Here is a 57,671-nt window from a genome sequence, read left to right as displayed (position 1 = left end):
CTGCCATGGCGACGACCGGCCCGACTGCCCGATCATCGAACGCATGTCCGGCGAGGCCGCCGCCGCCCCGAAGCGATAGCCGGTTGGGTGGCCCGCCCGGCTCGCCACCGGTCACGCATAGGTCGGCTGGCGTGCGCCCTGCCGGAAAAGGCCCAGAATCACCACCTGCCACGCGATCGCCACGGCGCCGACGATGAACACAACGTCGCCGAACGTGCGGATCCAGCGCAGGGTCTCGAGGAACGGCTGCTGCAGGAAGGTGTCGCTGCGCGCATACCACATGCCGACGCTGGTGCTGGCCTGGAACTGGAACAGTCCGACCGGCAGCAGACTGGTGAAGATCATCAGCACCAGACCGGCGTTCAGGCTCCAGAAGCCGGTTTTCATCAACCGTTCGTTGAACAGGACATCAGGATGCAGATAACGCAGGATCAACAGCACAAAGCCCAGTGACAGGAAGCCATAGACGCCGAACAGCGCCGCATGGGCATGGACGGCGGTGGTGTTGAGGCCCTGCAGATAGAAGAGTGCGACCGGCGTGTTGATCATGAAGCCGAAAACGCCCGCGCCCAGCATGTTCCAGAAGGCGACTGCGACAAAGCACATCAGCGGCCATTTCACCCGCTGCATCCACGGCGCGCGGTCCTTGTAGCTCCAATGCTCCCAAGCCTCATAGCCAAGTACGATCAGCGGCACGACCTCCAGCGCGCTGAACGCCGCGCCGACCGCCATCACCGGCGTCGTGGTGCCCGAGAAATAGAGGTGGTGGAAGGTGCCGGGCACGCCGCCGACCATGAACAGCGACGCCGAGGCCAAAGCCGCCGCTGTGGCCATGCGGCGCGACACCAGCCCCATGGAGGAAAAGATGAACGCCAATGCGGTGGTAGCAAAGACTTCGAATATGCCTTCAACCCACAGATGCACCACCCACCAGCGCCAATATTCCATGATGGTGATGTGGGTGCGCTCACCGTAAAAAAGGCCGGAGCCATAGAACAGCCCGATGGCGACGACCGACACGCACAGCAAGGCGATGAGATTCTTGTCCCCGCCACCGCGCATCGCCGGGATCATCGCGCGCAGCATCAGGACCAGCCAGAACAATATGCCGATGAACAGCGTGATTTGCCACAGTCGGCCGAGGTCGAGATACTCATAGCCCTGATGGCCGAGCCAGAAATTCAGCTCTGGCGGCATGGTCTGGGCGATGGCAAAATAATTGCCGGCAAAAGAACCGACGACAACGATTAGCAGCGCCGCGAACAGGACATGGACGCCAAGCGCCTGATATTTCGGGTCCTTGCCGCCGTTGATAACCGGCCCCAGAAACAGACCTGCCGCCAGAAATGCCGTGGCGATCCACAATATCGCGCTCTGGACATGCCACGTGCGGCTGAGGGAATAAGGCAGCCACGACAGGTCGATGCCGTAAAAACCCTGTCCCTCGATAGTGTAATGGGCGGTCAGACCGCCGAGAAACACCTGGAACACGAACAGCGCCATCACGACGAACAGATATTTGCCGACCGCCTGTTGCGATGGTGTCAGAGCGATGGACAAAATGGGATCGCGCGCCGGCGCTTTTGGTTCGGGCTCGTGGCGACGCAGGAACGCCCAGCCCCAGATCAGCCCGCCGACGCCGGCAATCAGGATCATGACGCAGGCGAGCGACCACATGATATTCTCGGCGGTGGGATGATTGCCGATCAGCGGTTCGGGCGGCCAGTTGTTGGTATAGGTCGCATCGGTCCCCGGCCGTTCGGTGGCGGTGGCCCAGGCGGTCCAGAAGAAGAAGTCGGTCAGGTCCGCGCGCCGCGCCGGGTCGGGCAGCGTGTTTTCCTTCATGGCATAATTGTCGCGCCGCTGCGTCAGCGCCGGATCGTCGCCATAGAGCCGCTGATAATAGGCCGCGACCTCGGTGATCGCTTGTGCTCGCCGGTCGGAAACCGTCAGGGTGCCGGTGTCGGGGTCATAGCTGTTGCCGCGATATTCCTGTTTCAGCCAATAGGTGAGCTTCGCCTGTTCTCCGGGCTCGAGAGAATCGAACGGCTTGCCCTCGGTTTCCCGCGCCGCAAGATCAAGCCAGGCGAGCAATTCGCGATGCAGCCAGTCGGCGGACCAGTCGGGCGCCTGATAGGCGCCATGCCCCCAGATCGACCCGACCTGCATCCCGCCGGTGCTTTGCCACGCCGTCTGTCCGTCCAGAATATCGTCGCGGGTCATCAGCACCGCACCGCTGGTCGATACGACCTGCGCGGGAATCGGCGGCGCCTTGCGATAGAATTCGGTGCCGTAAAAACCCAAGATGCTGAACGTGACCACAAGAACCGCGATCAGCGTCCACCAAAGCTTGCGATATTCCCCCACGGCGTATCCCCTTGCCAATCGTGCGAATCAGTCGACCATAACAGATTGAAGGATCTGTGTTAGTGACAACTTTGTTCGCGTATGTGCGCGACTTCAAGATGTTCCGAGACCATGCCGACGAGAAGTTTCTATAGAGAGTCTTGGCTATACTGAGATGGACGGTGTCACGCATGACTGAGAACGTCGAATGGGATCGCGTCGCCGAAACGCCGATGGCCCTCCAGGGTAGCTTCCGGCTGCTGTTCACCGGCGGAGCGCTCTGGGCGCTTGTCGTCGTGGCGCTTTGGGTCGGTGCCTTGGGCGGGGCGTGGAGCCTGCCGACCGCGATGGAACCCCTTGCCTGGCACCAGCATGAGATGCTGTTCGGCTATCTCGGCGCGGTCATCGCCGGGTTCCTAAGCGCGGCAATCCCCAACTGGACGGGGCGGCCGGTGGTGACGGGGTGGCCGGTTACGGCGTTCGTCGGCCTGTGGGCCGCCGCTCGGCTGGCAGTGATGTTCTCCGCCTATGTGCCGCCGCTCGTTGGCGCCGTGCTCGACGTCGGTTTTCTGCTGGCGCTGCTCGGCTATGCGGCGTGGCAGATCTTCGCGGCCGGCAACCGCAACAAGCCAATCCTGATCGTCCTGCTCCTGTTCGCCGCGGCCTGCGGGCTGGATCATGCCGCGGCTATGGGGCTGACGGCTGACCCGGCTATCGGCATGCGGGCCGGTTTCGCGCTGGTCCTCATGCTGATCACGATCATCGGCGGGCGGATCATCCCGGCCTTCACCCGCAACTGGCTGACCAAGAATGGCCGCACGGACGGGTTGCCGATCATGGCCAACCGGTTCGACCATGCCGTGCTCGCGGTCACGGCGATCGTGCTGGCAGGCTGGGTGTTCGCACCGGCGGCGCATCCGGTGGCCTGGCTGCTGCTCGTCGCCGGCGCATCGCAAGCCGTGCGGCTGACCCGCTGGGCCGGGCTGAGTGCGATCGGCGATCCATTGGTCTTCGTCCTGCACGTCGCCTACGCATGGTTGCCGGCGGGCCTGCTGCTGCTCGGGGCTGCTATCCTGTGGCCGGTCGTGCCCGTATCGAGCGCGATGCATGCGCTGGGCGCCGGCGCGATGGCGGGAATGACACTGGCGGTGATGACGCGGGCGACACGCGGTCATACCGGCCGCCCGTTGGAAGCGGACGGCGCCACGGTCGTCATCTATGTGCTGGTCAATCTCGGGGCATTGCTGCGGGTCGCCGCACCGCTGCTGCCGCTCGACTATATGCTGAGTATTCGTCTGGCCGGCGGCCTGTGGGGCGGCGCCTTCCTGCTGTTCATCTTCGTCTACGGCCGCATGGCGTTGCAACGGTCTGCTAGAGATCAAGCCTGATCACGGCGTCAGCTGGGTATCGAACAAGATCGTGAGCAGCAGCCGTGCATCCTCGATGCCCTGAACCGAATGCTGATCGCCGCGCTCCAGATAGACCCAATCCCCAGCAACGAGTTCGATGTCCGATGGCCCCAGCGTGACCCGGCCTTCAAGGCAATGCAGCGTCAGATAACCGGCAACATGGTGTGGCGGTATGGTCGATCCCGCGGGAACGACGAGATGGATTGCTTCGAACCGGTCCGATTTGACCAGCGCGGCAGTCCCGGTGGCCCCGCGCTCGGGAGCCAATGTCCCCAGATGGATTACTTCGCCGGACTTTGCATGCTGCAGCGCCATTCTCAGATCCCCTTTGAGGCAGTCTTATACTATCCTATCCGACAACGCCCGAAGTGTCCGTCGTCAGAACATTTGGCACAACTAGCGGCTTAAATTAGCGGAGTGCGGGCTTCGTTCTGGTGTTGATATTAAGCGGCGAGCTTGCGGTGTAGCAAGCGCCGATATTCGATGGTCTTCCTTTTGATTTTTTCGCGTTGTTTGATGATGGCTGGCGCCCTGCCGAAGTAGGCGTCTGCGGGCGTCACGTTGTTCAGGCTCTCATGGTATCGCTGGTGGTTGTAGTGCTCGACAAACGCCGCAATCTGGGCTTCAAGGTCACCGGGCAGGAAGTGGTTTTCCAGCAGGACACGGTTTTTCAGGGTCTGGTGCCAGCGCTCGATTTTGCCCTGGGTCTGGGGATGCATCGGGGCGCCGCGCACATGGCTCATCTTCCGTGCCTCGATATATTCCGCCAGTTCGCCCGCGATGTAACTCGGGCCATTATCCGATAGCAGCCTGGGCTTGTGCAGCACGGTAGCACTGTCGCAACCTGAAGCATTGAGGGCGAGGTCCAGCGTGTCGGTGACAAAGATCAGATCACGGCAAAGACACGCCTCGCCACAGCGACCAACCGGTTGGTTCGAGAACAACTCTGCCGTCGGATCGATGATATCGACACCGACATTAAAGCGCTGGATGAAGTGATTGCGCAGATTGCCAAGCAGCGTGGGACCCTTGACGAGCGCATTAGGCGATTGATGACCATTCCAGGGATTGGCAGATTGACCGCGACGACAATGCTAATCGACATGCCGGAACTCGGACATCTGGATAGCAAGAAGATTGCCGCTCTGGCTGGGCTTGCGCCCATGACACAGCAGTCAGGCAAGTGGCAGGGGAAAGAGCGAATTATCGGTGGCCGGGCATCACTACGGCGGGCAATCTACATGCCTGCGCTGGTCGCTATTCGCTTCAATCATGATCTGCGCGACTAATATCAGCGGCTCGTAAATGCGGGAAAAGCGAAAAAGGTCGCAATCACCGCCGTCATGCGCCGGATGGTCGTTCTGGCAAATATGTTGTTGAAAGAAGGGCGCGATTGGCAACCTGAACGCCCTTGACCAAGACGGATACTCGACCGCCCGTTTCGCAAATGATCAGCTTCATCGATGAGCATCGCGATGAGTATGTCCAAACAGGCGTGACCACCTTAGTTACGCTCCTTCGTAATCCAAAATATCATCAATTTTGGAACACTCAGAAGGGCACAGATAAGCAAAGCAAACTCCAAATTCACAATTCTCAAACGCGCGTATTTTGCGGGGGCGGCGTTCCCCGCGCAAGAAAGACCTAAAATACGGTCCCTATTTTTTCATGCCCCTGATCGCCACAGCGCGCGCGACAGGGCCTCGGCGCGCCTCAGCCATGCCCTACTCCCCCTCAATGCAATGGCCCCCTGTGCCGCCCCACAGGGCAATCTAGGGGCATATCCAATTCGGCCCATCAGATGCCGAAGAGGCGTTGCATTTCATGGATGACGCGGGCTTCGATCAGCCCCTCTGCCTCGCGCCAATAGTTGATGGCGGGGTCGCGCACCATCTCACGCGCAAGGTTCGGCCCGAACAGGGGCTTGAGGGGATAGCGTTCATCGCTCGTGCGGATGAACACCCGGCCTCCATAGGCCGGGACAATGAATGATGATTTGAACACCCTGCGTGCGGCCCAGGGCCTGGCACTGACGCCACGCTTTCCCTGCTTCGCCCCAAAGAGGTTGAGGTTCGTCTCGTCGCCTCGCGCCTCAAGCTGATAGCGCAGCGCGGAGCGCGTTGCGCGTATGGTCTTCACGGCCTGATTGATCTTGCCGTATTTGATGCCTGTGCTTTTGACGAGCGACCGCTTGACCTTGGTGCGGACCTGATCGCCCCCGCGATTGATCGCGGGGACAAAGACCTTCCGAGCATCGCCTTCTGAAAGACCTTTGATCTTCGCAGCGTGGCGCTCGATGATGCCGTCCCCGCGAATGATCAGCACGGCGCTTCTCCAAACGAAAAAGGGCCGCCCCGAAAGGGGACGGCCCAGCGATGAATGGTGCACCGACGATAGGATCATTCAGAACGCGCGCGTGCGTTTATCATTCCATCAATAGCCCCATTTTATTCAGCTTGCATTACACCAGCGATGGCCGCCCCTAGGGCGGACAAGCGACGGAAGAATTACCTTCCGATAGGGTCGCCGGCTAGCTGGTTTCTGAAGCCCTATCAAAGCTTCGCGCGCGCGACCATATCTATATTAAGGGGAAACATTCTGGGGCTGGGCCTTGGGGCCCACCCCAATTACGGGTTAGCTTACGATACTAAGGGGGTATTTTTTACGGGGGGACCCGTCCTTAATTAACGGTGCTCGAAACTCCATTGTTTTCGCGGCTAACCCGTCCGTAAAGATTAGGGGAGGGGGTCAGCTTTTGCCGCCTTCATTTCCTTTCTCATTTTAGTTTTGGCAGTCTTACGGGATTGAAATTCCCGGGACCGTGCTGTCGCACTTTTTTTGCTTCGTGCAACAGCGTTGGGCGGGTTTGAAAGTTCATATTTCTTTACCCCTTCGGACATGCCTCGTTCGATCATATATCCTAGTGAGACTAAAACATTGCGGGCTTTGGTTATGGTTGTCTCACTCAAGCCTGTGGATCCGACCAGCGCGCTCATGGTTCGGAATGGGTGGGGGTTTTGTGATCCCATAAAGCGGGCGTAATCCATGAACACTTTCATTTCAGATCCCCCGCAATCCGGGTGGGGGTCAGCATTAATTGTCTCTGCTATCGATAATTTTAAACTGGCGTAGTAACTACTGCTCCTTGGCGCAGCAGTGGTATTTTGATGATCTTGAGGCACACTCAAGCCCTTTCAATTTCTCTTTCGATGGGTGATGGCGCACTGCACAGGGCGCCCACAGGCGCTGCCTACAGCTATGCATTTCCCGCATGTCGGAGAGGCGTGGAAGAGCGCGATGCCAGCCAAGTATCGAGATCGGTACGGCGGTATAATGTTTTGCGAGATGACTGCCGAATGAAGGCAGGGCCATTGCCGTGCATGCGATATTTGCTCAATGTCGAGGGCGCGGTCCGTAGGTATATGGCTGCCTCCACAGCATCCAGGACCGGAAGGGTCGCCACATAGGCTGGTTCGAGATTTCGTTGTTTTCGATTTTTATAAGGCATGATCAATCTCCATTGCCGTTTGATAGGCGGAGATTGGCATCGTCTAATCTTCTTGACTAAACCCGATTGCCCTTTTCTTTTCCGGTGCCATTTTCTGCCATGCTATCAGTTTCTTATCCATCCAACTGGTCCAGGATGCCGGGACATTCGCCTGATCGCGTTCCGGTAAAGGCATGCCAACGTCCCGCCACGCAGCCAGTATAAAGCGGTGTGTTTCTGCATCGCTCATCGGCCTGAATAATTGTGACGTCGCATGCTCGATATTTCCGATGAATATCATGCCGAGAATGTCGGACCTGTCAGAGGGTGGTTGCTTCAGCTGTGTGCGGTCGGATACAAAGCGGCCAAGTAAGGGAACTAGCTCCCGCATGTTGGCTTCTATCGCAAGCCAATCGGCCTGTGCGCCTGATTGGCGTTCCCAAGGAATCTGAGGCTCGTATAGTAGTTTCTCACTTCGGAATCCCAAGGCAGGAATATCCTTGTTCCTGCGTGCAAGGAACTGTTGCAAGGAAGCGGCAAGTATCTCAGCTTCCTCCCTTCGTTGCTGATGTTGTTCGATTTCTTGGCGCCGTTGATATAGCTCTTTGGTTCGAAAAACTGCTGCCATCCAGCACCTTGAAACAGCACTTCTGATCTTCTGACAGGAGCCGTCATCGAGTAAAAATGAAACGAACTTATCTACCTCCCATGTAGCATCCGGATCTTGCACGCGACTGAGCCCGCTCCAATCCTTTCGTTTGGATAGATCCGAGTCAAACCATTCGAGGAAGGCCTCTGCCAATGTGGTCTCGGCGGCACGGCATTTACGCGGCATCAGAAGCTCCGGGACCGAATGGAAGAATTGTAGCATTATTTCCTTGCATCGCGGCTGCAATGCGATGTGCTATTTTATCCGCTGCGGCCTTGAGAGGATCGTCCGCCAAATGGGCATAGCGCTGGGTTGTAGCCGCTTGCGCGTGCCCGAGCATTTTCCCGATGATGGCAAGAGGGACACCGCCTGCGGCAGCGACGGAGGCATAGCTATGCCGCAGATCATGGATTCGGACATCTTCAAGTCCGGCATGAGTGCGGATAGCACGCCAGGGGCGGTTGAGGTCAGCGCGGGGCTTATCACTCGTATCGCCTCGAATGACATATGCGCCGAGCGCTTCTCGTTCGCTTAGAAGTAGCAAGGCTGGAGCAGAAAGAACGGTATGTCGGCGACCCGTTTTGGAGTCGCGTAAAAGCGCGATGCCGCGTTCAAAGTCAATATCGGTCCATTTTAAGTTCAAGACTTCTCGCATTCGAAGACCAGTAAGAATCAGAAGGCGAATAGCATCGCACGCATGACGATCGATAATGGTGCGCTGATTATTCTTTGGGACATGCTTGCTTTCGCTTGGCTTCCAAGGGAAGCCTTCGCTTTCTGCCAGGGCAAGACTGTTCCCTAGCCGGGCCAATTCTTCGGGTGACAAAAAGCGCTCACGGCCTTCTTCTCGAAAAGCGCTAATCCCGCTTGCAGGGTTGGTTCCCTTGGGCACGTGCCCAGCAAGAGCTGCGTGGCGGAATATAGAGCCAATGACTTCCAATAGTCTGTTTGCGGTCGTTGGTTTCGTTTTGCCAACTTTGCGATGGAGTTTAGCAATATCTATCGTTGTAATTTTGTCGATTTGTAACGTGCCCAGCGCCGGCGTCAGATGTTTTGAAATATAGGATTTGTAATTTGCCAAAGTGCGCGGCTTCAAACGATCTGCTTCATCCTTGAGAAATGATATAGCAAAATCTGAGAAGCGGGGAACGGCTCGCTCCTTTTTACGGGTCGCGGCAGGGTCGCCCCCTAGGCGTACGGCCGCCAGTACATCGGTCGCTTGTTTCCGCGCAGCTTCGGGCGTCAGTTCCTGAGTTGTTCCAAGGGTATAACGTTTTTTAGCTACGTTGCGCCCGCCAGCTCCAGGCCGATATTCGACAAAATAAGTTTGCCGCCCCGTTGGCTCTACCCGTAATGCGAATCCCACAAGGTCTGCGTCATAATAGATGGTTCTGGCTGAGCCTGGCTGTATAGAAGCAAGGCCCCGTCTAGTCAGCTTTGCAATCGGCATTATCTTATCCCCCCAATCTTTGTGCGCCACCTGTGCGCCACCGTGACATGAATAACAGGGTGAGACGTTAAGCAATGATAGTTGATTATGGCAAGCTATTCCGCGGTTTTGTCCCGATTATGCGCGATCTGATTGAACAAGGTGTGACCCGCAATATAGCTCATAACCTGAAGGTCGTAGGTTCAAATCCTACTCCCGCAACCATATCACACAACTATATCGATGATAGTGAACAAACTTGGCGATATGCACAGGACCGCCTTGCTCGATCCAAAAGTCCGCGAAGATCAACTCTGCCCGGCCTTTTGTCGGCGGAGGTAAGATGGCCATAAGCGCTGAGCTTAGGCATTGACGCTACTGCCATTGAGGCCGATCGAACAGTGAATGTCCGTCGACCTCATGGCGATGATTATTTGCCTTCTGCCATAGAAGCCGCCAGCGTTTCCATCATCTGGACCGCAGCACTGTCGAGCGGCCGAAGCCCATAATCCGCACGGATTTTGGAAATGGGATCGGCAATCAGCTTGTGCCACGGCGCATCAATGAGCGGTTGCGCATTGCGACCATGGCGCCAGCCGTCAAAGGTTACAGCCAACATCATCGGCAAAAATTCGAGTGCGTTGAACGCCGCCTTTGTGGCGACGGTCGCCAAAAAACGTGTCGAGTAGTTTTGGCCAAATTGTGCGAGTTGGAATCCCGATATCGCAATTTCTCCCGCGCCAGTAAAACCATATCCGCCAACCAAATGCCAAATGTCATGCAACTGCAAGATGCGGCGGTTGGTGCGATTCTGGGCCGGATATTCACTGCCGATGACCACCGTGTCTGCGTCGATGACCTCAATATCATAGCCATTGCTGGTCAGCATGTTGAGCAGATCGGTTGCTAGGCTGTCGGTTGCGTGATTGCGCAGATCATCCGTTTTCAAACGAATTTCCGGTTGCGCGATCAGTTTTTTCACGCTGTCGAATTGCAAAAGTGCCTGTTCGCATGCGTCGACCATGCGTGGGTCATAATGAACACCCAGCGCGACAACGGCCAAGGTCAGGTCGAGTTCTGTCGTAAACTCATCCTGAGGCCGTTCGATGATGGCCCAAAATTCGTCCCACAAGATGCGAGGCAGAGCAATGCGTTCTTTGCCGTCAACGGCCCAAGGCAATTGGGCGGCGATGTGGTCGACTTGTTCCTGCCGATCATGGCTATGCGCCAAGGCATCGTCGATTGCGGTGAAGATGGCAATTTGGTCGACTGGATGGGTGAAGGCCGCTGTTGTCATCAGCGCCGGGATCACCAATTCGGGATGATCTTGTAACGGCGGACGTGCACATTCGACCCATGTTTCAAATTGATGGCGCATGATGTTGTCGGTCATGGCGATTCTCCCAATTATGATTGCTCTTCGATTGCACTATAAAACTATAATAATCAACTTAATTTGCTGGTGATTTGGGCCTGGGCCCGTATAAGGGAAATATGAGCCAAATTAGCAAAGTGACTTTCCCGCGCCGCGAGGCTGCGAAGGCCCGCACAAGATTGCGCATCGAAAATGCTGCGCGGCATTTGTTCATCACCCACGGCTATTCCGACGCCACCATGGCGGCGATCGCCGACGCGGCAGATGTGCATATTACCACTTTGTTCACCCATTTCGCCAGTAAGCGCGATCTGGCCGAAGCCATTGCGATTTCGGCAGGGGAGCGTTTTGCAGAAATCGCCACCGAACAGCGCGACTTGGGTGTTCCGGTGCTGCGGTTTTGGCGGCATCAGGTGTTAAACGTGGCCCAAGCCTATGAGCGCGATGGGAGCGGGCAGATTAGCTTTGGCCGTGCGCTGGCGGAGGAACCGGATTTATTGTCCGTGTGGTCGGCGCAGCACCAATTGCAAATCGATGTTTTGACGGATTATATCATTCATGAAGTGGGTGATCGCGACAGCGTTGATGCGGATGGCCGAGCACAGATGGTTGCGGCGATGCTGGTTGCAGGAGGGCGCATGGCCTTTGACCGTTGGATCGCGGAAGGGCGTGGCGGCGATTTGGTTCAGGAGAATGAGCGGTTGTTGGATGCCGCCGAAGCGATTTTGGCGTCAGGCTTTGTTCTGAAAAATTGACGCATGATAGACGAAAGCGCCGCGAATTGGCGCTTTCGTTCCTGTGAAATCGTGCCGCCCTAGGTTGGTTTGGTGGCCAATTGCGCCAGATTTTCCAAATGGCGGCTGCGGGAAATAGGATAGAAGGCCAAGCAGATGATGGCCAGCAGCGTGGCGACGCTGTTTACCGTGACGAAAATTGTCGCCAAATCGTGCAGTGCGCTTTCGGCCACCATACCCGGCTTTGCATTGTCGGGGAATTTCACAAAGGTGAGCACCAGTCCGGCGAGTAAGATGCCCATGCCAGAAATCGCTTTATTGACCATGGTCGCGGCGGAGAACAGCAAGCCTTCCGATTGCTTGCCAGTTTCCAGCAAAATCTGGTCGGTGACGTCGGCAATCATCGAAACGGCCAAGATACCGCCGGACACGACTGTCATCCATGAAATAGCGGACTGCGTCATGAGCAATGGCATCAATATGGGGTCGCCATTGACCGGAAAATTGCCAGTCAAGCGCAACAAGAAGGGGGTTGCTGTGGAGGTGGCTGACAGCAGGAACATAGTGATCGCCGCTGCTTTTTTACCGAAGCGGGCCGATAGGGGCAGCACCACGGCGAAGGCAAAAAGAACGCCAATGAATATCGAGCTTGCCAATGTGGCGAGTTGGGTCGCCGACAATTCCCAAAAATAAGTCCCGAAATAAACCTGTAGAGCCATGTTGAGGCCCGATGCCACCGCGAAAAACAGGCTAGCGAACAAGATAGAGACATAGGCGGGATGCGTCAGCACAGCGGCCATTTCGCTCAGCATGGATTTAAAGGATTGCTTGACCGCCGGTGGAAGGGCGGGCCGCGCCAAAATATGTTTCTGGGTGCCCAGCGCTGATATGAGCACTGACACGGCCATGACGATGGCGGCGGTGATCGCATAGCTGTGATAACCGCTGGCATTTAAATGGCCGACTGGGTGGTCGGGCGTGGGTTGCAGGAAATAACCAAAGGTCAAAATGGTCATGCCAACGCCCCCGCACATAGCGAAGAAATAGCGCGCGGAAACCAGCTTGGTGCGTTCGTCATAATCATTGCTAAATTCCGCCAGCAACGCGGTGGACGGAATTTCATAGAGGCTGAGCGACATACGCACGATAACGGCGCTGGTGACCAGCCAGATAAATGTTTCATTGTCGCTCATCGATGGAGGCGACCAGAGGAACAGATAGGATAGCGCGATGGGAATCGCCGAGGCATACATGAATGGATGCCGGCGTCCCCAGCGCGTGCGGACATTGTCCGAATATTGCCCCAGCAGCGGGTCAAACAAAGCATCAACAACCATAGCGATCATCAACGCGCTGCCCACCCATGCGGCGGGCAGCCCAATGACCTGATTGTAGAACAGCATCAAAAGCGCATTAAAGCCGTGATCCTTAATCCCGAATGCGATGGTTCCTGAACCATAAAGCAGACGGGTCTTTAAGCTGAGTTTTTCCGCTGGCTGGGGCGTGGTCATGCAAGGCGCCTTTTAGCGGAAACGAACGTCAAGCTGGACACCAAAGGTGCGTGGCGGCGTATAGCTGTAGCTTTGCGCGACGGCCCCAGGGGTGGGCTCTAGCAGCAAGGTGCCGGATGCACTGTCATAGCCCAAAGTGTTGAAGATGTTTTTGGCAAAGGCGATCATCCGATAGCTGTCGTCCTTGGCCGTCCATATCAGGCGGGCGTCCACCTGATCGAAGGACGGGATACGGTTATAGCTGCGGTTGAAAATCTTACTATAGGACGCATCGCGCCACATATAGCTGCCTGACAGAGTCAATGTTCCAGCCGAGAAGTTGATATTGTACATGGCATTGGCTGCGACTTTATGGCGCGGTGTATCGGACAATTCTTGGCCGACTACGCTTTGAGCCTGCTCGAGGCCGACAGGTACGCCGACAGGCTTGGCTCCCGGTTGCAGTGCGGCTGGATCTTCCCCGTCCACGAAGCAACAGCCGGAATCGATGCGGCTTTTGCCATAGCCATAGTTTACCATCAATTGCAGCGCGTCGGTGGCTTGCCATGCTAGCTCGATTTCCGCGCCATAGCTTTTGGATTTTTTCAGATTGAAAAATTGCGTCAGGCGGGCACCGCCCGGAGTGTTGACGGTTAAAGGAACTTGAAGGCCCTTATAGTCATAATAGAACAGAGCTAGGTTCGCACGAAGGCGATTGTCAAAGCTGTGCTTATAGCCAGCTTCATAAGCGTTGATATATTCTGCATTGGTCTGCGGAAATTCGGAAATCGCGCCGGCATTGAAGCCGCCGCTTTTATAACCACGGCTATAGCGCAGAAAGGCCAGTTGATCATCGCTGGGCTTATATTCGATCGCAATCGTACCTGTGACCGCATCCCAACTGTTGGACAGGCCGCGCGTGGCCATGCCGGTTACAGGGCTGATCGAAACTGGTGTCGATACACCGGGATAAGCCCCATAGAAAATACCGGCAGCCGTGATATCAAATGCGGGGGTTATGCTGCCCGTTTGGTCAATGCCAAGGCCTGGGACGCAGCCCAAACACAAGATACGGAAATTCTCGACGCCGCTTTTCTTGTCCTTGGTATAGCGAATACCGCCTGTTACGCGCAGCGCGTCATTTATCTGATAATCCAATTGCGCATAAGCCGCATAGGAACGTGTCCGTAAATCCGATGCGGCATAAACATAATCACCCGACGGGTTGGCAGGTGCAAAGATGGGCGCAAATGTGAGAGGGTCCACGGTATAGACAGGGACGCGCAATTGCATTTGTTCCGCCGCGCGGAAGCTGGTCGATTGGGCCAGACTTTCTTCATAATAATAAAGGCCAGCAACCCATTGTAGTGGACCGTTGGTGGTGGATGCAAAACTAAGTTCGCCGCTGCCAAAGGATTTCTTATTCCGCAGATCTACAATTTGCGATGGGTAAACAGTGAGTGGGGTGCAGCTCGGATCAATGAATAGGCATATAGGCGAAAAGGTCGTGAAATCGAACGCCGCCAATGGTTCTTGATAGGAACGCATGCTCGTGTTGTCGATATCGAACCTTTGTTCAAATTCATATTGTTGATAGCCACCCAGCAAGCGCACGTCGAACGTTGAGGCCGAAAAGGTGATATCCCCCGTGATGCCATAATTGTTGCGCATAATTTCACGCTGCACACTGTCCGTGCTGAAGCGACGGGGGTTTGTGGCGCCTGCGGGCGCAGGGTTGGGATCCAGGGCGATGAAGCCGGGGTGCAGATAGCCATGGGCGGCACCGGGTGTGACCGCGCCTGATGGGAATAGGGCGAAGTCAAAAGCGCCTACCAAATTATTGGGGCGCGGATACATATCGCGGCTGCCGGTGAAGGCTTTGATCCATGCTTTGGTGTTGTCGCCTAGGTCCGCTTCCAATTGGAGCTCAACATAGCGTCTTGTGCCTTTATTTCCTTCGCTGGGGTTGCCGACCGTGCTTTTGAAATAGCCTTTATCTTGTTCATAATGGCCGCCGGCAAGGCGTGCGCGCAACCCGTTGAAAACGGTGCCTGAGATGGCGGCTTCGAGGTTGAACACGTCATAATTGCCGATGGTGGTGCGAATGTCGGCGGTGAATTCGTCGGTTGGACGCTTGGAAATGGCGTTGATCGCGCCGCCAATGCTGTTGCGTCCATAAAGCGTGCCTTGTGGCCCGCGCAGCACTTCGATCCGTTCGATGAAAAAGTCCGACGCGCCAACCGATGCGGTAGCGGTGTCGTAAATGCCATCGGTATAGGTGGAGATGCCAGGGTCACTGCCGTTGGTGTTGGTTTGGCGGCCGATACCGCGAATGAACACACGGTCATTGCCAGCCGAATAGCTGAGGCCGGGTGTGAAGGCTGCGAAATCTTGCAACGTCGCGATGCCCGCCAATTGCCGCGCATCTGCCGTATAGGCGGACACCGCTTGCGACAGGTCTTGCAAGTCGACGCTGCGTTTTTCCGCTGTGACGATGATTTCTGCCAAGCCACCATAAGAGGAAGCATTGTCGGATGCTGGTGCCCCTGCATCTTGGGCGAAAGCTGGTGTAGCAATGGCGCACAGCGCCGCGCTCGCAAGCCAATACGAGAAATTCTTCATAGCACGCCTCTCCCCATGTCAGCGATTTTGCTGATCGTTATTTAAGCGCGGCAGACCCATGGAATTGAGGCTGCTCAGATATCACAAGCCCTTTTTCCGGACCTTGCGTGGTTGATGCTAACCGTGTTTCTTAGATTAGTCTATAATGATATATTCAACGAGTGACGATTGTTCGAATACAGCGAACTGATTGATATTATGGAAAATAACCCATTGAAATTTTCATAATTCATTTTTGCGCATGTGGTTTATGTGAAAAGTTTTTTACCTATGAACATATTTCACTTGCGAAAAAAGATGAAAAACTATGTGTCTTTCCACACAGGGCGGCTTGCCAAAAGACGCATGATCATAGATGATTCGAATCAAATATAATCATCAACTATGCGGTCCAACGCTGGCCGCATAGGGTTGGAGGGAGGATAAAATGCAGAACAACAGCCATATAATGGTGGGGCCATTCTGATGGGGCGCGTGGATAGCAAGCTAGCGCAACTGAAGTCCCGCGAACTGCCCACTTGGTTTGATGATGCCAAATTCGGCATATTCATTCATTGGGGAGCCTTTGCGATACCGGCCTTTGCTCCGGCCACGGAATCCTTGTCGTCGAGCTTGGAAGACCAATATGATCAAGCCATTCCTATGTCCCCTTATAGCGAATGGTATGAAAATGCGATCAAGGTAAAAGGATCGCCTAGTCACGCTTTTCACCAAAAAAACTTTGGGGGCGCGCCTTATCGCGATTTTAAGAAACCCTTTGAGGCGGGTCTGAAGCATTGGGACGCCGATGCTTGGGCGGAAACATTCCGCGATGCGGGCGCGCGTTATGTGGTGCTGGTAACCAAGCATCATGACGGTCTGTGTTTGTGGCCGTCGCGCCATCAAAATAAGCATGTTCCGGGTTGGAACACCGAACGGGATATTGTGGGCGAATTGGCCCGTGCAGTGCGCGTTGCCGGAATGCGTTTCGGTGTCTATTATAGCGGCGGCATTGACTGGAGCTTTAATCCGACGCCGATCCACACCATGGGGCAATTTATCGCATCTCAGCCGGGCGGTGATTATCCCGATTATGCAATGGCGCAAACACGCGAGTTGATCGAGCGTTACGAGCCATCGGTTTTGTGGAATGATATCAGTTGGCCCACGGGATTGGAGCCATTGCTGGATCTGTTTGCAGATTATTATCGGGCGGTACCGGACGGCGTGGTGAATGACCGCTGGATGGCGCGGGACTGGAAATTTGATCTGTTCAAATGGGGTCCGGTCTGGCGCTATGTCGATAAAAAGCTGAAGCAAGCCTATATGTCGCGCGGACCGGATGAAAAAGGCTTGGTCCCACCCGAAATTCCGTTCAGCGATTTTCGTACGCCCGAATTTTCTATTTTGGCCGAAACACAAGCGAAGAAATGGGAAAGCACACGCGGGATGAGCCATGGTTTTGGTTATCGCCGCGATGACGGGCCAGATGATTATGCCAGCATTGAAGAATTGCTGCACGGTTTTATCGACACGGTGGCGCGCAACGGCAATCTGCTGCTGAACGTCGGGCCACGCGGGGAGGATGGTGGCATTCCGGATGAGCAAATGGCCATTTTGCGTGGCTTTGGCACATGGATGCGCGCCAATGGCAATGCCATTTATGGCACCAGACCATGGGAGCGATCAGACGGCGCGACGCTGTGCGGCAAAGAGGTGCGCTTTACCGCTGCCCCCAATCGCCTGAATCTGATCGTCAAGGGTGAGGTTCCGGAGGCGGAGATTCTGGTCAAGAATCTGATGCTGGCTGCTGGTAGCAATGTGTCTCGCTTGGGGGATGGCAGTCCGGTGGAATGGGTACAGCAAGGCGCGGATGTTGCGTTTCGCTTTTCAACCCCATGCACGGACCCCTTGGCCACGGCGCTTGCGGTGCATCTGCCGGTCTAAATCTGGCGGACGAATCTAAACCCTGCGGGCGTCTGGGCGAGAGCCAAGAGTGAAGGATGAAAATGGGGCGTTTTTCGCCCCATTTTTGTTGGACAATGTCCAGCCCATGATCGGACAGCAGAAAGAGGGGAAGGGGTGATGCCGTAGTAATTGCGAAGCGTTCGCAATTTTGCTAGGGGCGAGGAGATAGCGGGGGGCTGCTTAAGGAGTTTGGTGTGAACAAGAAGCTGAATATGGTGGCCTTGGCCGGTTTGGTGCTTTTGGCCGGTTGTTCCGGCGGCAGCGGCGACGATAAAACGGCCCCCAATGAAGTGAATCTGTATACCGCCCGTCACTATGACAGCGATAAAGCGCTTTATGAGCGTTTCACCGAACAAACGGGTATCAAGATCAACCGTATCGAAGGCAAAGCGGATGAGCTGATCGCGCGGATGAAAAGCGAAGGCGCGAACAGCCCCGCCGACGTGTTTATTACCGCCGATGCTGGTGCCTTATGGCGCGGGGAACAGGCGGGGTTGCTGCAACCCATCGAATCCGAAACGATTAAGGCCCGCATTCCTGAAAATCTGCGGGAACCCAAGGGCAATTGGTTTGGCTTTACGCGCCGTGCGCGCATCGTTGCCTACGACCCAGCCAAAGTGAAGCCCGAGGAAGTGGACGATTATGCCAAGCTGGCAGAGCCGCGCTTCAAGGGCAAAATCTGTGTCCGTTCGTCCGACAGCATTTATAATCTGTCCTTAGTTGGTGCCTTGATCGAGGAATGGGGCAAGGAAAAAGCCGACGCATGGGTTAAGGGCATTGTCGCCAATATGGCGCGCCCACCCGAAGGCGGTGACCGTGACCAGATCCGCGCCGTGGCCGCCGGTGTTTGCGAAGTGGCGATCACCAACAGCTATTATTATCTGCGCATGGCCAGCGGCGAAGATGCCGCAGACAAAGCGATGACCGATAGACTGAAGCTGGCATTCCCCAGCTTGGGCGGCAAGGGTGCGCATGTGAATATTTCCGGCGGCGGGGTCGCCAAACATGCGCCGCACCGCGAGAATGCCATCAAATTGTTGGAATTTTTCGCCTCGGCGGACAGTCAGGCCCATATCTCGGCTAATAACAGCGAATTTCCGGCATCCAAGGATGTTCCGGTTGTTGCGCCTGTTGATGCCTATGTCGATTTCAAGGCCAATCCGATGAATGTGGCCGCTTTTGCGGCGCGTCAGCCCGAAGCGCAAAGCATGATGAGCGCGGCAGGTTGGCGTTAAGCCAGCGCTAAACAAGCGGTTATTCGGCGCTATGTGGCGGCTATGCCCTTGCCAATTTCGATTGGCGGGGCATAGCAGCATCTATTGACCACAGCATCGCAGGTGATGATTTTGAACAGGTTGCGGCTGTCCCCAACCGCCATATTGGCGGCCTTTGCTGCATCTATGGTTGCCTTGCCGCTGATCGGTGTGGTGCTGGCGGCCTTGGGGCCGGACAGCGCCGATATCGCAGGGCGCGATGTTGCGCGTTATGCCGCGACGTCTTTGTGGCTGGGCTTGTTGGTCGGCTGTTTGACAGCGATTTTGGGCACGGCGGCGGCATGGTTGGTGGTGATGCACCGATTTCCGGGGCGCCGATTTTTTAGCTGGGCTTTGGCCCTGCCATTGGCGGCACCGGCTTTTGCCTTGGCTTATGGCTATGCCGATTTGCTGGATGTTGCGGGGCCGCTAAGGATTTGGCTGCGCGATCAGTGGGGGCATGATTTGCCCTTTGAAATACGCACCATCGGCGGCGCGGCGTTTATTTTGTCGGCGGCCTTTTATCCCTATGTCTATTTGGCGATGCGCGCGGCCTTTGTGAATCAATCGGTCAATGTGCTGGAAGCGGCACAAATGCTGGGCTGTGGCAGGCGGACCATGTTGTTCCATGTGGCCTTGCCCATGGCGCGGCCTGCCTTGGCGGCGGGTGTGGCCTTGGCGGTCATGGAATGTTTTGCTGATTATGGCGCGGTGCAGTTTCTGAGCGTGCAGACGCTGACCACGGGTGTGGTGCGGGCATGGTCGGTTTATGGATCAACCGCCAGTGCGGCGCGATTTGCCCTGCCATTATTGGCGGCAGCGGCCTTGTTGTTCTGGGTGGAGCGAGCCAGCCGCAAGGGCCAAGTGCATGAAAGCGGGCGGGCGCGTTGGCGCGATATATCCCCGCTACCGCTGGGGCGCCTTGGCCAAGTGGCGGCCAGTTTGTTTTGCACCTTATTGTTGTTGGCGGGCTTGGTGATTCCGGCCGGATGGCTGTTGTGGAAATTGCTGGCGGCTCGGCCCGATTGGGCATGGCTGTTGGCGTCGCTCAAGAATAGTTTGTTACTGGGCTTGGCCGGAGCGCTGGTGACCGTGGCCTTGGCGACGATGTTGGCGCTGGGGACGCGGCATTTGCCCTTGGCGGGGCGAATTGCCAGCTTGGGCTATGCGACACCGGGTGCCGTGATGGCCATTGGCTTGCTGGCCCCTGCGGGCGTGATTTGGAATTATATGCCCAGCAGCGGCACCGGCATTGCGATCTTGCTGCTGATCTTGGCTTATGCCGCGCGGTTGATGGCGGCGGCGCTGGAACCCATTGATGCGGGGCTGGCGCGGGTGACGCCGTCTATGCGCCAAGCGGCGCGCAGTTTGGGCCGCAGCGAGGCGGGGGCCGCATGGTCGGTCGAGCTGCCCGTGGCGCGCGGTGCGATGCTGACGGCGACGCTGATTATTTTCATCGATATTTTGAAAGAATTGCCGGCGACGCTGATATTGCGTCCCTTTGATTTTGATACGCTGGCGGTGATCGCCAATAATTATGCGCAGGATGAACGGTTGGGACAGGCGGGCGCGCCGTCCTTGCTGATTATCTTGCTGTCATTGCCCGCGGTGATTTGGTTGACGCGGCGCGTGACGCTGGCGCGGCCGGGGCAGCAAGACGATAGCGATTGGAAAGAATAGTCATGGCCAGCAACACCCCCATATTGCAGGTGGAACAGGCATCGCGCCGCTATGGTGCGCGCTGGGCGGTGGAATCCGCCAGTTTTGCGTTGGAACAGGGGCGTATCACTTGCTTGCTGGGTCCGTCGGGTTGCGGAAAGAGCAGCTTGCTGCGGATGATTTCGGGGCTGGAGCCGCTGGACGAAGGGCGGATCTTCATCCGTGGGCAAATGATGTCCGCCGTGGACCATGTGACCCCGCCCGAGCATCGCGGCGTTGGGCTGGTGTTTCAGGACAATGCTCTATTTCCGCATTTGGATGTGCGCGGCAATATTGCTTTTGGTATCCGCCATTTGCCTAAGGCCGAGCAGCAACAGCGGATTGATGATTTGCTGGCGCGTTTTCATATCAGCCATTTGAGCGGCAGTTGGCCGCATATGCTGTCGGGCGGTGAGCAGCAGCGTGTGGCCATTGCGCGCGCCTTGGCGCGTCAGCCTAGCTTGTTGTTGCTGGACGAGCCTTTTTCGGGTTTGGACACGCATTTGCGCGCTACTTTGCGCAAATCTTTGTTGCAGGATTTGCGGGCCGCTGGGGCCACGGTGTTGATCGTCACCCATGACCCAGAAGAAGCGATGGGCATGGCCGATGAATTGATGTTGATGGCGGGGGGGCATATCTTGCAGCACGGTACGCCGCAATTTTGCTATGATCGGCCAACATCATTGGCCGCCGCGCGGCTGCTGGGCGATATGCTGGACTTTGCCGTGGACGTACGCGGAGGGGCGGCGGAAACATTATGGGGCCGCATGCCCGCGCCATTGCTGGCGGATGGACCCGCCCATTTGATGCTGCGCCCGTCCATGTTGTATGTTTCCAGCGACGCATCCGGAGGCGGGGCCGCTGCGCAGGTTCAGGACATGCGTTATTTGGGCGGCGAATATGGGCTGCGCGTGTTGATGGATGGGCAGTTGTTGGACCTGAAGGCGCTGCAGCCGATCGAGCCGGACCAACCGGTGATGGTGCGGGCGGATTTGTCGCATGCGCTATTGCTGCCTTGCTGATGTCGGCCCGCATAAGCGCGGCTGAAGCGCGGCTTTGTCGCTCCTCTTTCTGACCCCATCCGTTTACGGGGCCTTTACCTGTCTGTGACACATTGATTCCCTATGCGGCATGATGGCCCAGTGGGGCGGGCCGCGCTTAATCTTTTGTGGAACGCATTTTCCCTAGCGCTGTTCGCGATATGGGCCATGAAAATGCCCCATGTGCGGACAAGGTGTTGGGATGAACGGCGCGGATGAGATGGTCATGACGAATCAACTTCGGGACGATGCAGCCATGGATGCCCCCCCATTGGTGGGGGTGGATGAACGCCGGATGCAGGTTCGGGCCTATAATATCTGGTCCGCCTTATTGGGTGGCTATCAATGGCCGTCGATTGGGCAGTTGGATATTGGGTCGCTGGATTTCGCGGACCATGCGGTGTTGCTGGATTTCACCGATGGCGTGGACAGTCCGGTGCTGACCTATGTTGGGGAATTGCTGCGCCATGAAAGCGGGCTGGAGGACCAGCGCTACCGCCTGAGCGACGTGCCGCGCGGTTCGTTATTATCCCGCCTGACCGATCATTATTTGCAAATTTTTGCCAATCACGCGCCCATTGGCTTTGAAGCGGAATATGTGAATGGCCAGCAGCGGGCCATTGCCTATCGCGGGATATTGCTGCCTTTCTCCAGCGATGATCGCCAGATTGACCATATTTTGGGGGTCATTAACTGGAAGGAAACGGCACCGTCGCAGCAGCAAGCCGCTATCATATCGTCGTTTGAGGGGGCGTTCGAAAATCTGCGGCCAAGCGCGCCATTGCCGCCACCGTCGGTTCCTGCATGGGCCGATGGGCCGAGCTTATTTGACCATAATGTGATGCTGGCTGACGAGGCGGAGGATGCGACCATCCACGATCATTTGGCCGATGCGAGGAGTTTTGCCGATCAAGCCCGCGATGCCGATGGGCGGCGTCATGCGGCCTTGTACCGTGCGCTGGGCAAGGCGTGGGACTTTGCTTTGTGTGCGCAGGCTGATGCTGATGCTTTTGCGGAACTTATGGAGGATGCGGGGCTGAAACACCAAAGCCGGTCCCCCATGACACCCATTGTGAAGCTGGTATTTGGCGCGGGATATGAACGCAGCCGGATTGCGGAATATGCTGCGGTGCTGGCCTTTGCCAAGGACGAAGGATTTGCGGCCGGCGCGCTGGAGCCTTATTTGGCGGCCTATGATGGCGGATTGAAAAATTTGTTGCGGGACATTCGCGAACGGCGGCGCGGGACCACGCCGCACCATGCCGCGACAGATAGCAGCGCAGAGCGTTTGCGTATCGCCCCACCCGCCGCGACGATTGCCCATGATATCAGCAGCGTGGGGGAGCAAGAATTTATTCTGCTGATCGGCCGAGTGACTCGCGATGGTCAGATTGCTGTGGTTGGGCATAGCGACGCCGATGGCAATTTGGTCGACAAAGCCTTGCGCAAAGCATCGCCCTTTTGCTGATTTGGGTCATGAACCATCATGGCTTTGTTATAAAAAAAGATATTTTGTGAATTTTAGATCAGTAAAATTCACTGAAATATCGCCCATAATGATTTTATTATCTTTCAATACGGACACTTGAGAAGCGTAATTCGGAAGCGCATAGTCGGCATCACCAAACAGCTTTGCCAGTGTGACAGAGCTGAAAATAAAAAAGAGATGGATGCCCAAATGATGTCGGAAGATCAGCCTCAAACATCTGTTGGATCGACTGGGGATGGCCCCGTGCCTGCTGCCTTTGTGGATGCTTTTGCCCAACTGTTGCGCGACAGCGCCTTGCCTGGGGAAGATGACGGCCTAGATATCAGTACATTACAGGATACCGCCCAATTTGTCGCCCGTGCAGCCTTGCAGCGCCATTCAGAAGAACCCGCGCTGCTACTGGATTTCGGTCGGGGATCGGGCGCAGATCGACGGATGTGGTTGGCGGTTGTCAATGACGACATGCCCTTCTTGGTTGATAGTATCGCCCAAGTGGCAGATGCGCATAATCTGATTATTGATCGCTTGTTACATCCGCTGGTGACCGTGACACGGGATGCGGATGGCGCGTTGCAGTCGGTCTGCGCAGAAAAAAATGCGCAGGGTCAACGCGAATCGGTCATTTTCATGGAATTGGACCGAGTGGATGCCCGCGCGCGGCGCAATTTTCTGGATGCGCTGACCGTTTCGCTGGGGGATGTTCGCGCGGCAGTACGCGATTGGAAGGCCATGCGCGCCGCGATGCTGGCGGATGCCGCCATGCGGACGGAGGGTGAATCCGCCGAATTGCTGCGCTGGTTTGAATCCGGCGCGATGACCTTGTTGGGCCATGAATGGCGCAGCCGTGATGGTGGCCGTGACACGCCCTTGGGAATCAGCGCGGCGTCACATGGAACGCTTTTGTCCAAAGCGGGTTTGGCGGCGGCCTTTGATTGGTTTGACCAAGGCGGGGACGTGCCGTTGCTGATCAAATCCAACCGTTTGTCGACGGTTCACCGTTTTGTCATGCTGGACCTGATCATTGTTCCCGACATGGTCGATGGCAAGGCCGAGCGCCTGTCGGTCCATGCTGGTTTGTGGACCAGTGCGGCCCTGTCCACCCGTCCGGACAAAGTGCCGATGCTGCGCGCCGAAATGGCGGACTTGATGCACAAATTTGGTTTTGACCCATCGGGTCATGCGGGAAAATCGCTGGCGCATATGCTGACCGCATTGCCGCATGACATATTAATCGCTTTTCGTGCCGACGAACTGGAACAATTGGTGTTGACCAGCATGTCGATCACCGATCGGCCGCGCCCGCGTATGGAAATGGTGCGCAGCGCACTGGGACGTCACTTATTCGCCTTCGTCTGGTTGCCGCGCGACGAAGTGTCGACGGGCCGTCGTCAGGCGGTGCAGGATTTGTTGACCGATGCGGCGCAGGCCAAGCTGGTTGGCTGGACGATGGTGCTGGAAGATGGCGGCAGTGCGATGCTGCGCTTTACCTTGGATTTGGGCCGCAATGGTGTGGAACCGGACAAGGAGGCGCTGAATGCCGCTTTGGAACAAATGGTGCGCGGTTGGGTGCCGCAAGTGGAAAGCGCCTTGGCCGAACATGGCGATGCGGGCCGTGCGGCTGCCTTGGCACATCGTTTTGCCGCCAGCTTCCCCGACCATTATCGCAGCCGCTATGGTGCCGATGAAGCCGCCAAGGATATTGTGCGGCTGCGCGATTTGGCAGAGGCGGGCGGTCGCAGCGTGCGGTTGGCCCAAAGCAGCTTGGACGGCGATGATCGTTTGCGTCTGAAAGTCTATAGCGCATCCGGTCCAATCCCCTTGTCGGACATTGTTCCAGCGATGGAGAATTTCGGTTTTCAGGTCCTAGAGGATGTCCCCACGGCCCTGCGCACGCCGCGCGGCGATGATGGATTGGACACCATTTATATTCATGACTTTGTTCTGAAAAATCCGCCCAGCATCGACGAAAAATCATTGTTGCCCCATGTGCAGATGATCGAAGATGCCATTGCCGCCGTGCTGGCTGGCCGGTCCGAAAACGACAGTTTTAACCAATTGGTGCTGTTCAGCCATGCGGGCCCTCAGGCGATTATCTGGCTACGGGCATGGTTCCGCTTTTTGCGCCAAGGCGGCTTTCATTATGGCATGGAAACGGTGGTATCGGCGCTGCGCCATGCGCCGCATTTGACCAACAAGCTGGTTGACCTGTTCCGTGCCTTGCACGACCCCAAGGCCGTAGACGCCGCCAAAGCGGAGCAGTTGCAAGACGATATCATCGCCGATTTGGCGCACATTAGCTCGATTGATGACGACCGTATTTTGCGCCTGTATCTGGCGGTGATTAACTCCACGCTGCGCACCAACGCCTTTGCAGCAGCGGGGCGGGAAGCCTTGGCGTTCAAGCTGGACAGCAGCTTGATTCCCGGCCTGCCCAAGCCTTTGCCATGGCGCGAAGTTTTTGTTTACAGCCCCCGCGTAGAGGGCACGCATTTGCGGTCTGGTCCCGTGGCCCGTGGCGGCCTGCGTTGGTCGGATCGCCGCGATGACTTCCGCACCGAAATTTTGGGTCTGTTAAAGGCGCAGCGCGTGAAAAATGCGGTGATCGTTCCCACCGGGGCCAAGGGCGGTTTTTACGCCAAGATGTTGCCAGATCCCAGCGTTGATCGCGACGCTTGGTTTGCCGAAGGCACGGAATGTTACCGCATTTTCATCCGCACTTTATTGTCGATCACCGACAATATTGTCGGCGGCAAGGTGGTTCATCCGCAAGATGTCACGATTCGTGATGGCGAAGACCCCTATTTTGTGGTCGCAGCCGACAAGGGCACGGCGACCTTTTCCGACGTGGCCAATGGCTTGGCGATGGAACGGGATTTCTGGCTGGGCGATGCCTTTGCCAGCGGTGGCAGCAAGGGCTATGACCATAAGGCCATGGGCATTACCGCGCGCGGGGCATGGCTGTCGGTTCGCCGTCACTTCGCCGAGCTGGGCATTGATGTGCAAAGCGAGCCGGTGAATGTCGTGGGCTGCGGCGATATGTCGGGTGACGTGTTCGGCAATGGCATGTTGTTGTCGCGAGCGATTAAATTGGTGGCGGCCTTTGACCACCGCCATATTTTCTTGGACCCCAACCCCAATCCGGAAACCAGTTGGGCCGAGCGTGATAGGTTGTTCAAACTGCCGCGTTCCAGCTGGGATGATTATGACAAGAGCCTGATTTCGGCGGGTGGCGGCGTGTTCCCGCGTAGCCAGAAGAGCATCCCCCTCAGCCCCGAGGTTCAGGCGATTCTGGGTGTCGATGCCGACAATATGGATCCAGCCAGCCTGATTTCGGCCATTTTGAAATCCCCATCCGACCTGCTGTGGTTTGGCGGTATTGGCACCTATTTGAAGGCAGCATCGCAAAATAATGCTGAAGTGGGTGACCCTGCCAATGACGGCGTGCGGGTCGATGCCGAGGATTTGCGCGTGCGCGTTGTCGGCGAAGGCGCGAATTTGGGCGTGACCCAAGCGGCCCGCATTGCCTTTTCGGCCAAGGGTGGGCGGATCAACGCCGATTTTATCGACAATAGCGCAGGCGTCGATTGTTCGGATAATGAAGTGAACATCAAAATCGCGTTGAACCGCGAGGTGATGGAAGGGCGTCTGGCGCAGGATGATCGCGATACGTTGTTGGTTCGGATGACCGACGATGTGGCGGAATTGGTGTTGAACGATAACCGTTTGCAGGCCTTGGCTTTGTCCATCGCCGAGCGCGGCGGTGCCGCGACGGTGCCGTCCTTGCTGCGCGTGATGGACGGATATGAAGCCCAAGGCCGTCTGGACCGCAAGGTCGAGGGGCTGGCCAGCAATGATGATTATATGCGCCGTGCATCCGAAGGGCGTGGTTTGACGCGGCCGGAATTGGCCGTTGTCATGGCGACGACGAAATTGGCGTTGCAAGACGCGATCGAAGATAGCGTCTTGCCCGATGATGTGTCCTTGACCAAGGATTTGGTGGCTGCTTTCCCGACGGAAATGCAGCGGGATTTTGCAGACGCCATTCAGCAACATCAATTGCGCCGTGAAATTATCGCCACGAAAATTGCCAATCGCATGGTGAACCGTTTGGGCGCGATCCACCCCTTGGCCTTGGTCGAGGAAGAAGGCTGCACTTTGGCGGATGTCGCCGCCGCCTTTGTTGCGGTGGAGGAATTGGCCGATATGCAGCCGTTGTGGACGGCGTTGGAACAAAGCCCAATGAGCGAGGATGCACGTCTGGCTTTGTTCCAGCGGGCAGGCGCGGGCATGGCGTCTTTGATGTCGGAATATCTGCGCTTGAAATCTGATGCCCAGCCTGGGGTGGTGGTTGCTCGTTTGGATGGCGGCGTGACCCAGCTTATACAGCATGTTGACGAATTGATCAGCGGTGCGGCGAACCAGCAATGGACGCAGTTGGCGCAGGAATTGGTCGACATGGGCGCCCCAGCCGATCTGGCAGAAGCGGTGGCGCGCTTGTTCAAGATTGATGGCGCTTTGGCGGTTGTCGATCTGGCCGAACGGCGCGGTGAAAATGTCGTCGAATTGACCAAGGCCTTTACGCAATTGGCAGAGGCCTTGGGTCTGGATTGGGCGCAGTCGGTGGCCGCGCAAATGAGCCCAACGGACCCGTGGGAACGTTTGTTGGTCAATGGGTTGGCACGCGATTTCCAACAAATTTTGCTGGGATTTTTGGGCCGATTGCCCGCGCAAGACTTGTCAGCGCAGGTGACAGAATGGCTGGACGGCAATGCCGCCCGCATCACCCAATTCCGCAGCACGGTGGAACGCGCCCAGACATTGCCGACCCAAAGCGGCGCGATTTTGTCCCATATCGCAGGGCAAGCACGGGCGTTGTTGGCGCATTAACAGGCATAACCCATCAATGGATCAGTGTTTTGGAAAAAGGGGGGCGGAAACGTCCCCCTTTTTTATGCGCGGGTAGGGCGTTAGTGGTACCTTGGGGGAAGCGCTAGGGGGTGGCTGAGCGGCTTTGCTGCCAGCACCACAGCCATTGGCGAATGGCCGAGGTTAAGTTGGGGGGATTGTCGGCCTCCATCCGTTCCACGTCAATGCGGGCCACAAGCGCATTGAGTGGCAGGCGCGCCTGTAGCGCGGCTTGTTCCAACGCTGCCCAGAACAGTGGTTCCAAGCTGATCGACGTGGGGTGCCCCGCGATGGTCACGGACCGTTTAACGGGAGGATGAAAGCCGCTGGTCATGATTATGGGTTTAGGGCGGCGCGCCAATTAGGCAAGACTGCTGCAAAGCGGTGTTCGGGCGGCTGCCGCACCTCCCGTTCACCCTCACGCCTCTGGCACGCCGCCTTTAATACATATGCTGGCCGCCGTTGATGCTCATGGTTGATCCGGTCACGAAACCGGCGTCTTCGCTGCACAAAAAGGACACGCCGCGCGCGATTTCTTGGGCCTGACCCAAGCGGCCCACCGGAATTTTGGCCACGATTTTTTCCAAAACCGCTGGGGGCACCGCGGCGACCATGTCGGTGTCTACATAGCCAGGCGCGATGGCATTGACGGTCACGCCCTTTTTCGCGCCCTCTTGGGCCAAGGCTTTGGTAAAGCCGTGGATGCCCGATTTGGCGGCGGCATAGTTAACCTGACCATATTGGCCCGCCTGCCCATTGATCGAACCGATGTTGACGATACGGCCCCAGCCACGTTCGACCATGCCGGGGAAAGTGGCTTTTGCCATGTTGAAACAGCCACCCAGATTGACGCGCATCACGTCATTCCAGTCGTCAAAGCTCATGCGCGAAATGGTGCCGTCGCGGGTGATACCGGCATTGTTGACGACAATATCGATGGGGCCAATGTCGGCCGTGATTTGGGCGCAGCTATCGAGGCAGGCTTGATGGTCGCCAACGTCCCATTGATAGGCCGCGATGCCGGTGCGCTGGGTGAAAAGCTGGGCTTTTTCGCTGTTGCCCGCATAGTTTGCGATCACCCGATATCCGTCGGCTTGTAGGCGCAGCGAGATAGCCTCGCCAATGCCGCGTGTGCCGCCGGTTACGATGGCTATTCTCGTCATGCCGTAATCCCCCGTTTGTGATATTTTCGTAAATTATCAGCCGCGCGCCAACCCGCAAGACGTTGGGATAGCTAGGCCGAAAATAAATCCTTGTGTCCTCAATGTGACGAATTGATAACAATGGACCCTATGCGTCAGCATGGCATGACCAAGTGGCGGCTTTAGTCGGCGGACGGATGATGGTCCTTGTTATAGCTGGCGCGGGCGGGCTTGCATTGGTCATGAACGTGGCGCAATCGCTCCAGCCGGTGCGGGGCAATGTCGATGTCGTCGTCCGCCATGCTTTTCTGCCCCCAGCGGTGATTGGTTTTGGGCGAAGAGATATTGTTGCTGCTGGGCCGCAGCGCCGCCCACAGCAAAAAGACGATCGCCAGTATCGCCGCGATGATCAAAAGCATCAGGCCGCCGAAGTTGGTTCCGTCCATTATGATATCTCCATATATTTCCATGAAGATAGTGACGTATTTTGCTTAGTCCAGCCAGCCCGACAATTCGCGCCCTATTAATTTTTCTAGCATGATCATGCCGTCGGGGCTGTCGTTCAAGCAGGGCAGATAGGCGAAGTTTTGACCGCCGCCTTCGGCATAGCTTTCGAGCCCACGGATAGCCAATTCTTCATAGGTTTCGACGCAGTCTGCCGAAAATCCGGGGGCGAATATCGCCACGCTTTTGCCTGCGCGTCCCCATTGTTCCAGACAATCATCGGTGGCGGGGCCTAGCCATTTGGCGCTGCCAAAGCGGCTTTGGAAGGCCATTTCAATCGGGCGGCCCATCATAGCAGATATGCGCTGGGTGGTGCGGCTACATTGGTCGAAATAGGGGTCGCCCAATTCATAGGTGCGCTGGGGCATGCCGTGATAACTGGCCAGTAAAATATCCGGCGTGAAATCCAGCGCGGCCAATTGTTGGCTGAGCGAGGATGCCAGCGCCGCAATATGCGCGTCATCGTCATAATAGGGCGGCAGAAAACGCAGACTGGGCTGGGTGCGCAGGCTGGCCAAATGGCGGCCCACCGCATCGACCACCGTGGCGGTGGTGGCACCGCAATATTGCGGATAGAGCGGGGCGATCAAAATGCGGTCACAGCCTGCCGCCATCAATTGGTCTATCGCTGGGCCAATGGCCGGATTGCCGTAACGCATCGCATAAGCGACTTGCACTTTGTCTCCCCAAATCGCGGCCAGCGCAGCGGTTTGGCGCTTGGTGATCGCGGCCAGCGGCGACCCTTGCTCGGTCCAGACCATGGAATAAGCATGGGCGGATTTGCGCGGGCGGGTGGTCAGGACGAAGGCGCGTAAGATGGGCTGCCACAAGATTTTGGGTAGCTCGACAACCCGTTGGTCGGACAGAAATTCCTTGAGGTAACGGCGCACGGCACTGGGTTCGGGGGCATCGGGCGTGCCCAGATTGATCAGCAAGACGCCGACATTTGCGCGCGGGGTGGAGGATGCAGGGGCAGCGGCGGACATAATCAATCTTCCTTTAGCGGAATGTTGCGGATGCGCCGACCCGTGGCGGCGAACAGGGCATTGGCAATGGCGGGGGCTACCACGGGCACCCCAATATCGCCAACGCCGCCGCTGCGGCGGTCGCTTTCTACAAATTCAACAATGATTTTGGGTGTTTGGGACAAGCGGGGCAAGCCCAGTTGATGCAATTTTCGCGCCGTTGCAAGGCCCGCTTGATAATCGGTTGTTGCGCCAACCGCGGCGGCCAAACCAAAGATCAGGCCGCCTTCAATTTGTTGCCGTGCGATGGCGGGGTTAATCAAGCGTCCGGCATCGACCACCGCCACCAATTGGTCCACCAGCAAGCCGTTTGGGCCCATCCGTGCGCTGGCCATACAGGCGATATGGCTGTCGTGCATGCTGTGACAGGCCAGACCTTGCCCGGCCAGCCGCCCGCTAGTCCCGCCCGCCGCCGCGCCGCCTTCCCAGCCGCCCAAGGTGGTGACATTCAACAAACATCGCGCCAGCAGCGGCGATTTGCCCAGCATGGCGATGCGATAGGATAGCGGGTCCATGCCCTGTTTTGCGGCCAATTCGTCGATAAAGCTTTCGGTGAAAAAGGCGGTATAGCTGTCGGCATTGCCGCGCCAGCGCCCCGTTGGCAGGCCGATGTCGGCGGGGCAGTGGTCCACCGCGCGGTGCGGAATGGCATAGCCATTATCGGTGCCAGCCACAGCAGCGGCGTCGACCTTGCCAGCGGCGTCCCGCTGCGCCTGATGCGCGGGCACAAGGTCGATCAAGCGGGCGCGGGCTTCGTTGGTGGTGGCGGGGACAGCGATGCGCGACCACAGGGCATCGACGCCGCCGGCGCTGTTCAGCGTGGCGATCATCCGTGCCTTGGCGGGCGGGCGGGGCGGCAGGCGCATGATTTCTTCGGCGCGCGACCATGACAATTGCACGGGCTTTTTCACGGCGCGGGCGATGATCGCGGCTTGCACGGCGACGTCATGATCCAAACAGGCATCAAAGGACCCGCCCGCCATCATGGGGAACAGGCTAATGTCATCCTCTGCCATGCCGGTGGCTTTGGCGATGGCGGCGCGGCAGCGCGATGGGGCCTGTGATGCCGCCCAGATGCGCAGTCGCCGTCCATCCATGGTGGCGGTGGCGGTGCGGGTTTCCATCGGGGCGTGCAGCGCGGGCGCGACGCGATATTCCGCGATGATTTTGGGTCGGCCATTCATGGCGTCATCCATATCGCCGTCGGACAAGATACGATATCCATCGCCCTGTAACGCCCGATCCAGCGCGGCATAAGCGGTATCGGTCGATATAGCGGGGCCGCGTGTTTCAAATTCGGGGGCAAATTGGTCCAGCGCTTGATTGGCCGCCCACCAATTGCGGGCGATGGTGGCCAACCAATGTTCGTGGGTGACAATGCTCAGCAAGCCCTTGGACGCCATGCCGCGTTGTCGGTTGATGGCTTTTAGGCGGGTGTTGCCCAATGGCCCTTGGCGAATGGCGGCATAGACCATGCCGGGCAGGCGAATATCGCCCGCATAATTGGCGGATCCGTCGACCTTGGCGGGCAGGTCCAGCCGGATGATCTCTTGACCCACCAAGGGGTTTGGATTGTCGGTGCGATATTGGGGTTGGTCTGGCGGGGTGAGCTGCGCCGCCGATGATGCCAATTCGGCAAAACGGATTTTCTTGTCGGCATGGGTGACAAAACCGTCGGCGGTGTCGCAGCTTTGCCAGTCCACATCCCACCGTTGGGCCGCCGCCATCATCAACAAGGCGCGGGCCTGTGCCGCAGCATCGCGGCACGGCCCTTCGAACATGCGAACATCGCTGCTGTTGGCGGTGATCATCAAGGCGTTGCGCACGGCCCATTCGCGTCGCATCCATGCCCGCACATCGCCCACCGCGTCTGGCACCAACGCACGGGGCATGACCAAGGCACTATCTTCGTCGACCACCAAAATATTGCTATATTGGGTGCTGATCGGCGCGCTGGCGACGGCGATGCTGCGCCAATCGGCCCCCAATTCATCGGCCATGATTTGGGGTAACAAGGTGGTGACACCCTGACCCATTTCGCATTGCGGCACGATACAGGTGACGATGCCGTCATCGCCAATTTTCAAAAAGGCGTTGAAAATATGTTCATGATCGGCCGCCGCCAAATTGGGCAGATGGGCGCGCGGCCAAAATTGCCATGCCACCACCAAAGCCCCCGCTGAGCCCGCGCCAACCAGCACAGAACGGCGGTTGATGGCCGGGGAAGAGGGCTGAACAGGGGCCGCCGCTGGGCGCGGGGCAGATGGGTTATGCGGTGCCATGCGGGGTCTGATAAACTGCCCCGCAAAATGTGGCAAAATATTTGGCCGCTTTCAGCTTATTTCCGTCCACATGGCGTTTGATAAGACAGCCCGTCCCCCAATCACCATCCCCAAGGCGGCGGGGGCGGCGGGGTGATGATGTGACGAAAGTCGAAATATACCCGAAAGTCGCGGTTGGCGCGGCGCAGGCCATAGGTGAAGCCATTGTCATCGATGCGCATATCCCAAATATTGGTCAGCGATGCCGTCATACTATTTTGTTCAAACATCGCCTTGGATTCCGCGTCCAAGGGAAAGCTTTGATGGTCCGGTTGGCCGATATCGGCTGTGTCGCCGCCATAGAGGGTGACGTCGTCATGGCTGCCATCGGCGTGGCGATGGTCATGTTTCAGGCGCAGCCCAGCATCGGTGCGGGTGATGACCCATGTTCGCGAACGGTCCCATTTGCCGTCCGGGCCCAAGCCCGAAATGTGAAAGGGTATTTCGATGCGATCGGCGGTGCAGCGGCGAATATGCATGATCATCATTTTGCCCGCCATATCGGGGTCGGCGGCGGGGTCGCTGATCAATTTTCCCGCAAAGGATTGGCCGCAGCGTTTCGAAATGGCGTCAAAAAACTGGGCTTGCGCGGCGGGCAGCGGGGTAGCAGGTCCGCCAGAGATTCCGCCGGAGATGCTGTCACGGGCGGCCGGTGGTGTGGGGGCATTGGGGCTGGTGGACGGGGTGCAAGCCGACACGGCCAAGGCGCTGATACCCAGCATCGGTGCCCACATCAGGCGGCGTGATAGGATTCGCTGAGCAGCCGAGAGCCAAGCCTGCCCCGTCAAAGACCCAGCTTCCGGATTTCAATCTTGGGACAATGGTCCATGACAACGATTAATCCGGCGGCCTCGGCGCGCTGGGCGGCGGCTTGGTTGATGACGCCGAGCTGCATCCATACGGCCTTGGCCCCATGAACAATGGCTTCGTCCACCGCCGAGCCCGCGTCGTCGCTGTTGCGGAAAATATCCACGATTTCGGCGGGCGGCTCGACATTGGCCAGCGATGCCACCACAGGCACGCCGTCGATGGTTTTGCCCGCATGGCCGGGGTTGACGGCAATGACGTCATGACCCTTGTCGCGCAGAAACAGCATGACTTCATAAGATGCGCGGGCGGGATTGGGGGATGCGCCCACCACGGCAATGCGGCGCTTGACGCTCAGCAATTCGCGGATTTCGGCTGGGTCGTTGATCGCCATGGTGGGTCCTTTATGCGGGTTGTTGCGGGTTACGGCGGGTTTATACGTCATCACCGGCGCAGCGGCGGTTGTTGGGGCCGATGCGCCGTGCATTTTGGGTCAGGCTTTGCGGGCTTGCAACCAATCCGCAACGCGCGCGGCTATGGCGTGAAACGGCTCGCCGCTGGGATCGGTTCCCGCCGCAGGGGGGACGCCACCGTCGCTGGCCAAGCGAATGCCCATCGACAAAGGCACGCGGCCCAAAAAGTCGATACCCATCGCCGCCGATGCTTTTTCCGCGCCGCCGCTGCCGAACGGGTCGCTATGTTCGCCGCAATGCGGACAGGCATAGCCCGCCATATTTTCCACCATGCCGATAATTGGCACATGGGCGCTGTTGAAAAAGCTGATGGCGCGGCTGGCGTCCATCAAGGCCAAATCTTGGGGCGTGGAAACAATCACTGCGCCCACAGGCTTGTGCTTTTGAATCATGGTCAGTTGAATGTCGCCTGTGCCCGGTGGCAGGTCGATGACCAGCGTGTCGACGTCGCCCCATTTGGCGTCGATCAATTGTTCCAAGGCGCGTGACGCCATGGGGCCGCGCCATGCAATGGCTTGACCCGATGCCGCGATCTGACCCGTGGACAGCATGGGCACGCCATAGGCGTTGGGCACGGGCACCAATTTGCCATTTTGCGATTCGGGTTTACGGTCTTCGCTGTCCATCAAACGGGGCTGGGACGGGCCGTAAATATCGGCGTCGACCAAGCCGACCTTTACACCGCGTCGTTGCAGCGCGACGGCCAGATTGGCGGACAAGGTGGATTTGCCCACCCCACCTTTGCCGCTGCCCACCGCGATGATCGTCATCGCCTTGCGTTCGGCGGTCATGGCGATGCGGACCGATGTGACGCCCGCTTGTTCCAGCAAGGCTGTGCGCAGCCGGTCTTCCAAGGGCGCGCGCTCCTCTGCGGCCATGCCGCCGACATCCAGGACCACGGCCAATGTGCCACTGTCGTCCAGCATACGCAGGCCAGAGGTGCGCTGGTCGGAAACGGAGGCCGCAATGGCGGCCAGATTTGCGAGATCGCTACTGTTGGTCATGATGCCCAGATAGGCAGGGCGCGGGCGATTTCCAGCCATTTTCTTGTCTGCCCCCTGTTAATCGTCCACGCCGTCCCTATAAAAGCAGTATGAAGATCAACAGCGATGACAGTATGAAGGCCGGAGGCACAACGGGTTTGCGGAAAATTCTTCATCAAATCAGTATGATGGCTAACAGTCCATGGGGAGACACGCCGAACGGCGGCAAAGATGGCAGTGGTAGCGGCGGCGGCGATAAAGAGCCGCCTGCTGGTCCGCGTAATCCATGGGCAAACCCCAGACCGGAAAATTCTTTTGGCCAAAACCGCCCATCGGGCGTCAGCTCTTTGGAAGAATTGCTGAAAAAGGCGCGCCAAAATGGCGGCGGCGGTGGCGGCGGTTTTGGTGGGTCATCCGGCGGCAACCCGCTGGGCGGCAACCCAAAGCTGGTGAAATATGGCGCCATCGCGTTGGTCGGTGTTTTTGCCTTTTTCTCGATGGTACATATTGTGCCGCCGGAAAAAGAGGGCGTTGTGACCACATTGGGCAGCTATAGCCGCACGGTTGGGCCGGGCGTAAAATTCACGCTGCCCCCGCCGCTGGAACGCATTCGGCTGGAGGATGTGCGCGCCATTCGTACGATGGCGATTGGGTCGCCCAGCGCTACGGATGAGAATTTCGTGCTGACCCGCGACCAAAGCATCGTGGATTTGGCCTATGAAGTGCGCTGGACGGTGAACGACCCCGCTTATTATTTCTTCCAAATCGCCAACCCCGAAGAAACGATTCGGGAAGTGGCCGAAAGCGCGATGCGCGCCACTGTGGCAAATTTTGACTTGGTTCAGGCCATTGGCCCAGGCCGTGTGGAAATTGAATCGCAGGTTCAGCAGCGGATGCAGGACTTACTGAACGAATATCGTGCGGGCGTCACCATTCAGGGTATCGCCATTCGACAGGCTGACCCGCCGAGCCAAGTGGACGAAGCGTTTAAGGAAGTGACGGCATCGCGTCAGGAACGCGAATCCGCCATTAACTTGGCCCGCGCTTATGAACGGCAGGTGTTGGAACGGGCGCGTGGTGATACATCCGCGTTCGACCAAATTTACGAACAATATAAGCTGGCACCGCGTGTGACGCGCCAGCGGCTTTATTATGAAACCATGGAAAATGTCTTGTCGCAGGTTGATAAAACCATTGTCGAGCCGCGCGGCGTGACGCCATATTTGCCATTGAATGAAATTCAGCGCCGCGCTGATCCCGCCGCTGGTTCGGTTCAGGCCGCCCCTGTAGCCAAGGGAGGCCAATAATGCGGAATTTGCTTCAAAATCCTATGCGTCTTATTTTTGCATTGATGGCGATTCTGGTCGTGTTGATGATGACAGTCACCATCATTCCCGAAGACAAACAAGCGGTTATCCTGCGGGTGGGCGAGGTGTATGGCACCAAAAATGCCTATAAGCCGAACGAAAGCTTTGGGAAATCCGGGGCTGGTATCTTAGTCACCATGCCCTTTGCCGACAGCGTGCAATTGATCGACAAGCGCATTTTGGGCGTGAATATGGAACGGCAACAAGTGTTGTCGACCGACCAGCAACGCTTGCAGGTCGATGCCTTTGCCCGTTTCCGCATTAATAATCCGGTGCGTATGTATACCGCCATTCGCACCGAAGAGCGTCTGCAACAACAATTGGCGACCATTTTGGGTTCTTCGCTGCGTAACGAATTGGGCAAGCGGACCTTTGCGACCTTATTGTCGGCGGAACGCGGTGCGGTGATGGACAATATTCAGGTCGCGCTGAACCGCGAAGCCAATAAATATGGCGCGGAAGTGATCGATGTGCGCATCAAGCGCGCCGATCTGCCCGAGGGTGCGACGTTGGAAGCGGCCTATAACCGTATGCGCACCGCCCGCCAGCAAGAGGCGATTTCGATCCGCGCCGAAGGGCAAAAAGAAGCTCAGATTATTCGCGGTGAAGCCGATGGTGAAGCGGCACGCATCTATGCCGCCAGCTTTGGTAAAGATCCGGAATTTTACGATTTTTACCGTGCGATGCAAAGCTATCGTCAGACATTTTTGGGTGCAGATAACAAGGGAGCCACGTCGATTATCTTGTCGCCAGACAATGAATATCTGCGCCGCTTTCGCGGGAATTAAGGGCTGGGGTATCTTGGCCTGATGGACCCAAAAAGGCGGATAGGGACGGACGATAAAACCAGCTCCTATTCGCCTTTTTTTAACAGTGATACTTGTTCAATTACCGTTCATCCGAAGGCCGACAAAATTCATGGTCGAAAAACTTCGGTTTGACGTGAAAGAAAAGGATTAGCGAACGTGCGTTATGTATATGGCATCACTTCTGCATTGCTGGTTGGAGGCACTGCTTTAGCATTGGCCACACAATCGCCGGTCGGCGCGCAAGTTGCGCAAAATGAAAAAAGCGAATTTGCCCGCGTTGTTCCGCGCGCTGGCGCGCCAGAAAGCTTTGCTGATCTGGTCGACCAGTTGCAGCCAGCCGTGGTCAATATTTCGACGAAGCAGGAAGTCACGCTGGGCGTGCGCCTGAATCCCTTTGCCGGCACGCGTGAACCGATCACGCAGGAACAGCAAGGTGGCGGTTCGGGATTTTTGATTTCCGACGACGGTTATATCGTCACCAACAACCATGTGATTTCTGGCGGCCCGCGCGGTGAGGCTGTGAATGAAGTGACGGTTATTTTGACCAATCGCCAAGAATATCGCGCGAAAATTGTGGGCCGTGATGCGGCATCCGACTTGGCCGTTCTGAAAATTGACGCCAAGGGCCTGCCCTTTGTGAAATTCGCCGACAGCAACAAAGCGCGCGTGGGCGATTGGGTGGTGGCCATCGGCAACCCCTTGGGGCTGGGTTCAACGGTGACGGCCGGTATTATTTCGGCGGTTCAGCGGAATATTGGTCAGGGCGGCGCTTATGACCGTTATATCCAGACCGACACCGCGATTAACCGTGGTAACTCCGGCGGTCCCTTGTTCGACTTGGCGGGCAATGTGGTGGGCATTAACAATATGCTGATCTCGCCTGTTGGGGCCAATATTGGCGTGAACTTTGCGATTCCGGCCGACGCCGCCATTCCGGTGATCAACGCTTTGCGTTCGGGTGAGCGCCCGCAGCGCGGCTATTTGGGTATCGGTATTGCGCCAGTTAGCGAAGATATGGCCTCGGCCTTGGGTCTAGCCAAGAATCGCGGTGAAATTGTTCAGCGCGTCGAAGACGGCGGCGCGGCCGCCAAGGCTGGACTGAAGCGCGGTGACGTGGTGGTCAAGGTAGCCGACCGCGAAGTCACGCCGCAGCAAACGCTGTCCTATATTGTGTCGAACACTAAGCCGGGAACGCGCATCCCCGTGGATATCATTCGTGATGGCAAGGAAATGCGCGTGACGGCAGTGGTCGCGACCCGCCCACCCGAGGAAGAACTGGCTGGCGCGAGCTTTGACCCCGAAGCCGAAGGCAATTTGCCGGATGACGCCGAAGGCGCAGCTGACAAGACGGTTCAGGACCGTTTGGGTATGGCCGTTCAGCCGCTGACTGCTGCCATTGCCCGTTCGCTGGGCGTTGATGCCAACAGCAAGGGCGTGGTGATTGCGGCGGTGGCCGCCAACAGCGATGCGGGCCGCAAGGGTCTGCGGCGCGGCGACGTGATTTTGACCGCCAACCGCGTGTCGGTAACCAGCGCCGATGCGCTGGCCAGCGTGGTCAATGACGCCCGCAAGGCCAATCGCGATGCCGTGGCGCTGGAAATATTGCGTCGTGGTCAACAGCCAGCCTTTATTGCCATTCGCTTGAAAAATTAATCAGCCCTGCTGCTGATGGAATAGGGGCGCCGCGACCAGATGGTTCGGCGCCCTTTTTCATGCGCTTGATTTCCCAATCGGGGGATTTAGGGTTGCGGGGAGTTTGAACAAAGAAGGATCGCCGAATGACCGAGGCTGTGGGCACTGAAATTTATATCGGCCTGGGCGGCGGCGGAGCGGCGGATGGCGCGCGCCAATCATTGGTTCTGAAGCGGGCCAATCGCCACGGCTTGATTGCGGGCGCAACGGGCACCGGTAAAACGGTGACGCTGCAAGGCATCGCGGAAAGCTTCTCTGCAGTGGGCGTGCCGGTGTTCGTGGCCGATGTGAAGGGCGATATTGCAGGCATGGCCATGCCGGGCAGCCCCACCGCAAAAACGCATGAAGCCTTTTCCACACGCGCCGCACAAATTGGCGACAGCACATGGGCTTACCGCGATAATCCCGTGGTCTTCTGGGACTTGTTTGGCGAACAAGGCCACCCCATTCGGACCACCATTTCCGAAATGGGACCGTTATTGTTGGCGCGGCTGATGGGCTTGAACGAAGTGCAAGAAGGCGTGCTTAACATCGCCTTTCGGGTTGCGGACGAGCAAAATCTGCTGTTGCTCGACATGAGCGATTTGCAAGCCATGCTGGCATGGTGCGCAGAAAATGCCAGCGACCTCAGCAGTAAATATGGCAACGTCACGAAACAGACGGTGGGGGCCATTCAGCGGCAATTGCTGACGCTGGATGCCCAAGGCGGCCAGAATTTCTTTGGCGAACCGGCGCTGGATATTCACGACATGATCCAGTGCGACGAAAATGGGCGCGGCTATGTGAATATTTTGGCGGCGGACAAGCTGATGTCCAGCCCCAAATTATATGCGACCTTCTTGCTGTGGTTATTGTCGGAGATTTTTGAAACCTTGCCCGAAGTGGGTGATCCGGATAAGCCGAAATTCGTCTTCTTCTTTGACGAAGCGCATTTGTTATTCGACGATGCGCCCGCTGCTTTGGTGGACAAAATCGAACAGGTTGTCCGCCTGATCCGGTCCAAGGGTGTCGGTGTATATTTTGTCACGCAAAACCCGATCGACGTGCCCGATACGGTGGCGGGGCAATTGGGCAACCGCGTGCAACATGCGCTGCGCGCCTTTACCCCGCGTGATCAGAAAGCGGTGAAAGCGGCGGCGGATACGTTCCGACCCAACCCTGCCGTGGATGTGGTGCGCGAAATCACCGAGTTAAAGGTTGGGGAAGCTCTTGTATCGCTGTTGATGAGCGATGGTGCGCCATCGCCTGTTGAGCGGACCTTGATTAAAGCCCCTTGTTCGCGGGCGGGGCCGTTGACCCCCAAGGAACGGGCAATCATTCAATCTGTGTCGCCCATTTCGGGCAAATATGACGAGCGTATCAACCGCGAAAGCGCGGAAGAATTACTGGCTGCCAAGGCCGAGCAAGCGCAGGCCGCCGCCGTAGAGGCCGAGGCGCAGAAAGAAGCGGACAAACAAGCCGCCATCGCCGCCAAAGAAGAGGCCAAGCGCAAAGCCGCCGATGAGCGGGAGCGTTTGCGGCTGGAAAAAGTGGCCGCGCGCGAAGCGGCCAAACCCAGCTTTACGGAAAAAATGGTGCAGTCGGCGGCGCGCAGCGCGGCCACCAATATTGGGCGTCAAATGGGCGGGAAATTGGGTGGTCAATTGCTACGCGGCTTGCTGGGGGGGCTGTTCAAATAGGGGGTGATTCGCGGTTCAAGCATGATGCTTTGGGACGCCGCTGGGGCTGGCAACGTCCAGTCCCAGAACAATTTTTTTCGAGTGTGGCGACTCTAAAATTTTGATTTATTGGACGTTCGTATAATGGTTGCAAAACGATACTGACCAATTTGTCAGTACAGGCTGGACAAGCGATTATAATCGCGCAATCCTGCGGACATGACAGAAAATATCTTACCTGGAGAGGTAGCCGCCGCCGTCGTTGATCCCAAATCCTATGGGGCTTGGGACGGGCTTCATGAACAATTGACATGGGCACGGACGAACGCGCCGTTGGCCGTGGCTGAGCATGCGGATTATGACCCATTTTGGCTGGTCACCAAACATGCCGATGTCATGGCCATCAGCCGCGACCCGCAACGATTTGCCAGCGGCATTCGGCCCACCACCTTGACGAACAAAGATGGCGAAAAATTGGCCCGTGCCGCCACGCCCAATAATGATGGCCATGTCATTCGGTCCTTGGTGCAAATGGATGCGCCGGACCATATGAAATATCGCTTGCTGACGCAGGCGTGGTTCATGCCCAAAAATCTGCGGATTGTCGAAGATCGCATCCGCCAAATTGCGCGGGAATCCGTCGATAAAATGTTGGCGATGGGCAATGAATGCGACTTTGCGCGGGACGTTGCCGCCCCTTATCCTTTGCATGTGGTGATGGATATTTTGGGCGTGCCGCCAGAAGACGAACCGCGCATGTTGATGCTGACGCAGCAATTGTTCGGATCGACCGACCCAGAATTGAACCGCAGCCAAAGCGAGGTGAAAGACGCCGAGCAAATTATTGCGATGATCAATTATGTCGTCGCCGATTTTGAAAATTATTTCAAAGTGCTGACGGAAGACCGCCGCGCCAACCCGCGCGAGGATATTGCCACCGTGATTGCCAATGCGACGATTGATGGCGGCCAGATTCCCGACCGGGAATTGGCCGGATATTATATGATTATCGCGACAGCGGGCCATGACACCACCAGTGCGTCGACCGCCAGTGCGATTATGGAATTGGCCAAAAATCCTAGCTTGTTTGAACGCTATCGCGCTGCGGAAACGGACAAGTCGGGCTTGATCGAAGAGGCCATTCGTTGGGCCACGCCGGTTCAGCATTTCATGCGCAGCGCCAAGGAAGATGTGGAAATTGGCGGCCAGAAAATTCGCGCTGGCGACTGGCTGATGCTGAATTATGTGTCCGCCAATCGCGACGAAGATGTGTTTGAAGACCCCTTCACCTTTAATCCTGATCGCGTGAAGAATCAGCAAATTGCCTTTGGCTTTGGGGCGCATGTTTGCTTGGGTCAGCATTTGGCGCGCATGGAGATGCGCATTTTCATGGAAGAATTGCTGCCTCGGATCAAAAAGCTGGAATTGGCGGGCGATCCGGCGCGGGTCGAAAGCGTGTTTGTGGGCGGATTAAAGCGGCTGCCCATTCGCTTTGAAGCGGCCTGAGGTCAGGCCGCCGCTTGTTCTGATCGGATGCGGCGGGGCAGGGCATATGCTGCTTTGCCCCGCTGTGTTTAACGGACCCGTGGTGCCGGTCCAGTCAACAGGGGCGGGGATTGCCCGCCTGATACAGGGTTAAGCTGCGGTCGCTAAGGCCCAGTTGCGGCCATTGCGCTCGCCAAGCCATGATATGCGGTGATGCCATATGGGCGTCGAGCGCGGCTTGATCGGTCCAAAGTTCCGATACGTGGATCAGATGCGGGTCCCGCACATCCTGCGCATAGCTATAATATAAGCAGCCCCTTTCGGCGCGGCTAGCGTCGATCATCGCGGCCATGGCGGGCAGGGCCGGTTCTAGCTGCGCCGATGCCATGCGAAATGTGCCGGTAATAAGCAGCATATGGTCCCCTTGGCGGCGGTGTGCGCCGCTTGGATGTGGTCGAATGTCTGAAAGTGGATACGCCCGCGCTAGGGGATGATCGCTTAATCGGCTTTGTCGGTTGGGAAAAAGCGAGCGATGACGTCGCTGGCCAAGCGTGCGGGGCGCAGGGTTTCGGCGTCAATGCAGCACCAACTGGACTTTACTTCGGCCAGCACGTCTTCGCCGCGTTTGATGATGGTTTCATAAAAGGCGCGCGCGCCCTGTACTTTTTCCAAAATGACGGTGGCGATCACCTGATCATCGAGAAAGGCAGGGCGGCGATAGGTGATTTCATGTTTCAGCGCGACCCACAGATGTTCGGCCACCGCATCGGGCGGGGCAATGGCGCGCCAGTGGCCCAGCACCGCGTCCTGAACCCAGCTTAGATAATGGGCATTGTTGACATGGCCCATAAAATCAATGGCATCAGGGCCAACGGTTAAACTATGGTCGTGTGGAAGAGCGGCGTTTTTCATAACGCTGACAATAATGTCAGTTTAATGTTACGCAAAGATGAAAACGCCGCTCTGGTCCTAAATTCAGTCAGTCTGGGTAGGCGGCGATGTTAGCCGCGACCGCGATAGGGGGCAACGCCTTGATCGGGCAGCCATAAATCGGCAGGGGGGGCGCTGGATTGCCAGAAAACGTCAATCGGAATGCCGCCGCGCGGATACCAATAGCCGCCAATCCTCAGCCATTTTGGCTGCATTTCATCGAATAAGCGGCGGCCAATGCCCACCGTGCAATCTTCGTGAAAGCCCGCATGGTTGCGGAAGCTGCCCAAAAACAGCTTGAGGCTTTTCGATTCGACGATCGTATCGTCGGGGGCATAGTCGATGACGATATGCGCGAAATCAGGTTGTCCGGTGACGGGGCACAGGGAAGTGAATTCCGGCGCGGCAAAGCGGATCAGATAGGTCTCGCCCTTGCGGGGGTTGGGGACATAATCCAAAATTGCCGCTTCGGGCGCGGCAGGCAGTTCACTGGACTGGCCCAGATGTTTCGGGGCCAATGGGGGATGGCTGGATGTGTTCATTAAATCCGTCTAGTGCCGCAAGGCAGCCTTGTCATCTGCATCATCATCCTCTCTATCATATGGACCGTGCAAATGGTCCGATGGATGATAGCAAAAGCATGGCGGCGCGGATCATGATATGGCGCCGGGCGTTGCCCCATGGCGGGACGTTGGGCCGGATATGATACCGATAGGATCAAGGATAGGTTGAGTGACAGGCATGACAATGGCACGGCAAGCGGCGGCAGCCTTGGTAATCGGGACCGCGATGCTTGTGGGCGGTGCAGCGGCGCAAAGCAGCGGCACGGCAGCCCCGCGCGGCTTGGATTTTCGCTTGCCACCGGCCGATGATGACCGCGACAGCAAAGTTCAAGGTCCGTCCGACAATGGCCTGCCGCCCCGACAGGAAAGCCCGCGCCCCGTGCCCAAGGCCGCGCCCAAGGCCGAGCCTGTTCAGCCACCGCGAATAGCTGCGCCGACCACGGCCGCGCCCAAGGCGGTAACGCCGCCCCCCAAAGCCGTGACGCCCGCACCCAAAGCGGCAACGCCTGCACCCAAGGCTGCACCCAAGATTGCACCGGCGGTTCCCAAAATGAGCGCGCCTGTGGCGCCGCCAACCGTAGCGCCAACCGTCACAACGCCCGCTCTGCCGCCGCAAACGGAGCCTGCACCGCAAAGCAGCGCTGATGGACTGACCGAAAGCGAGGCGGTCACCACCACCGCGCCAATGGATGCTGCAAGCAGCGTGGACGACAGCGCCTTTTTGCCAGCCGAACCCGTGGCTGAAAATGTATCGCAGCAAACGGACGAAGCCAGTTCGGGGGACAGCGATTCGCCTTGGTGGGCGTGGCCGCTCGCGGGGCTGGTCGCCTTGATTGCGGCGGTCCTTTATTGGCGGCGGCAGACGGCGCTGGGACCCGAAGATTATCTGGAAATTGCGCAAAGCCAAGCGCAACGCCCTGTTCTGCCAGCGGGCAAGCCGCAGGGGCAGGGAACGGCACCGGCACCGGCACAGGGGCAAATGCCCCCGCCCGTCCCGCGTCCCGCCGCCCCACGTCCTGCCGCCCAGCCTCAGCCTGCACCCCCTGTGCGGTCAGCGTCGCCCTTGGCATCCGATGCCATGACCAATCACGCGCCTGTGGGCGGACCATCGGGCGCATCGGTGCCGCTGCCTAGGCCCGCTCCGCTGACCACGCCCGCCTCCGCGCCGCAGGCCCGTGTGCAATCGCCAGCGCGGCCCGCCCCTGCGCCGGTGTCCGCCCCTCGGCCTGCCGCGCAACCCGCGCCTGTGCCAGCCGGCGTCGTCCCTGCTTGGACGAATTTGGACGAATATGTCAGCGCCGGATCCATGGTGCGCCGCCCAAACGAGGAGGCTCGCGCCAATGTGGATATGGATGTGACGGTGCGCTCCATTCGGATAGAGGTGGATCATATCGCCGTGGGATTTACCCTGACGCTGAGCAATGGCGGGGCGCGGGACGCCACCGGCCTGATGGTGCGAATTGCTTTGGGCCAAGGTAGCGCGATGCACGAAGGCGTGTTGGGCCGTTTCTATGATGGCGCAGGTGGCAGCATCTTGCGCGATGACATGGCGTTGGCAGCGGGACGCAGCGAGCAGCTGAGTAGCGAAGTCAAATTGCCGCGCACTGCCATTGAACCGATGATCTTGGCCGGCAAGCCTTTGCTGGTGCCCGTATTGGCCGCTGATGTGACCTATCATTGGGATGGCGACAGCGATGCCTTTGGCCAAATTGCGGCGGCCTATGTGTTGGGCCGTGCGGCGGTCGGCGGCACCGAAAAATTGGCACCGATTCCCTTGGATCGTGCCCCGCTGGCTGTCGATCGACCGGGTGCGCGGGCAACCGAAGTGACGCGCCGACAATAAAAATTTCCTAATTTATTGGGGTGAAGCCCTTGCTTTTGCCCCAGCTTTTTTGCTGCGTTGCAGCATGGAACTTTCTGCACAGCTAGGTGCTTGAAAAAGGGCGCACTGAGGCATAGGCTAATCGTCTGCCCCGAAAGGAAACGCCACATCAAGATGGCTGGCGGGAGGACTGTGCCCTTGCGGGCTGCAACAGGAGCAAGAAATGGACGCCTTGGTCACAACAGACTGGCTGGAACGCGAATTGGGTGCTTCAGATCTGCGTATCGTCGATGCGACGAAGTTCATGGCGGACAGCGACCGCGATGCACGCGCAGAATATGAAGCCGGACATGTGCCGGGCGCTGTATTTATGGATTTGGGGGAATTGACGGACCCCAACAGTTCATTGGACAATATGGCTCCGCCGCCTGAAAAATTTGCCAGCCGGATGCAATCGCTGGGTTTGGGCGATGGCAGCCGCATTGTGTTGTATGACGACAGCCCGCTGAACAGCGCGGCGCGCGCATGGTGGTTGCTGAAATTATTCGGCGCGCATGACGTGGCGTTGTTGGACGGCGGCTTGGCCAAATGGAAGTCCGAAGGCCGTCCGCTGGAAATGGGCAAGCAAACGCTGCGTCATCGCCATTTCACCGTATGGCGCGACGCCAAGGCTGTGCGTACCAAGGATCAGATGCTGGCCAATGTCGACAGCGGCGCAGAACAAGTGGCGGATGCCCGCCCTGCCGCCCGCTTTACGGGCGAAGAACGCGACCCGCGCCCCGGCATGGCCCCCGGCCATATTCCGGCATCGCGCAGCCTGCCGCACAAGCAATTGCTGAACGACGATGGCACGTGGAAACAGGGCGATGCCTTGAAAGCGGCCTTTGTGGATGCGGGCATCGATTTGGACCGTCCGCTCATTACCACATGCGGCAGCGGCATGACCGCATCGGTTCTGGCTTTTGGCGCACATTTGCTGGGCAAAGACGATGTGGCTGTTTATGACGGCAGCTGGAATGAATGGGGCGCGGACCCTGCCACGCCAAAGGCGACCGGCTCCGCAGCCTGAACGGCTGGCTAGGAAAGAGATTAAGCAGTGGCGGATAATGGGAATGCAAAGCCTGTGGGGTCCGCCACAGCGGTTGTACAAGGTGGCCGGCGCAGCGAATGGACGGGCGACCCGCGTTTGGGCGGCAGCATCGTCAACCCGCCGGTGTGGCGGGCGTCGACCATCCTTTATGATAATGTCGCGGACCTGAAAACGCGGGGGCACGCCACCCATGATAAATTATATTATGGTCGGCGCGGCACCCCCACGATTTGGGCCTTGGCCGATGCACTGACGCAGTTGGAAGCAGGGGCCGAGGGGACCTTGTTGTACCCGTCGGGCGTGGCGGCGATTTCGTCGGCGTTATTGGCGCTGTTGTCACCCGGTGACCATTTGCTGATGGTCGACAGCGCCTATGAGCCCACGCGCAGCTTTTGCAATGGCTTGTTGGCCCGCATGGGCGTGGAAACCACTTATTACGACCCTTTGGTTGGCGCGGATATTGCGGCGCTAATCCGACCGGAAACACGGCTGATTTTTCTGGAATCGCCGGGCAGTCTGACCTTTGAGGTTCAGGATATTCCGGCCATTACCGCTGTGGCCCGCGAACGCGGCATATGGACGATCTTGGACAATAGCTGGGCGACACCATTGTTGCTGCCCGCGCTGGAATTGGGTGTGGACATCAGCATGATGAGCCTGACCAAATATGTCGGCGGGCATAGCGATGCGTTGATGGGCAGCTTGACCGCCAACAAAGCATTATGGCCGAAATTGCGCCACGCCACCTATCAATTGGGGCAATCGGTGTCGGCGGATGATTGCGCGTTGATGCTGCGGGGGCTGCGGACGCTGGATGTGCGGTTGGAACGGCATGGCAAAAATGCGCTGACCATCGCCCGCTGGCTGCAAGGGCGGCCTGAAGTCGCCAAGGTTTTGCACCCTGCTTTGCCGACGGATGCGGGCCATGCCCTGTGGAGCCGTGATTTTAAGGGCGCGAGCGGCCTGTTTAGCATTTTGTTGAAAGACACGGATGATGCGGGCCGTGCGCGCTTTGTCGATGCGCTGCGTCATTTTGGTATTGGATTTAGCTGGGGCGGCTATGAAAGTTTGGCGGTGCCCAGCGACCCCGCGGGCATCCGCACGGCGACCAAATGGGACAGCGCGCATCCGTTGGTGCGCTTGTCCATCGGGTTGGAAGACCCGCAGGATTTGATCGACGATCTGGAACAAGCCCTTCGGCAGATTTGACGCAGTGATGAAAACGCCCGAACCCGTTCATCTTGGTATCACCCGCACCATAGAGACGCTGAAAGCCATTGGTTTGGACATTGGGTCCAACTTTGTGTCGCTATATGGCGTGATTACAGGCCTGTTGCTGGCGGCGCTGTTGTTCATTTTGTTCAAAATGGCAATGCGCAGCACGCGCTGGTTGCTGCGCCGCAATCATCAATTGGATGAAGCGCAGTGTTTGCTGACGGAAAAGCTGATTGGCATATCGCTGGGCGGCTTTGCTTTGCTGCTCGGCATTGATGTGCTGGGCATTGATTTGACCGCGCTGGCCTTTTTCTCGGGTGCTTTGGGCTTGGCCATTGGTTTTGGTCTGCAAAAGACTGTCGGCAATTTGATTGCGGGCATTATTTTGCTGATGGATCGGTCGATTAAGCCGGGCGATGTGATTGTGGTCGGCGATGGCAGCGTGATGGGTGGCGGCAGCCTGCCCGGCGGGTTACCCAATGTCGGGCGGGTCGCCAAAATTGGCGTTCGCGCTGTCAATGTCATCACGCGGGACGGAAAAAAACATCTGATTCCCAACGAATTGCTGATGACTCAGCCTGTTGAAAATTGGAGCTATGCCAGCCGCGAAGTGCGGGTGCGGATGCAGATTCCGGTGCCTTATGAATGTGATTTGCGCAGCGCGCAGGCGATCATCAAACAGGCGGCCATGGATAATGCCCGTATTTTGCCGGACCCCGAACCGATGGTGTGGATTACCGCCTTTGGCCCGCGCGCGGTGGACCATGAACTGCGATATTGGATTGCCGACCCTGAAGCGGGGCTTGGGAATATTCAGGGCGAAGTATTTATGGAGATTTGGGACCGCTTTCAGCAAGCGGGCATTGTCATCCCCTATCCACGGCAGGATGTGCTGATAAAAAAGGCGCCGGATACGGACCCGACGCCTTCTTCTTAAATGGGTGCTAGCTTGTGCTTAGGCTTCGTTGGCGTGGAAACGCTCGACGCCTTCGCGAATCAATTGCTTGGCTTCTTCGACATCGCCCCAACCTTCGATCTTGGCCCATTTGCCGGGTTCCAGATCTTTATAGTGGGTGAAGAAATGCTCAATTTGTTGTAGCAGGATCGGGGGAAGATCCTGATAATTGGCAACATTGGCATAATAAGGGAAGGTCTTGTTGACGGGCACGCACAGCAGCTTTTCGTCGCCGCCGCCATCGTCTTCCATCTTCAAAACGCCAACGGGGCGGCACTTCACAACCGCGCCAGCGATGATTGGCGAACGGGCAACCACCAAGGCGTCCAGCGGGTCGCCATCATTGCCCAGCGTGTGCGGAATAAAGCCATAGTTGGCGGGATAGCGCATGGGGGTGTGCAGGAAGCGGTCGACGAACAGAGCGCCCGAATCCTTGTCAAATTCATATTTCACCGGCTCGCCGCCGATGGGAACCTCGATCAGCACATTCAGGCTGTCTGGCACATTGTCGCCAGCAGGGATGAGGTCGATACGCATGGGGGAGTATCCTTTTTTGCTTCGATTCGTGGGCGTCCTTAGCCGCCCCAGCGCGCAAAAGTCGAGCAGCGAAACGGCGCATGGCCATGAAATGGGCCAGCGTGAGGGTTTCACCGCCGGTTTTGGGTGCGCAGAGCGGGGTCAGGCGGAACTGCGTGCGGTTTGGCTAGATGGGACGGCGGGCGGCGAACAGGCGGTCAAACCAATCCGGCCCCGGGGTGATTTTTTCCAAATGCGGCCAGCGCAGCCCGCCATGATAGGGGATGCTGACGTCGCGGAAACGGCCACCCCGTTCGACCATCAGGCGAATGGGCGTTTTGCCGTCAGCGGCTTTGCGCACCGCATTTTCCAACCGTTCACGGCTATAGGCCATGCCATCGACCGCCAAAATCTTGGTGCCATTCACCATGTCGGCGCGAAAAGCGGGGCCGTTCCACAGCACGCTGGACACCATCGCATGCCGGTCGACCACCAAACCAAGGCTGTGGGTCAAATCGGCATTGCGGGCGCTTATCATGCGGTCGCGGTCATAGATATTGGGGGTGTCGTGCCACGCCAGTTGATATCCGGCCAAGGCAAAGCCTGATAGGGGCGCCGGCAAGCCGGACTTTTGCATTTGGTCGCGCAGGAAGCTGTCCCAATCATAAGGGTGAACGGCCTGAAGCGCGGCGACAACATCGGCGATGTCATAGGTGGATTGGCCATAATCGCCGTCGCGGGCGGCAAAGAAGATTTTGGCGAAATCATCCAGCGATTTCTTATTCTTGCTTTGGGTGCGGATCAGCATATCGGCGCTCAGCCACATCAGCGAGCCTTCGTTATAATAATCCTCGGCTCGGGTCATGCTGGCAAAGCTGCGCTGTTTGCGTGCGGCCATGACAGGGTCCAGTGTGGTGTCTTCGACGCTGCGCCATGCGCGGCCCGGTTGGGCGTCGAAATAAGCGGCTTGTGATGCCCATTCGGCCAGCACCATCGACTTGCTTTGCATGCCCGACCGTGCGGCCAGAACCAAGTCCCAGAAACTGGTTTGGCCTTCGTAAACCCACAGCAAATTGCCCTGCATCGGGGTACGGAAATCGGGCGTCCATAATTTGGCGGGACGGCGATATTTTCCGTTCCAGCTATGGACAAATTCGTGGGGCAGCAGGCCGCGCTGGCTTTCATTATTGTCCCAGCGGGTGAAATAATCCTGTGGTCGGCTGTTTTCGCTGCTGCGGTGATGTTCCAGACCAATGCCGCCCAATTCTTCGGTGAGCGCCAATAAAAATTCATAACGGTCAAAGGGGCGGCTGCCGAACAAAGCGATGCTTTCCGCCACCAACGCTGCGTGACGAGCGATATGGTCGGGGGTGGCGGCCAAATATTGTTCTTCGTCCGCCACGACATTCAGCGCGACATTTTGGCCCAAATCCCATTTGCGAAAGAATCGGCCCGCAAACATCGGGCTGTCGACCAAGGATTCATAGCTGGTGACGCCATAGCTGTATCGGTTGCCGCTGACCTTTAATCCATCAATCGCGGCCACGCCGGTCCAGCCTGCGGGCAAAGTGACGTCCAATTGCACGGGGATTTGGCGCGTGAAATATCCGGCAGGGTAAAAGCTGAGCTGTTCCCATTGCAGATTCATCATGGCGGGGGTGGCGACCACCCGTCCCTCGCTGCTGCGGGTGGGGGACAGGAACATGAATTCAATATCAATGGCCTTGGCGTCGGCCGGCACATCGACATCAAAGGCGTAAACATTGGTGGGTTGGCGCGTCCATGTCAGCCGTTTGCCGCCAAGGCTGGCCTGAAACCCTGCAATGTCGGCAATGGCGCCGCGCGGGGCATGTTTGCCGGGCAGCCATTGCGGATAGAGCAGTGTCACCGTGCCGCCGCTGCTGGACACGGGTATGGTCTGACGAATCTTGAAAATACCGCGATCTGGGTCGCTGGCATCGACGCGCAGCAATATGGTGCCGACATAGGGTTTGTCTTCGGGAACCGCGATGCTGGCAGGATCGGCGGTGATGCTCGGCTGGCTGAGGCCTTGGGGCTGGGCGGTGCTGGCGATGGGCGCAGCGACCAGTGCCAGCGCCAACGACAGGCGCAGCGAAACAGGGAGGCGCGAAGCGAGCGCATCGCGCCGCGCAGCGGACAAAGAAGGCGTCATCATGGCCCGCTTTGTGCCGCCAAATGACCGAAGGGTCCAGCAGCGGTGGAAAAAAGCCATGATTTTTGCCAAAATCATAACGCGGAGCCTGTCGGCGTGGCTTTTGTTTTCGTGAAAATGCGATTAGACGCAGCCTTTATGAGCAAGGATAAAAGCGCAAAGATTGCGACCCCGCAGCCCGTTCGCGGCACCCAAGATATGCTTGGCGATTTTGCCGATCGTTTCGCCTATGTGGTCGACGCATTTGAACGGGTGCGTCGCCTTTATGGCTTTAAGCGCGTCGAAGTGCCGGTGATTGAACCGACCGCGGTTTTTGCCCGCAGCCTGGGCGAAACCACCGATGTGGTGTCCAAGGAAATGTATAGCTTTGATGATCGCGGCGGCGAATCCATCACCTTGCGTCCAGAATTTACGGCCGGAATCAGCCGCGCTTTCATCAGCAATGGTTGGCAACAATATGCCCCGCTGAAGGTAGCGACCCATGGCCCGCTGTTCCGCTATGAACGTCCGCAAAAGGGCCGCTATCGCCAATTCCACCAAGTCGACGCCGAAGTGTTGGGCAGCGACAGCCCATTGATGGACACGGAATTGCTGGTCTTTGCCGACCATCTGCTGCGCGAATTGGGCGTGTCGGACGGCGTGACGCTGAACCTCAATACGTTGGGGGATGCGGACAGCCGCGATGCTTGGCGCGCTGCGCTGGTCGAGCATTTCCAAGCGCATCGGGGCGACCTGAGCGAAGATAGTTTGGTGCGTCTGGACAAAAATCCGATGCGGATTTTGGACAGCAAGGACCCCAAGGACCGCCCAATTGCGGATAGCGCGCCCGACATTGACGCTTATTTGACCAACGAAGCGCAAGATTTCTTTGCCGCCGTCACCGCCGGATTGGATGCGGCTGGCGTGGCGTGGAAACGCGATGCGCGCTTGGTGCGCGGGCTGGATTATTACCGCCACACCGCCTTTGAATTTATCACCGATCGTTTGGGCGCACAGGGCACCGTTTTGGGTGGTGGCCGCTATGACGGCTTGATTGAAAATCTGGGCGGCCCCGCCACACCAGCGGTTGGCTGGGCAGCGGGTATCGAGCGTTTGGCGATGCTGGTGGATGCCGAACGGATCGATAATCGTATCGATGCTGTCATTGCGCTGGAAGACGACGCCGCGCTGGCTCAGGCTCAGCAGGCCATGGCTTTGCTGCGGGCTGAAGGCATTTCGGTGGAAATGGTTGCGAATGGATCGCCGCGCAAGCGCTATGACAAGGCCGCGAAAATTCCGGCCCATGCGTTAATCAGCATCGGAATGCGCGATGGGGCCTTGAACCGCAATGTGCGCGGCGACAATGAAACCGCCAAGCGCGTTGACGCGATACTCCAAGATATCTGATGGCGCAGGTTTCCGAGCGCCAGATTGACGCGATCATCGAACGCCATGCGGCGCTGCAAGCGCGCATGGCGACGGGCGATATGTCGCCTGCCGATTTTGTCGCGGCGTCCAAGGAATTTGCTGAACTGGAACCGGTGGCCATAGCGGCGCGGGAATTGGTGCGGCTGCGCGGCGAATTACTTGCGCTGAACGACATGCTGGCCGATCCCGACATGAAGGAAATGGCCGAGGAAGAATTGGCGGCTGTTGAGGCGGCGCTGCCCGTCGCGGAACATGATTTGGCGATCAAGCTGCTGCCCAAGGATGTGGCGGATGAACGCGCCGCCATGCTGGAAATTCGCGCTGGCACAGGCGGCGATGAAGCGGCTTTGTTCGCGGGCGATTTGCTACGCATGTACAGTCGCTTTGCCGACACCCAAGGGTGGAAAGTCGAAATCATATCCGCCAATGAAGCGGAGGTCGGCGGCTATAAGGAAGTGGTGGCTTCTGTCGCCGGCCAAGGCGTGTTCGCCAAGCTGAAGTTTGAAAGCGGCGTTCACCGCGTTCAGCGTGTGCCTGTCACCGAAAGCAGTGGCCGCATTCACACCAGCGCCGCCACCGTCGCGGTGTTGCCGGAAGCCGAAGAAGTCGATGTCGCAATTAACGACAGCGATTTGAAAATCGACATTTACCGCGCCAGCGGTGCAGGCGGTCAGCACGTCAACACCACCGACAGCGCCATTCGCATCACCCATATTCCCACCGGCTTGGTGGTGATTCAGCAAGACCAGCGCAGCCAGCACAAGAATCGCGCCAAGGCGATGCAGGTTTTGCGGGCGCGTCTTTATGATTTGGAACGCGAAAAGATTCACAGCGCCGAAGCATCGGCCCGCAAATCGATGGTCGGGTCGGGAGATCGGTCGGAACGCATCCGCACCTATAATTTTCCACAAGGCCGTGTGACGGACCATCGCATCAACTTGACGCTGCACCGCTTGCCCGAAATATTGGAAGGGCAGATGGACGAATTGTTGGGCGCATTGATCGCTGAAGATCAGGCGCAGCGACTGGCGGGCCTGAGTGACCAATAAGACCGTTCCGGTTGTGCCGTCTTTTCCCGATGATGTGCGGGCGGCGATACGCGCGGCGGCGCAGTTGTTGGAGCATGTGTCCGACAGCGCGCGCTTGGATGCGGAATATCTGATGGCTCATGCTTTGGGTGTCGAGCGGGACCGCTTGTTGCTGGACCCGACACGCTATCAAACGCCCAATGATTATGCCGCTTTCATCCAGCGGCGATTGGCGCAGGAACCAGCGGCCTATATCGTCGGCTATCGCGACTTTTGGACGTTGCGCTTGGCGGTGGGTCCGGGGGTGTTGATTCCGCGCCCCGACAGCGAAACCTTGATCGAGGCTATGCTGGGGGCATGCGATGATGTGCAGGCGCCGCTGCGGGTGTTGGATCTTGGCACTGGGCCGGGGACATTGTTGCTCGCGGCGCTCAGTGAATTACCTTCGGCCACGGGCTTGGGGGTGGATGCCAGCGCGGCGGCGTTGGAATTTGCACGGCGCAATGCGGATGCAGCCGGATTGAGCAGACGCACGGATTTCCGTCTTGGGGATTGGGGCGCTGGTATCGACACGCAATTTGATATCATTTTATGCAATCCGCCCTATATTGGCGATGATGAAATTTTGCAGGCCGATGTGGCGGATTATGAACCACGAGATGCCTTATTTGCCGGGCCGGATGGCTTGGACGATTATCGCCGCTTGATACCGCAATTCGATGATTTATTGGCCGATAATGGAATGGCCTTGTTGGAAATTGGGTATACACAGGCCAAGGTGGTTGGCGATCTGGCCGAAAAAGCTGGCTTTTCGGCGCGTTGTTTTGCCGATTTGGCAGGGCGCGACCGCGCGCTTATGTTAAAACGAATTGCTAGTTCGGAATAAAAAATTTCTTGGTTTCGCGTGAAAATCGCGGTAGGGGCGGGTTACAGGCTGTTCGGTACGTCTTTGATGATGCGTTGACATCGCACGGGCCCGACAGTTCTGATTTCCAAATATCGGATCGCGCAAACTGGTTTGTGCGGACATATGAAGGGAAAAACCACGCAAAACGGCGTGGGCATCGCGCATGATGGACGCGCGATCGGCCATTAGGGGTTGGCATTAAGCTTATTCGACAGGATGTCTCAGTTGAACATGAACAACCGGCAGAACAATAACGGTCGCCGTCGCGGCCGTAATAACAATAGCAACAACAGTCGCCCGCAGTCCGGTGGACGCGGTGTCGATCAGGCCAATCGTATCGACAGCCGCGCGCGTGGTAACGCTGCCCAGATGATCGAGAAATATCGCAACTTGGCACGCGACGCGCAATTGGCTGGCGACCGGGTTCAAACCGAATATTATCTGCAATTTGCGGATCATTATTTCCGCGTCCTGAGCGATTTTCGTGCCCGTCAAGACGAACGCGCAGCGCAGAACGGATATGATCGTCAACAAGATCGCCAGCGTGAGATTCGTGGCGTTGAGGATTTTGACGGTCACGACGACAGCGATTTGGATGGTGACAGCGATCAGCGCGCACCGTCCGCCGAGCAGGATGGCGATGACAGCCGCGAATCGCGTGGCCAGCGCGAACCGCGCGAATATCGCGACAATCGCGAATCGCGCGGCCAACGCGATTACCGCGATGGGCGTTCGCCTCGCGGAGATCGTGAATCCCGTGACAATCGTGAACCGCGCGAAGCACGTGATTATGGCCGTGATCAGCGTGACGAACAGGCCGGTCGGGAGGCTCGCGATACGCGTGATACCCGTGACACCCGCGATGATGATGCCGCCCGTTCGCCGCGCCCTACACGCGCTCGTTCGGTCCGCCGTGATCGCAGCGACGAGCAGCCCGCTGTTACGCCGGTGGATGGTGGGGACGCGGTTCCTGCTGCTGCCAGCGCGCCTGCCAGCGATGCTGCGACGAGCGAAGAGGCCGTTGCACCGCGCCGCCGTACTGTGCGCCGCCCGCGTGTAGAAGAATCGCTCAGCATCGATAGCGCCGCTTTGCCGCCCGCCATTGGCCGCACAGACCGTAGCAGTGACGACGATGCGGTCCCGGCTGAAAAGCCAGTGCCCGCATTAAAACCGCGTCGCCCGCGTCGCACCGCAGCAGCCCCTGAAGCAGGCGCGGATGTTGAGGTTGCGGAATAAACAGCGGCCCATCGGGGTCTGACGATATAAAAAAGCCCTCCTGCCGATATGGCCGGAGGGCTTTTTTATATTTGCTATTTGTGCCTGTTGAATAAGGCGCCTGAACTTGGGCATCGAGCCTTAAGCGTCAGGTAGGGCGCGGGGGCGGTGGTGTTCGTCCAATGCGACAAAGGTGAATAGTCCTTCGGTCACGCGCTGTTGGGTGCGGTTGCCGTCGCGGGTTGCAATCACTTTGATACGAATACCCATCGATGTGCGGCCACGCTTTTCCAGATGGGCATAAACCGAAATAATATCCCCCAATAAAATGGGCGAAATAAATTCCATCGTTTCAATTGCCACCGTGGCGACAGCGCCTTTGGCGACATCGCCGGCAACAATACCACCAGCGATATCCATCTGGCTGAGCACCCAGCCGCCAAAGATGTGACCATTTGAGTTAATGTCGGCAGGGCGCGGCACTACGCGCAGCACGGGGGAGGCGTCAGGCTCGGACGGGGATTGGGGAGAGGCCATGATTTTAGTTTTCTTTGTGATTGTGAGGGTTGGGGTGATCATCACCCAAAGGGTCAATGACCGAATCATCATGACCGCTGCCACTGGACAAGAATACCAAGCCCATCAAGGCGGCGCCCAATAATACGGACAGGCCGACACCGGCGGCGGTGGCAATGATCATATGGATGGTGAGGCTATCCCCCATCTCCCATGATAGCCAACTTAACGCGGCGATCACCGCGACGGCGGATATGATGGACATACCGATCATTAAACGCCGATATCGAGCCCATGCGCGCTGCGACGCTGTGCCATTCTTGGGATGGGGGGATTTGCTCATGACATCCTATATGGACGATAGGATGCAGCAGGCCAAGGTTGAAGCGTCAAATTGCCCCTCTTCGGCTTTTGGATTTTTCGTGATAGCCTCTGTGTCTCAGCTGATAGGGAGAAGGTGCGGCATGACGATTGCGTCCATCTTGCAGGGTCGAACACAGACGATTATCTCCGGCAATCCGACGGATACGGTCCAAATGGCCGTAGATGTTCTGGCACAGCATCGCATTGGTGCCATACCGATTGTTGATCAGGGCAGGGTTGTCGGCATTTTTTCAGAGCGCGATTTTGTGCGGCTGATATCATCCTATGGGCCGGAGGCACTGAACCGACCATTGAATGAGGTGATGACTCAATCGCCCGTCAGTGCCGAACCGCAATTGCCCATCATGGCGGCCCTGTCGTTAATGACGCAAAAGCGCATTCGACATTTGCCGGTGGTAGATGCCAATGCGTTGATCGGTTTCATATCCATTGGCGATCTGGTGAAATATCGCATCGACAAAATCGAATCTGAAGCCGCTGCTATGCGGGAGTATATCGCGTCTTAAGCGTTTTCAGCGTGGATTTCGTGAATATGGAACAAAGCCGCCGCATCAAGGGCGGCTTTGTTTGTTTTATGCCTCTGAGAATCGGCTTGGATTCAGCTTTTTATGATGGAGTCGGGGTGAAAACTCCAATTCACCCTCCTGAATTCCACTTATGCTCCTCTCGATCTTCGCAGTTCCTGCAAAATTATCAGCACCGTCGGTTGCTCGGGAAAATGGTGTTGAAAGCGCTGTAATTGGCGGGATGTGAGGATGTTATGTTTTTGTAGCGGAGGGATTTTTTGTGACAATCGCAACAAAAGTGAAAA

General features: G+C 57.6%; 49 protein-coding genes and 1 pseudogene (1 of these 50 running past the window's edge). 24 read left to right on the top strand and 26 right to left on the bottom strand.

Translation table 11 applies throughout. The features are described from left to right. Positions 1-79 carry the final stretch of a Cu(I)-responsive transcriptional regulator gene (gene cueR / locus LKO31_RS01630; RefSeq protein ID WP_227688342.1) on the top strand. Its footprint begins 332 nt before the window's first position, so 79 of the gene's 411 nt are visible here — the last part of the coding sequence; the start codon falls outside the window, past its left edge; it ends in the stop codon at positions 77-79. A gap of 32 nt (positions 80-111) precedes the next feature. Here cueR and LKO31_RS01625 read toward each other — a convergent pair whose 3' ends face one another. Next, a complete protein-coding gene (locus tag LKO31_RS01625; protein WP_227688341.1) occupies positions 112-2,367 on the bottom strand; it encodes a nitric-oxide reductase large subunit in 2,256 nt (751 codons plus the stop codon). 170 nt (positions 2,368-2,537) lie between these two features. Here LKO31_RS01625 and LKO31_RS01620 point away from each other — a divergent pair, with 170 nt between their 5' ends. After that, positions 2,538-3,734: an NnrS family protein gene (locus LKO31_RS01620; RefSeq protein ID WP_227688340.1), complete on the top strand. Its 1,197-nt coding sequence runs from the start codon at positions 2,538-2,540 to the stop codon at positions 3,732-3,734. Here the strand turns inward: LKO31_RS01620 and LKO31_RS01615 are convergent, their stop codons facing one another. Next, the gene (locus LKO31_RS01615; RefSeq protein ID WP_227688339.1) at positions 3,735-4,070 is read right to left on the bottom strand and encodes a cupin domain-containing protein; all 336 of its coding nucleotides are present in this window, start codon (positions 4,068-4,070) and stop codon (positions 3,735-3,737) included. Positions 4,071-4,198: 128 nt separating this feature from the next. Continuing rightward, positions 4,199-4,636, bottom strand: a pseudogene (locus LKO31_RS01610) (integrase core domain-containing protein); the annotation flags it as partial. A 48-nt stretch (positions 4,637-4,684) separates the two neighbouring features. Between LKO31_RS01610 and LKO31_RS01605 the strand changes: the two are divergent. Continuing rightward, positions 4,685-5,044, top strand: a complete 360-nt coding sequence (locus LKO31_RS01605) for a transposase (RefSeq protein ID WP_227688338.1) — start codon at positions 4,685-4,687, stop codon at positions 5,042-5,044. Positions 5,045-5,552: 508 nt separating this feature from the next. On the opposite strand, the gene LKO31_RS01600 is transcribed toward LKO31_RS01605, so the two are convergent. The 6 genes from LKO31_RS01600 to LKO31_RS01580 all read right to left on the bottom strand — a co-directional run bounded on the left by LKO31_RS01600 (position 5,553) and on the right by LKO31_RS01580 (position 10,713). Next, positions 5,553-6,080 carry a hypothetical protein gene (locus LKO31_RS01600; protein WP_227688337.1) on the bottom strand — a complete coding sequence of 176 codons (528 nt, stop codon included), beginning with the start codon at positions 6,078-6,080 and terminating at the stop codon, positions 5,553-5,555. 410 nt (positions 6,081-6,490) lie between these two features. Beyond that, positions 6,491-6,943 (bottom strand): hypothetical protein, encoded by a 453-nt coding sequence (locus LKO31_RS01595; protein ID WP_227688336.1) that lies wholly within the window; start codon positions 6,941-6,943, stop codon positions 6,491-6,493. A 68-nt stretch (positions 6,944-7,011) separates the two neighbouring features. Then, entirely contained in the window at positions 7,012-7,263 is a 252-nt protein-coding gene (locus LKO31_RS15150; RefSeq protein WP_407699230.1) for a helix-turn-helix transcriptional regulator, read from the bottom strand. 43 nt (positions 7,264-7,306) lie between these two features. Next, positions 7,307-8,113 (bottom strand): hypothetical protein, encoded by an 807-nt coding sequence (locus LKO31_RS01590; RefSeq protein ID WP_227688335.1) that lies wholly within the window; start codon positions 8,111-8,113, stop codon positions 7,307-7,309. Then, positions 8,067-9,341: a site-specific integrase gene (locus LKO31_RS01585; protein ID WP_227688334.1), complete on the bottom strand. Its 1,275-nt coding sequence runs from the start codon at positions 9,339-9,341 to the stop codon at positions 8,067-8,069. The genes LKO31_RS01590 and LKO31_RS01585 overlap by 47 nt, the downstream gene beginning before the upstream one ends. Positions 9,342-9,750: 409 nt before the next feature. After that, a complete protein-coding gene (locus LKO31_RS01580; protein WP_227688333.1) occupies positions 9,751-10,713 on the bottom strand; it encodes a Coq4 family protein in 963 nt (320 codons plus the stop codon). 101 nt (positions 10,714-10,814) lie between these two features. Between LKO31_RS01580 and LKO31_RS01575 the strand changes: the two genes are divergently transcribed. Then, positions 10,815-11,450 (top strand): TetR/AcrR family transcriptional regulator, encoded by a 636-nt coding sequence (locus LKO31_RS01575; RefSeq protein WP_227688332.1) that lies wholly within the window; start codon positions 10,815-10,817, stop codon positions 11,448-11,450. 59 nt (positions 11,451-11,509) lie between these two features. Here LKO31_RS01575 and LKO31_RS01570 read toward each other — a convergent pair whose 3' ends face one another. Both LKO31_RS01570 and LKO31_RS01565 read right to left on the bottom strand, forming a co-directional pair. Next, positions 11,510-12,940, bottom strand: a complete 1,431-nt coding sequence (locus LKO31_RS01570; protein ID WP_227688331.1) for an MFS transporter — start codon at positions 12,938-12,940, stop codon at positions 11,510-11,512. A 12-nt stretch (positions 12,941-12,952) separates the two neighbouring features. Then, a complete protein-coding gene (locus LKO31_RS01565) occupies positions 12,953-15,541 on the bottom strand; it encodes a TonB-dependent receptor (RefSeq protein ID WP_227688330.1) in 2,589 nt (862 codons plus the stop codon). Between the two features lie 474 nt (positions 15,542-16,015). Between LKO31_RS01565 and LKO31_RS01560 the strand changes: the two genes are divergently transcribed. The 6 genes from LKO31_RS01560 to LKO31_RS01535 all read left to right on the top strand — a co-directional run bounded on the left by LKO31_RS01560 (position 16,016) and on the right by LKO31_RS01535 (position 27,855). Continuing rightward, the gene (locus tag LKO31_RS01560; protein WP_227688329.1) at positions 16,016-17,467 is read left to right on the top strand and encodes an alpha-L-fucosidase; all 1,452 of its coding nucleotides are present in this window, start codon (positions 16,016-16,018) and stop codon (positions 17,465-17,467) included. A gap of 215 nt (positions 17,468-17,682) precedes the next feature. Next, a complete protein-coding gene (locus LKO31_RS01555) occupies positions 17,683-18,723 on the top strand; it encodes an extracellular solute-binding protein (protein WP_227688328.1) in 1,041 nt (346 codons plus the stop codon). 84 nt (positions 18,724-18,807) lie between these two features. After that, positions 18,808-20,421 (top strand): ABC transporter permease, encoded by a 1,614-nt coding sequence (locus LKO31_RS01550; protein ID WP_227688327.1) that lies wholly within the window; start codon positions 18,808-18,810, stop codon positions 20,419-20,421. 2 nt (positions 20,422-20,423) lie between these two features. Then, positions 20,424-21,461 (top strand): ABC transporter ATP-binding protein, encoded by a 1,038-nt coding sequence (locus LKO31_RS01545; protein ID WP_227688326.1) that lies wholly within the window; start codon positions 20,424-20,426, stop codon positions 21,459-21,461. 244 nt (positions 21,462-21,705) lie between these two features. Further along, positions 21,706-22,947, top strand: coding sequence for a PAS domain-containing protein (locus tag LKO31_RS01540; protein ID WP_227688325.1), 1,242 nt, complete (start codon positions 21,706-21,708; stop codon positions 22,945-22,947). Between the two features lie 210 nt (positions 22,948-23,157). Further along, complete coding sequence (locus tag LKO31_RS01535) at positions 23,158-27,855, top strand: NAD-glutamate dehydrogenase domain-containing protein (protein WP_227688324.1); 4,698 nt, start codon at positions 23,158-23,160, stop codon at positions 27,853-27,855. A 103-nt stretch (positions 27,856-27,958) separates the two neighbouring features. Here LKO31_RS01535 and LKO31_RS01530 read toward each other — a convergent pair whose 3' ends face one another. The 8 genes from LKO31_RS01530 to LKO31_RS01495 form a co-directional block, all read right to left on the bottom strand. Beyond that, a complete protein-coding gene (locus LKO31_RS01530; RefSeq protein ID WP_227688323.1) occupies positions 27,959-28,207 on the bottom strand; it encodes a ribbon-helix-helix domain-containing protein in 249 nt (82 codons plus the stop codon). A gap of 106 nt (positions 28,208-28,313) precedes the next feature. After that, positions 28,314-29,036, bottom strand: a complete 723-nt coding sequence (gene phbB / locus LKO31_RS01525; protein ID WP_227688322.1) for an acetoacetyl-CoA reductase — start codon at positions 29,034-29,036, stop codon at positions 28,314-28,316. A gap of 161 nt (positions 29,037-29,197) precedes the next feature. Beyond that, entirely contained in the window at positions 29,198-29,461 is a 264-nt protein-coding gene (locus LKO31_RS01520) for a hypothetical protein (protein WP_227688321.1), read from the bottom strand. A gap of 45 nt (positions 29,462-29,506) precedes the next feature. After that, positions 29,507-30,505: a ferrochelatase gene (gene hemH, locus LKO31_RS01515; protein WP_227688320.1), complete on the bottom strand. Its 999-nt coding sequence runs from the start codon at positions 30,503-30,505 to the stop codon at positions 29,507-29,509. A 2-nt stretch (positions 30,506-30,507) separates the two neighbouring features. Next, positions 30,508-32,826 carry a xanthine dehydrogenase family protein molybdopterin-binding subunit gene (locus tag LKO31_RS01510; RefSeq protein WP_227688319.1) on the bottom strand — a complete coding sequence of 773 codons (2,319 nt, stop codon included), beginning with the start codon at positions 32,824-32,826 and terminating at the stop codon, positions 30,508-30,510. Positions 32,827-32,927: 101 nt separating this feature from the next. Next, positions 32,928-33,587 carry a hypothetical protein gene (locus LKO31_RS01505; protein WP_227688318.1) on the bottom strand — a complete coding sequence of 220 codons (660 nt, stop codon included), beginning with the start codon at positions 33,585-33,587 and terminating at the stop codon, positions 32,928-32,930. 62 nt (positions 33,588-33,649) lie between these two features. Then, positions 33,650-34,066 carry a CoA-binding protein gene (locus LKO31_RS01500; RefSeq protein WP_227688347.1) on the bottom strand — a complete coding sequence of 139 codons (417 nt, stop codon included), beginning with the start codon at positions 34,064-34,066 and terminating at the stop codon, positions 33,650-33,652. Between the two features lie 99 nt (positions 34,067-34,165). Beyond that, positions 34,166-35,188 carry an Mrp/NBP35 family ATP-binding protein gene (locus LKO31_RS01495; RefSeq protein WP_407699229.1) on the bottom strand — a complete coding sequence of 341 codons (1,023 nt, stop codon included), beginning with the start codon at positions 35,186-35,188 and terminating at the stop codon, positions 34,166-34,168. A 125-nt stretch (positions 35,189-35,313) separates the two neighbouring features. On the opposite strand from LKO31_RS01495, the gene hflK reads away from it, so the two are divergent. The 5 genes from hflK (at position 35,314) to LKO31_RS01470 (ending at position 42,160) form a co-directional block, all read left to right on the top strand. Beyond that, positions 35,314-36,435 (top strand): protease modulator HflK, encoded by a 1,122-nt coding sequence (gene hflK, locus LKO31_RS01490; protein ID WP_227688317.1) that lies wholly within the window; start codon positions 35,314-35,316, stop codon positions 36,433-36,435. Beyond that, a complete protein-coding gene (gene hflC, locus LKO31_RS01485; protein WP_227688316.1) occupies positions 36,435-37,283 on the top strand; it encodes a protease modulator HflC in 849 nt (282 codons plus the stop codon). The genes hflK and hflC overlap by 1 nt, the downstream gene beginning before the upstream one ends. A 177-nt stretch (positions 37,284-37,460) precedes the next feature. Then, entirely contained in the window at positions 37,461-38,957 is a 1,497-nt protein-coding gene (locus LKO31_RS01480; protein ID WP_227688315.1) for a trypsin-like peptidase domain-containing protein, read from the top strand. A gap of 137 nt (positions 38,958-39,094) precedes the next feature. Then, complete coding sequence (locus tag LKO31_RS01475) at positions 39,095-40,675, top strand: helicase HerA-like domain-containing protein (RefSeq protein ID WP_407699231.1); 1,581 nt, start codon at positions 39,095-39,097, stop codon at positions 40,673-40,675. A 198-nt stretch (positions 40,676-40,873) separates the two neighbouring features. Continuing rightward, positions 40,874-42,160, top strand: a complete 1,287-nt coding sequence (locus LKO31_RS01470) for a cytochrome P450 (protein WP_227688313.1) — start codon at positions 40,874-40,876, stop codon at positions 42,158-42,160. A 94-nt stretch (positions 42,161-42,254) separates the two neighbouring features. Here the strand turns inward: LKO31_RS01470 and LKO31_RS01465 are convergent, their stop codons facing one another. From LKO31_RS01465 to queF, 3 genes are all read right to left on the bottom strand, one after another. Continuing rightward, positions 42,255-42,554 carry a putative quinol monooxygenase gene (locus LKO31_RS01465; RefSeq protein ID WP_227688312.1) on the bottom strand — a complete coding sequence of 100 codons (300 nt, stop codon included), beginning with the start codon at positions 42,552-42,554 and terminating at the stop codon, positions 42,255-42,257. Between the two features lie 83 nt (positions 42,555-42,637). Beyond that, the gene (locus tag LKO31_RS01460) at positions 42,638-43,051 is read right to left on the bottom strand and encodes an acyl-CoA thioesterase (protein ID WP_227688311.1); all 414 of its coding nucleotides are present in this window, start codon (positions 43,049-43,051) and stop codon (positions 42,638-42,640) included. Between the two features lie 89 nt (positions 43,052-43,140). Next, entirely contained in the window at positions 43,141-43,611 is a 471-nt protein-coding gene (queF, locus tag LKO31_RS01455; protein ID WP_227688310.1) for a preQ(1) synthase, read from the bottom strand. A gap of 190 nt (positions 43,612-43,801) precedes the next feature. On the opposite strand from queF, the gene LKO31_RS01450 reads away from it, so the two are divergent. The 4 genes from LKO31_RS01450 to LKO31_RS01435 all read left to right on the top strand — a co-directional run bounded on the left by LKO31_RS01450 (position 43,802) and on the right by LKO31_RS01435 (position 48,696). Continuing rightward, complete coding sequence (locus LKO31_RS01450; RefSeq protein ID WP_407699228.1) at positions 43,802-45,475, top strand: hypothetical protein; 1,674 nt, start codon at positions 43,802-43,804, stop codon at positions 45,473-45,475. Positions 45,476-45,677: 202 nt separating this feature from the next. Beyond that, entirely contained in the window at positions 45,678-46,523 is an 846-nt protein-coding gene (gene sseA / locus LKO31_RS01445; RefSeq protein WP_227688309.1) for a 3-mercaptopyruvate sulfurtransferase, read from the top strand. A gap of 27 nt (positions 46,524-46,550) precedes the next feature. After that, positions 46,551-47,753: a cystathionine beta-lyase gene (gene metC / locus LKO31_RS01440; RefSeq protein ID WP_227688308.1), complete on the top strand. Its 1,203-nt coding sequence runs from the start codon at positions 46,551-46,553 to the stop codon at positions 47,751-47,753. A gap of 7 nt (positions 47,754-47,760) precedes the next feature. Then, positions 47,761-48,696, top strand: a complete 936-nt coding sequence (locus tag LKO31_RS01435; protein ID WP_227688307.1) for a mechanosensitive ion channel family protein — start codon at positions 47,761-47,763, stop codon at positions 48,694-48,696. Between the two features lie 18 nt (positions 48,697-48,714). Here the strand turns inward: LKO31_RS01435 and ppa are convergent, their stop codons facing one another. Both ppa and LKO31_RS01425 read right to left on the bottom strand, forming a co-directional pair. Further along, positions 48,715-49,251 (bottom strand): inorganic diphosphatase, encoded by a 537-nt coding sequence (gene ppa, locus LKO31_RS01430; RefSeq protein WP_227688306.1) that lies wholly within the window; start codon positions 49,249-49,251, stop codon positions 48,715-48,717. A 166-nt stretch (positions 49,252-49,417) separates the two neighbouring features. Then, positions 49,418-51,406 (bottom strand): M61 family metallopeptidase, encoded by a 1,989-nt coding sequence (locus LKO31_RS01425; protein WP_227688305.1) that lies wholly within the window; start codon positions 51,404-51,406, stop codon positions 49,418-49,420. A gap of 135 nt (positions 51,407-51,541) precedes the next feature. Here LKO31_RS01425 and hisS point away from each other — a divergent pair, with 135 nt between their 5' ends. The 4 genes from hisS (at position 51,542) to LKO31_RS01405 (ending at position 55,981) form a co-directional block, all read left to right on the top strand. Further along, a complete protein-coding gene (gene hisS, locus LKO31_RS01420) occupies positions 51,542-52,789 on the top strand; it encodes a histidine--tRNA ligase (RefSeq protein ID WP_227688304.1) in 1,248 nt (415 codons plus the stop codon). Beyond that, positions 52,789-53,859: a peptide chain release factor 1 gene (prfA, locus tag LKO31_RS01415; RefSeq protein ID WP_227688303.1), complete on the top strand. Its 1,071-nt coding sequence runs from the start codon at positions 52,789-52,791 to the stop codon at positions 53,857-53,859. Before hisS ends, prfA begins: the two co-directional genes overlap by 1 nt. Then, a complete protein-coding gene (gene prmC, locus LKO31_RS01410) occupies positions 53,849-54,724 on the top strand; it encodes a peptide chain release factor N(5)-glutamine methyltransferase (protein WP_227688302.1) in 876 nt (291 codons plus the stop codon). The genes prfA and prmC overlap by 11 nt, the downstream gene beginning before the upstream one ends. A gap of 252 nt (positions 54,725-54,976) precedes the next feature. Continuing rightward, on the top strand, positions 54,977-55,981 hold the full coding sequence (locus LKO31_RS01405; RefSeq protein WP_227688344.1) for a DUF4167 domain-containing protein: 1,005 nt from the start codon (positions 54,977-54,979) through the stop codon (positions 55,979-55,981). A gap of 120 nt (positions 55,982-56,101) precedes the next feature. Here the strand turns inward: LKO31_RS01405 and LKO31_RS01400 are convergent, their stop codons facing one another. Both LKO31_RS01400 and LKO31_RS01395 read right to left on the bottom strand, forming a co-directional pair. Continuing rightward, a complete protein-coding gene (locus LKO31_RS01400) occupies positions 56,102-56,497 on the bottom strand; it encodes an acyl-CoA thioesterase (RefSeq protein WP_227688301.1) in 396 nt (131 codons plus the stop codon). Positions 56,498-56,501: 4 nt separating this feature from the next. Beyond that, entirely contained in the window at positions 56,502-56,819 is a 318-nt protein-coding gene (locus tag LKO31_RS01395) for a hypothetical protein (RefSeq protein WP_227688300.1), read from the bottom strand. Positions 56,820-56,940: 121 nt separating this feature from the next. Between LKO31_RS01395 and LKO31_RS01390 the strand changes: the two genes are divergently transcribed. Further along, positions 56,941-57,366 (top strand): CBS domain-containing protein, encoded by a 426-nt coding sequence (locus tag LKO31_RS01390; protein WP_227688299.1) that lies wholly within the window; start codon positions 56,941-56,943, stop codon positions 57,364-57,366. Positions 57,367-57,671: the final 305 nt, after the last annotated feature.

It is taken from the genome of Sphingopyxis yananensis (assembly GCF_020687785.1).
Lineage (GTDB): Bacteria > Pseudomonadota > Alphaproteobacteria > Sphingomonadales > Sphingomonadaceae > Sphingopyxis > Sphingopyxis yananensis.
This window is presented reverse-complemented; position numbering and strand designations above follow the sequence as displayed.

Coding starts and splice junctions, on each gene's coding strand:
- LKO31_RS01585 (WP_227688334.1), bottom strand. CDS start 9,341: ATGCCGATTGCAAAGCTGACTAGACGGGGCCTTGCTTCTATACAGCCA.
- LKO31_RS01590 (WP_227688335.1), bottom strand. CDS start 8,113: ATGCTACAATTCTTCCATTCGGTCCCGGAGCTTCTGATGCCGCGTAAA.
- LKO31_RS01505 (WP_227688318.1), bottom strand. CDS start 33,587: ATGCTGGGTATCAGCGCCTTGGCCGTGTCGGCTTGCACCCCGTCCACC.
- LKO31_RS01535 (WP_227688324.1), top strand. CDS start 23,158: ATGATGTCGGAAGATCAGCCTCAAACATCTGTTGGATCGACTGGGGAT.
- LKO31_RS01435 (WP_227688307.1), top strand. CDS start 47,761: ATGAAAACGCCCGAACCCGTTCATCTTGGTATCACCCGCACCATAGAG.
- LKO31_RS01530 (WP_227688323.1), bottom strand. CDS start 28,207: ATGACCAGCGGCTTTCATCCTCCCGTTAAACGGTCCGTGACCATCGCG.
- LKO31_RS01545 (WP_227688326.1), top strand. CDS start 20,424: ATGGCCAGCAACACCCCCATATTGCAGGTGGAACAGGCATCGCGCCGC.
- LKO31_RS01620 (WP_227688340.1), top strand. CDS start 2,538: ATGACTGAGAACGTCGAATGGGATCGCGTCGCCGAAACGCCGATGGCC.
- LKO31_RS01400 (WP_227688301.1), bottom strand. CDS start 56,497: ATGGCCTCTCCCCAATCCCCGTCCGAGCCTGACGCCTCCCCCGTGCTG.
- LKO31_RS01510 (WP_227688319.1), bottom strand. CDS start 32,826: ATGGCACCGCATAACCCATCTGCCCCGCGCCCAGCGGCGGCCCCTGTT.
- hflK (WP_227688317.1), top strand. CDS start 35,314: ATGATGGCTAACAGTCCATGGGGAGACACGCCGAACGGCGGCAAAGAT.
- hemH (WP_227688320.1), bottom strand. CDS start 30,505: ATGTCCGCCGCTGCCCCTGCATCCTCCACCCCGCGCGCAAATGTCGGC.
- LKO31_RS01405 (WP_227688344.1), top strand. CDS start 54,977: ATGAACAACCGGCAGAACAATAACGGTCGCCGTCGCGGCCGTAATAAC.
- LKO31_RS01395 (WP_227688300.1), bottom strand. CDS start 56,819: ATGAGCAAATCCCCCCATCCCAAGAATGGCACAGCGTCGCAGCGCGCA.
- LKO31_RS01565 (WP_227688330.1), bottom strand. CDS start 15,541: ATGAAGAATTTCTCGTATTGGCTTGCGAGCGCGGCGCTGTGCGCCATT.
- LKO31_RS01580 (WP_227688333.1), bottom strand. CDS start 10,713: ATGACCGACAACATCATGCGCCATCAATTTGAAACATGGGTCGAATGT.
- LKO31_RS01460 (WP_227688311.1), bottom strand. CDS start 43,051: ATGAAAAACGCCGCTCTTCCACACGACCATAGTTTAACCGTTGGCCCT.
- LKO31_RS15150 (WP_407699230.1), bottom strand. CDS start 7,263: ATGCCTTATAAAAATCGAAAACAACGAAATCTCGAACCAGCCTATGTG.
- LKO31_RS01465 (WP_227688312.1), bottom strand. CDS start 42,554: ATGCTGCTTATTACCGGCACATTTCGCATGGCATCGGCGCAGCTAGAA.
- LKO31_RS01500 (WP_227688347.1), bottom strand. CDS start 34,066: ATGGCGATCAACGACCCAGCCGAAATCCGCGAATTGCTGAGCGTCAAG.
- sseA (WP_227688309.1), top strand. CDS start 45,678: ATGGACGCCTTGGTCACAACAGACTGGCTGGAACGCGAATTGGGTGCT.
- LKO31_RS01575 (WP_227688332.1), top strand. CDS start 10,815: ATGAGCCAAATTAGCAAAGTGACTTTCCCGCGCCGCGAGGCTGCGAAG.
- LKO31_RS01520 (WP_227688321.1), bottom strand. CDS start 29,461: ATGGACGGAACCAACTTCGGCGGCCTGATGCTTTTGATCATCGCGGCG.
- ppa (WP_227688306.1), bottom strand. CDS start 49,251: ATGCGTATCGACCTCATCCCTGCTGGCGACAATGTGCCAGACAGCCTG.
- queF (WP_227688310.1), bottom strand. CDS start 43,611: ATGAACACATCCAGCCATCCCCCATTGGCCCCGAAACATCTGGGCCAG.
- LKO31_RS01540 (WP_227688325.1), top strand. CDS start 21,706: ATGACGAATCAACTTCGGGACGATGCAGCCATGGATGCCCCCCCATTG.
- LKO31_RS01470 (WP_227688313.1), top strand. CDS start 40,874: ATGACAGAAAATATCTTACCTGGAGAGGTAGCCGCCGCCGTCGTTGAT.
- LKO31_RS01425 (WP_227688305.1), bottom strand. CDS start 51,406: ATGATGACGCCTTCTTTGTCCGCTGCGCGGCGCGATGCGCTCGCTTCG.
- prfA (WP_227688303.1), top strand. CDS start 52,789: ATGGCGCAGGTTTCCGAGCGCCAGATTGACGCGATCATCGAACGCCAT.
- LKO31_RS01570 (WP_227688331.1), bottom strand. CDS start 12,940: ATGACCACGCCCCAGCCAGCGGAAAAACTCAGCTTAAAGACCCGTCTG.
- LKO31_RS01390 (WP_227688299.1), top strand. CDS start 56,941: ATGACGATTGCGTCCATCTTGCAGGGTCGAACACAGACGATTATCTCC.
- LKO31_RS01495 (WP_407699229.1), bottom strand. CDS start 35,188: ATGGCTGGAAATCGCCCGCGCCCTGCCTATCTGGGCATCATGACCAAC.
- phbB (WP_227688322.1), bottom strand. CDS start 29,036: ATGACGAGAATAGCCATCGTAACCGGCGGCACACGCGGCATTGGCGAG.
- hflC (WP_227688316.1), top strand. CDS start 36,435: ATGCGGAATTTGCTTCAAAATCCTATGCGTCTTATTTTTGCATTGATG.
- LKO31_RS01615 (WP_227688339.1), bottom strand. CDS start 4,070: ATGGCGCTGCAGCATGCAAAGTCCGGCGAAGTAATCCATCTGGGGACA.
- hisS (WP_227688304.1), top strand. CDS start 51,542: ATGAGCAAGGATAAAAGCGCAAAGATTGCGACCCCGCAGCCCGTTCGC.